This window comes from Oscillatoria sp. HE19RPO (genome assembly GCF_024220515.1).
GTDB lineage: Bacteria > Cyanobacteriota > Cyanobacteriia > Cyanobacteriales > Laspinemataceae > Laspinema.
In genome coordinates this window covers 1-52,373 of the sequence record NZ_JAMXOT010000012.1, presented here as the reverse complement: position 1 = coordinate 52,373, position 52,373 = coordinate 1, and the positions used below count along the sequence as shown (strand labels likewise).

The window sequence follows — 52,373 nt, the reverse complement described above, 5'->3', positions numbered from 1 at the left end:
TCCAAAAAATAAAACCTTCAAAAAACCCGCACCCTGAAGGGTGGGGCTACACGGACAAAGCCCGCCTGCGCGGGCTAAAAGAGCCTTGTTAGGTGCGATCGCATCAAAGCAAGGATGATTTATTTGTTGGAATACCCTAACCCGAACCCCGATCGCCTAGCCAGGACTTACGCAATCTATAATATCGACCCATATATGTAGAGGCGATTCGCGAATCGCCTCTACATATATGGTGGGGTCTTCAAAATGATTAAGTTTTGTTCTAAACGAGGTGGAACCGATCGCCTAGTGCCGGATTGTAACGTTATCCCACCAAGGCAATTCTGAACCTTACTTGCTCTAGCTGTCTGAGTTTGTCACTAACAATGGAGAATAGCGGATTCGAACCGCTGACCTCTGCGGTGCGATCGCAGCGCTCTACCAACTGAGCTAATTCCCCGGTCATTCGTAGAACCATCATAACATGAACCCAGGCAGAAAGGGAAGAGGCAATCCCAGATAAATTTTTGCGGGGTTCAAAATGGCGCAAACTCCCCTGGCAGTAGAGTATCCTTAACCCGGTACAGGTTGAGACCAACAGCGCTGAAAGAACTCTTTGAGGCGATCGAGTTCCACATCGCGCAGATCATCAACCGTCCAGTCTGCCTGCCGTTGGAGCATATGAAACGGGTAAGTATTGGCGATGCCAACCACCTGAATCCCCGCCCGTTGAGCCGCCTGAATTCCTGCCGGAGTATCTTCGATCGCCAAACAATCTCTCGGCGTCAGGTTGAGCTCCGGATATTGCTGATTCAACCGTTCCACCGCCAACAAATAGCCATCGGGTTCCGGTTTACTCGCAGTGATGTCATCTCCCGCCACGATCGCCGAGAAATATTGGGCCATATTGGCCCGATTTAACACCAGTTCCACCTCCGAGCGCAAAGCACCGGAGACCACCGCTAATTTTAACTGAGCGCCGCGCAGTTTATAAATCAAATCTTCCACCCCGATAAAAATCGGCAGTTTCTTTAGGGTAGCGAGTCGTTCCTGATAGGCGATCGCCTTGCGAGCAATCAGGGAATTCAGGGCCTCCTCCGTCAGGAACCGACCCCGACTGGCAAATAATTCTGCAATACAGGCGCGATCGCTGCGTCCTAAACAGATTTGCCAGAACTCTCCCTTTTTCGGACGCAAGTTCTCCGCCAGCAGCAACTCATTGATTAACGCCTCGTGAATCGACTCATCATTAATGATGACCCCATTGAAATCAAATAAAATCGCTTTTAAACTCATGGTGTCTTTCCTTAGTAGCTAGGAGCCACAACCCAGGACTCCTCTTGTTCCGTCGATTTCGGTGACGCCACCGGGGATTGAGGCAAAGGTTTGATCCCGCTGGTTACCTGATTGAGTAACCAAACTTCGGTTGTCTGGACCGCACCAAATCCTGCTGCACCCATCCAGGCATCCACACTGCCACCGGCATACTCCTGAATATAAGGTTCTTCAAAAATTTGGGTAAGCCACGGGGTCTGGCGTAGGGTTTTTTGATTGCCATCGAGAATCAAAAACTGTCCCCCAGGTTGCAGGAGTCGGAAACTTTCTTGGGCGATCGCCGAGGCGATTTCTGTGGGCGTCTCGTGGAAGAGTAACGAAGCGGTTACCAGATCGAAAGAATTGGGGGCAAATCCAGTCTGTTCTGCAGGGCCATGCACCCACTGAATCTCTAAACCCGCTTGTTTAGCCTTGTATTCCGCCATCACCAACATATAGGGGGATAAATCCAAACCGATCGTTTCCGCGTCGGGAAAGGCTTGTTTGAGCAGAAGCGTCGTCGAACCCGTGCCACAACCCAGGTCCAGGATGCGGCGTGGATGGGTGCGAATGGCATCGATCAGCCCTTGACGGACCCAACCTTCATGGGGAGGAAGCGCATACTGGGTAATCGGGTCGTAACTGACTGCTGCACCCCGATTCAGGTAACCGCCTTCAATGCCGTGAAAATTTTGAGTGATGTAATAGTTGGGGTACTGCAAATCTGGCCGACTGAGGCGATCGCTTTCGGTTTCCCAGTCGATGCTACGACTGACCTGCTGCATCGCCTTTTCATCGACGAATAGCCAGACGACAGGTGCTAAAAACTGCTCAAAAATTGTGTCTTTACGAACGGTCATAGTTTGGCCTCAAGAGGGTGATGGAGTGGGGGGTTCAGGAGCGATCGCCGACTCCCAAATGAGTTAATAATCGTTAAAAAAGTTATCAAAATTTTACACAGTATTTTAAACAGTATAGAGATAAGGGATGGCAAAGGCAAAGGGCCAGGGCAATCCTGGGGTCAGGGGCGATCGCCTAGTCCCAGATAAAATCATTACCCGGGCATCAGTGGGATGGGATATGATGCGATGGCAAACGCAAACAGCCCAACACCAGCCGAATACAAAAGCTCATGGCTCACAACTTTGGTTTATCTATAAAAATTTTTTATGGCGTGGTTGGTATTTTAACCACTATGGCGATCGATGCCAGTCTGTCCCAACCCCTCCAAGCGCAAGATACCGATTTAGAAACCCTGTGTCGGTTATTTCCTCTGAATTCTCGCTGTCAACAAGTCCCAGGACCGACGCCGGTCCCACCGGCCCCCGCGCCCCTTCCCCCCACTCAACCCCTTCCCCCCACTCAACCCGTTCCCCCTGTACCTCGTCCCGTTCCCCCGTCTGAACCCGCCCCCCTGCCACCGCGTACCCTACGATTGCTGGAAGAACGCAGTGGGATTGCCGTTTCCGGTCATGTGGGAACCCCGGGAATTGGGGTTCAGGTTACGGGTCGGATTTTCCCTAATTTAAACGCGAGAATTGGATTTAGTGGGTTATCCTTCAACAGCAACTTTACAGAAAGCGACATTGAGTATGATACCGATGTAGATTTGCGGACCATTCCAGCTTTTGTCGATTATTTTCCCAACGAAGACTCGGGATTTCGGATCACCGGGGGTTTGGTTTATAACGGGAATCAGGCATCAGGAGTCGGTCAGACTTCCACAACTAATGGCATCCCTTCCTATCAAATTGGGAACACGACCTTTGCCGCAGCAGAAGTGGGGACGTTACAAGCTGAAGTTGATTTTCCAGATTTTGCACCTTATATTGGGGTCGGTTGGGGTAATCCGGTGGCCTTTGGAAAGCGATGGGGATTTTTTATGGACCTGGGGGTGATGTTTCAGCGATCGCCCGATGTGACGTTAACAGCCCCCGGTGCCGCATCTAATCCGGCACTAGCCAGTGAACTTGAGCGAGAGCGCGAAGACCTAGAGGATTCGTTGAACCGTTTCCGCTTTTACCCTGTTTTGCAAGTGGGCGTGACTTATCAGTTTTAACTCAGAAAGACCCCTAAAGAATCGCCTCTCCTGGCTTTGGCTCACATTAAACCCCCCAAGGCGATCGCCTTGACAACCCAAAAGTGAGTTAATGCATATCTGGGATGATTTTGTCAAGTCAAAGACTCAAAAAATAGAAGTTTTGGGCTACAATCGTCAAGCCAATCTTTCACGGGAAATACCCCGGTTGCTTCTCTTGAGGATGACTTAGGACAATCGGGGAAAATCGGGGAAAATGGCAGAAAATCGGGGAAAATCTTAGGGAACCGAGTTGGGCGAACACCGCAGGCGGCAGAAGGGTGGAATTTAGTGTTTGGGCAATCGCCCATTGAATCACCCAAGCCCGTCTGATTCTGCCGCTTTCTCACAGTAAACTAACTTAAAAGAGGGCGACTATCAGCCCCGGTCCTTTAGACCTCAACTGCAATGGGATCAGGGGTAAAAAATTGTTCGTTAAACAACAATCCATCCCCAAATTAAAGGACAACTTTAAAAAAGCTCACCGGGAGTAGCGGTTTAAGCAGAACGCTGTTAACACTCAAACCCATTCGGGAGATGTAGAGGCAATCCTTGAACAGGATTAATTCCCCCAAATCAACCCTAAACCTCAATCATCCAGGGATATCCCTGATTGAAAATTTAAACTTGCCAGCAATAAATTAGGAGTGAACAGGATGACCAGTTTCAGCACCTTTGCCGAACCCTCCATGCTCGACTTAGCACGAGGGGGAAATTTTCGGGCGATCGCCTACCTGATTAACTCATACCTGGCCCCCCAAGGCATTTATGCCCGGGTCGAACCCGTCCAAAAAGGATGCCTGCCGATTCGGCTAGAAATCAATGGGTTAAACCATCAACCGGATTTCTACCAGCAACTGCGTTCGGGCTTAAACAAATTTATCTGTCAGCAAATCTGGCGGCTCAACTCCGAAGTGATTGATGGCGTTCGCATCATCGCCACAGGTGCTAACCCCCTCGGAAATTCTGACTTATTGTGGCGTGAGTCCATCCGCATTGTCACCCCAGCCAACCAGCAACGCAGAAATCAGTATTTACAGAAGCTGCTCGATGGGGTCTCCCGCGCCGCAGCTTGGATTAACTATAAAGTTTTTAGATTATTTTTAGTCGCAGGCGTCTCCGTCAGTGCCTTTATCATGGGCAGTGCGATCGGATACTTGCAACTGCGCGAGCAATCCCAAACTAACCCGATTGTTTCCCCCCAAACTGCCTCCAATCCAGTCAATGGAGCGCCGGAACGGCCCAAAGTGGTCCAAGCGGCCTTGGAACCCGTTCCAGTCATTGAACATACCGATGTCATCAACCCCAATGACCCGACGGTTACTCTGATGATGAGCGGGGATGTCACCCTCGGTCATGGGTTTGAAGACCTGATCGGGAGTGATTATACCTGGGCTTTTGACCAAATGCCCGAATACCGCGAGGCAGATATGGCAATGGTCAACCTCGAAGGCACTTTGACCACCGCCGATACCAAACTAGAAAAAACCTTTAATTTTAAAGCCGACCCCTCCTCGGTGGAGGTGCTCACCTCTGGAGGCGTTGATATTGTCAACCTGGGCAATAATCACGCGATGGACTACCAGGGTCCCGGACTCCAGGAAACCCTGAAAACTTTAGAAAAAGCCGGGATTCATGCGATCGGAGCGGGGATGGATATCACGGAAGCCCGACGTCCTCAAATTATTGATGTTAAAGGGCAGCGAATTGCTTACTTTGGTTACTATGCAGCGGATTATCATGCCGCAGCCGCAGCCTTACCCGGGACCAATCACGGCATGGAACAGCGGATTGCCGAGGATATCCAGGCCGTTCGGGATGAAGTAGACTGGATTGTGGTGAATTTTCACTGGGGCGTAGAACTGGCCAATTATCCGGAAATTTGGCAGAGCGAATTGGCCTATTTTACGATTGACCAAGGAGCCGATGTGATCGTGGGTCATCATCCTCATGTGTTGCAGGGGGCAGAAATTTATAAGGGACGGCCTATTGCTTACTCTCTGGGGAATTTTATTTTTGGAGGGAATGCTCGCAGCGATTATGATACCGCTGTCCTGAAAGTGTCCTTGCGAGAGGAACAAATGAAGGTGGAATTTTTACCCGTTGAGGTCCGCAAGTATCAGCCTAAAGTGGTCAGAGGGGAAAGGGGCGATCGCATCCTCGAACATATCGATATGATCTCTGGGGTTTTTGAGGAACCGATGACTTCTCCGATGATTCTGGATGCTCGTCAATCTAAAGTGGTCACTTCGGGAGATACGTTCTTTGACTCCCAAAAAGCGGCTGAGATTCAGTCTGATCCAGCAGGGGAAGCAGAGTTACCCAGGGATCAAGATGAGGCGTTTAATGCTTCCCCCTTTACGAATGACTTGGGTGAGCCTCTTACTTTTGGAGAAGCTGATAAATTGGGCGAGGCTAAACCTGCATCTCCACCTCAATCAAATGGGACCTCTCAGGCTGTGGGGATAGCCCTGGCTGCTGCAGCGGCAGGGGGGGCGATCGGCGTAGCCGGTCGGAACAAGAAAATCAAACTGCCTCAGTTCCCCAAGAGCCTGGTTTCCAGCTAGGACAACGGCGCTCAATCTTCCCCAGGGGGAGCAGGGTCTGAGGGTAGGGTTCTGAATCAACCCCGTGGCAAGTTCCCCTTGACTATCCGATCGCCGTAAAGTTACAACCGTAAAGACTAGGATAATTGCCGACCCCGATTAATTCGACTCAAGGACAAAGGATAAACCGTGTTTGCGATCGCCGTGAAAGAAGAACAATATAAGACCTACATCCTCTCCGACCAACTCGCGCAATCCCGGGTCGAAGTCGTTCCCGAACGGGGTGGCATCATCACCCGTTGGCAAGTTCAAGGTCATGACCTCCTCTATCTGGATGCCGAACGCTTTGCCAACCCGGATTTAAGTGTCCGTGGCGGCATCCCCATCTTGTTTCCGATATGTGGGAATTTGCCGAATAACACCTATAGCTATCAAGGCAAAGAGTACACTCTCAAACAACATGGGTTTGCCCGGGATTTACCTTGGGAAGTCACCGAGGGGGTGACCAAGGACCTAGCCAGCCTTACCCTGATTCTCAACAGTAGCGATCGCACCCGTGCCGTTTATCCCTTTGATTTTGAACTGGCCTTTACCTACAAGCTCAAAGGCAATAGCCTGGAAATCGACCAACGCTACACCAACACCGGCGATCGGCCTATGCCCTTTTCTACGGGACTCCATCCTTACTTTTTGGCCCCGGATAAGTCCAAACTCCAATTTAAAATTCCCGCAGTCCAATACCGCGACCAAATCACCCAGACTAAACATCCCTTCACCGGCAGCTTTGACCTCAACGTAGACGAAATCGACGCCGCCTTTACCAAAATTACCGGACTCGCTGCCACGGCGATCGACCACAGTCGCCGCTTGCAAGTCCGGTTACTGTTTAAGGCCAGTTATTCCAACGTCGTCTTTTGGACCCTCAAAGACAAAGACTTCTACTGTCTCGAACCTTGGACCGCCCCCCGAAACGCCCTCAACACCGGGCTACACCTGCTGAATCTGCAACCCGGAGACAAGTGGGAAACCCAAGTTCGCCTCACTGTCGATTTTTTTTAAAAAACCCCTTGCTTTTTTTTAACAGCCTGTGCTAATGTAGCTAAGGTGCTGAAAAAGAAAGCACGCGGGTCGCTAACTCAACGGTAGAGTATTCGGCTTTTAACCGACTAGTTCCGGGTTCGAATCCCGGGCGACCCATAAATTTGTCATTTGTTGTTTGTCATTTGTCATTTGTCATTTGTCATTTGTCATTTGTCATTGAGGACCAAGGACCAAGGACCAAGGACCAAGGACCAAGGACCAGTGACCAAGGACCAAGGACCAAGGACCAGTGACCAGTGACCAAGGACCAAGGACCAAGGACCAGTGACCAAGCCATAAGGACCAAGCCCCAAGGCCCAATGACCAAGGACAAATGACAAACGACAAACGACAAATGACAAACGACAAATTCTGAGATAAAAACTTTATAAAGTTCTCATTTTTAGATATAATTCGTAAAAATCTGAAATTTGTCTTAAACTTGTTGTAACAATTTCAGCTTGTCCATACCCCATCGCTGAAAAAAAAAAGTAATTAGGAGGACCATCTATGGCGCTTGTACCTATGCGGTTAATGCTGGATCATGCAGCAGAGAACGAGTACGGCATTCCGGCCTACAACGTCAACAACATGGAGCAGATCCAAGCGATCATGCAGGCTGCTAACGAAACCAACAGCCCCGTGATTCTGCAAGCATCTCGTGGTGCACGCAAATATGCAGGGGAAAACTTCCTCCGCCACCTGATCTTAGCCGCAGTGGAAACCTACCCCCACATCCCCATTGCCATGCACCAAGATCATGGCAACGCACCTTCCACCTGCTACTCGGCCATGCGACAAGGCTTCACCAGCGTCATGATGGATGGCTCCTTGGAAGCAGATGCCAAAACCCCCGCCAGCTATGAGTACAACGTGGAAGTCACCCGCGAAGTCGTGAAAGTGGCTCACTCCATCGGCGTCAGCGTCGAAGGCGAACTCGGTTGCTTGGGTTCTTTGGAAACCGGCATGGGTGAAGCAGAAGATGGACATGGGTTTGAAGGAAAACTCTCCCACGATCAACTGCTAACTGACCCGGATCAAGCCGTTGACTTCGTTGAGCAAACCCAAGTGGATGCTCTAGCAGTGGCGATCGGAACCAGCCACGGTGCGTACAAATTCACCCGTAAACCCACTGGGGAAATCTTAGCAATCAGCCGGATCGAAGAAATTCACCGCCGCTTGCCGAACACCCACTTGGTCATGCACGGTTCTTCCTCCGTACCCCAAGACTTGATCGAACTGATCAACAAATACGGCGGAACCATCCCCGAAACCTACGGCGTGCCCGTCGAAGAAATCCAAAAAGGAATCAAATGCGGTGTCCGTAAAGTGAACATCGACACCGATAACCGTTTGGCAATCACTGCGGCAGTCCGTGAGGCCCTGGCCCAAAATACCAAGGAATTTGACCCCCGTCACTTTCTGAAACCCTCTATCAAATATATGCAAAAAGTCTGTTCCGATCGCTACCAAGCCTTTGGTACAGCCGGTAACGCCTCCAAGATCAAGCAAGTCAATCTCGATGACTTCGCCGCCAAGTACGCCAAAGGCGAACTTGACGCCACCATCAAAAAGGCCGTAACCGCCTAAATTGTAAAAATTGGCCTAGGTAAGAGCAAATAATTTTAACTCTTATCTGCCATTTTTATCAATAAAAAAAAGGGTAGTGCATTGCACCACCCTTTTTTTTGCATTCCAAGTTCGTAGTAACGACTTCAGTCGTTCTCTTGTCTTTGTTCGTAGTAACGACTTCAGTCGTTCCCGAATCGTTTATAAAATTACCCTCTAAAAAAGGTGGTTTCTTCCATCAACTGTCCCACAAAGGTTTCTAACTCTTCTATAGAGTAGTGATAAAGCCGGTTCTCATAGAGGTAATTATTGAATTGTCCAGAAACCTGAAAAAAAGATAAAACGGGCTTTAATCGTTTTAACTCTTTTTTTTGTTTTTTATATTCTGACTTCGACAAATTTTCTTGACGCCAGCGAAGATTTAATTTTAAAAATTGATACTCATAGTTTGCCTCTGCTTGTACCAAAAAATTTGAATCATCATACAGAGATTTACAAAACTTGTATTTCATTAAAAATATTTCATCTGTTTCATCGGGAGAGTTATAAATAAATTCATCCAAGATTCTCAAAACCGCCCATCGGGTGAGGTACTGCGGACTGGTTATCATACTCTGAATGACATCCCCAGGATGATCTACCCCTAGCCAAAATAACTCTCCCACCAGTCTCGGTAACAGAATCGGGTCTTGATCCCGGAATTGATGGAAGGCCTGGAGTAAAATAGGGACGCTATCGTAACTGCATATCTTTCCGAGGGTATAAATGACTTGTTTGCGGATGAAATGATTATCTGATAGGACAAGACGTTCTAACTCGGGAACGATCGCCAACTTAGACTCACTTTCCCAAGCCTCTTGGCAAATCTGATTTTGAGAACCCAATAGGACAGCATCTGTAATAAACAGGCAAGTTGCAGCAATGGTTTCTAACTCTTCACTGTGAAGAAGCTGAATTAAAGTCTCGTCTGCCCCCGGTGAGCTTACAATTTCAGCGATATAATCTGAGTCGTTTAAATAGTTCAGATACTTAATAATTTTAGTTTTTAGCATTTTTCAAACGAGTGAATTCGTTACTACGAAGATAAGAGAAGATAACGACTGAAGTCTTTACTACAAACTTGGCTATTCATCGTTTACCACGCCTTCAAAATAGTGCTGGACCAATGGCACGGTGACCTGATATTTTCCCTTTTCTACCTCGGTCTTCTCGCGACGTACAACAAAATACCGAGGGTCGGTAATCATGGATCCAGCAACAAAGGGGCAGGGGGTGGATCGGGTGTTCATCAATCAGCAGAAGGTTGGAGAATAGGGGATGGAAGGATTGTAGCGTTCTTTTCCATCCTAATCCTGCACTCTCTACCGGGGTTAATCGCGAGGCAGACTTTTCCTGACGGTTGAGCGGAGTGGGGGTCGAGAAAGGTTTGAGGCGGGGAGCGATCGCAGGCTAAACTAATCTAAAATCATCCCCTCTCTCGATATCATCATCATGTCCCGTCGCCATTTTTTCCGACTCTTTCTCGCTGCTACTCTCGCCTTCCTCGCCTGGTTCAACTGGGTCCCTGCCGCTTATGCTATGGGGGGTAAACTGCCTGCGATCGGCGAACCGGCACCGGAATTTACCCTCCCCACGAATACCGGCAATGGCAATATTTCCCTGTCTGACTATCGGGGACAGTGGGTGGTGTTGTATTTCTATCCAAAAGACTTTACCTCCGGTTGCACCTTAGAAGCGCGGCGCTTTCAACAGGATTTACCTAAATATATGGACAGAAATGCTCAAATCCTCGGGGTGAGTGCCGATTCGGTGGACTCTCATGCGGAATTCTGCGATTCGGAAGGGTTGCGATTTCCCCTGTTAGCCGATACTGATGGTGCCGTGAGCAAAGCTTATGGGTCCTGGATGCCGCCCATGTCCATGCGTCATAGTTTTATGATTGATCCCGAGGGCATTTTGCGCGAAACCTTTCTCGGGGTGCGTCCCGCAACTCACAGCGTCGAGGTGTTAGCGCGGTTAGATGAGTTGCAGAAGCGGGCTTGATGAGGTTTTCTTTTACCAACACAGGACTTACCCATGAGCCCAATTTCTGTAGAGGCGATTCGCGAATCGCCCCTACATTTAGGGTCCCAATTTCTGTAGAGGCGATTCGCGAATCGCCTCTACATTTAGGGTCTATTCGGAAAATATGCGTAAGTCCTGCAAAAATTAGAGAATTTGTCAAGACTCAGACTAAGTGTTAGCCGAGTTTTCTGGCGGTGCGTTAGTCTAGGGAGAGGTTTATCGATAAAGACGATATGGATTGGCAACCCGAACGGATTTCTCAAACACCCCCTGAAACGCTGGAATTTGAAGAACCTGAAACTTTACTACCGTTAGAATTAATGCCGGTGAGGGAGGGTTATCTAGATTTAGAACTCCCCGAAGATGCTAATTTGCCGATCGCCCTTGCGGATCTCTCTGTATCCAGTTCCCAGGCGGATGCTGCCGAAGCACAAATCCCGCTAATCGAGCAAATTAAGCGGGAACTGGAGGATGTGGGGGATGAGGACCTGAAACCGGCGCGAATTCAAATCGGGTTACTGTTTGTGGGAGTTTCAGCGTTGCTGCTGATGTCCCTGTTGCTTTATATCACAGCGATGCATCCGGGACTGACGGTGAAGCAGCAGATGCTCAGATATTGGTCTGAATATGTGGGGTTTGTGGGGTTGGGGGTGGCAGGATTGATGATGTTGGGACGCGAAGCAATGCGATCGCCGCAGATATCAGAAGAGGGCGATCGCTAACTTTACCCTTACTCAAACCCCAATTCCCGTTTGAGCATATTCAGGGAGTCCACCCCAATATAATTCTCCGTCTTAAACACCCGAGGGGCGCGAATCATTTCCTCTCGCGCCGCATGGATGGCCCCTCGGACTTTATTGTAACTGGGTTGATCGCAGATAATCGTATGGGCCGTCCGGACCACCGCATTCACCTTATAGGCATCATCCGGTTGACTGGTCATTACCAGGACATCTTCCCCGCGTAAACTGTGGATAATCACTTCCGCAACCCGCATAATTCCTAAACTCAAACAAACAATCCCAAAATAACTATTTTTGGGTAAAGTTTTGACTAATTCCATCTCTTCCATATAGTCATAAGTATCGATGGGAATCACCCGCACCGCTTTCGGACCCGCGACTTCTTCTGCTTTATTGAAAAAATAGCGACTCGTGACTACAGTTCCAGTAGGAGTCTGTTCCAGTGCCTTGGAGAGGTCTTCCAGGGGAACCAACTGCACCGGAATTTTGAGTTCTTGTTCGATTTCAAAGGCCATTAATTGCCCTGCACCGATATCATGAGTCGGTGCCGTGACTAATACCCGGGCACTGCATCGTAATCGCCAGTCAATTTCTGTTAAAAATAGCTCTCGCGCCTGATTAAGAGAACATCCCTGTTGCAGCAATTCATCTAAACTCCGTTTCACCGTTTTATAGGCATCGGGATATTTTTGAAACAGGGGAGAGGTCATGCGGACGACTCGTTCTTGGTTTTCATCGCGAACGTAAATGCCCGAACCCGCTTGAGAGTCTACCAGTCCGAGTTCTTCGAGTTGACGGTAAACTTTGGAGATGGTATTGCGATGCAGACCCGTTTGAATCGCTAAAGCGCGGGTGCTCGGCAGTTTTTCCCCGGGGGGAATTTGTCGAGAGGCGATCGCGAAGCGGATTTGATTAAACAACTGAGTCGATGCAGGGATTTCGCTTTCGGTCTTGATATGAAACTGAAGCATTCTAGGGACTCCAAGGCACTCGGATTAAACGGTTAGAGATATTCTGCTGCTGACGGGGGTTTGGGAGACGTCGTACCGTTTCAACGACGGCTGTGCGTTCTCTCTCTTCTTTTGTAGCTAGGAAGAAGCCTGTTTGTCGAGTGGGGGATCGCCAAGCATACCAGTCACCCCTTAAGGGGATACTTGTTATGACGGGGCCGATCAAATCCCGCTTGTGAAAGAGGATTCGACTTAAGCATCGGGTCGTTTGTTCCATGCTTAAGTTGCCTCGGGTTTGAGTAGATTAACGGGACAGCACGCTGAAATTTTAGGGTTCAAATTCGGGATATAAATCGTTGTTCTAAGCCACTGAGTTCTATTTAAGTCTAGCATTTTAAGCGGTAAATCTCATTGAGGGTTTTTTAAAGGGAAGTAACTGTTATGCTTGACCCATCGGGGAGAAAAGAGCGATAGAATCATGAGTTGTGACAACGGGTCACCGAATGCGGTCCAAAGAGTTCCCTTGCGCCCAGGAGCAAAGGAGGCACCCTAGCTACTCGATAAAGTAGGACGAGTAAAAGGGGGACTCAGACATGGAAATCAACTCATTTAAGGGCAAGAGAGGAGTTAATGGAAAAACCAGGTTGTCAGGCAAACCAGTCAGAAAGAATATGGCAGATTTAGAGATAAAAAGCGCTCATGTCAAAGTGCCGAATGCAGATTTACTGATTTCTGCGTATCTGGCGCAACCCATTGGAGTCGGTCCATTTCCCGGAATAATCGTGTTTCAGGAAATCTTTGGGGTCAACGAACATATCCGATCGGTGACGGAGAAAATCGCCAAAATGGGATATGTGGCGATCGCCCCGGCATTATACCAACGCACGGCACCCGAGTTTGAAGTGGGCTACTCAGAAGAAGAATTGACCCTCGGACGGCACTATAAAGAGCAAACCCAGGTTTCAGAACTCCTCAGCGATACCCAAGCGACTCTGGATTACCTGAAAACCCTCCCTTCAGTTAAAACAACGGCAATGGGCTGTATTGGGTTTTGCTTTGGGGGCCATGTGGCCTATCTTGCTGCTACCCTTCCAGAAATTAAGGCGACTGCCTCCTGTTATGGGGCGGGGATTGTCAACTGGGCCCCCGGAGGTGGAGAACCCACCTTGAGTGTTACCCCAGAAATTACCGGGACGATCGCCCTGTTGTTTGGAACAGAGGACCCGTTAATCCCCAACGAGCAAGTCAACCAAATCGAAGCGGAACTCCAAAAACAGGGCGTTCGTCACCGGGTGATTCGATACCCAGGGGCAACCCACGGGTTTTTATGCGATCGGCGATCGAGCTACAATCCCGAAGCAGCCGTTGATGCTTGGACTCAGATCCAGCAACTGTTCGACGAAACCCTCCAATCCCTGTGAAGGGTTGGGAAGCTATCCGTGGGTATCATAAGCTGGCCTATGAAACCAGGGAAGTGGCGACTGGGCGATCGGTTCGGAGCACCGGGGGCGATCGCAAAACTTGAAATTTTTGGCACGATTGGCATGATCAGTATCCAATGGGGCAGGTCGTACATCCGCCAACTTTAATGAAACTGTAATCAAGAGGAAAAAATCATGGTTCAAGGTGTTTTACCGGGTCTGGCGCTTGCACCCCCTGAAACCGAGTATTTTGATGCGGAACTCTATCTCCTTGCCAATCCCGACTTGATCGGACTCACTCCCGAGCAATTGCGGACTCACTTTACCGAACGAGGGGTGGCAGAGGGACGTCGCGTTCTCATCCCCTTCGATCCAAACTTTTATCGAATCGCAAACCCGGATCTGGCGGGGTTAAATAATCGCGAACTGTTCGATCACTTTATCAATGTAGGTCTTGATCAGGGACGGCGATTTTCTCCGATTTTCGACCTGGATTTTTATCGCAGAAATCTCGAACAGCTCGATCCAGAGATTATTACCCAGCTTACTCCCGTCGCTGAACAACCCGTTTCTCCGTTCATTCTTCTGGACCCGAATCGTCCTCAACCCCCTTCCCTGAATGAAAACCTGTTCAATCTATTTCTGGAGACTCAGCTAGAAGTCGAGACGGATTTAGATGTGGAGGGTCTTGGGGTTCCCGTCGAACAGCTTCGGAATGTCAGTTTTTCCCCATTTTTCGACCCAATTTTATATCTGAATCAAAATCCAGCCTTAGCCGAAGCCTTTGGTCCCAATAATCGCCAAAAGGCGATCGCTCATTTTGCCCTCTACGGGATTAGGGAAAATCGCCGGTCTTCTTTGATTTTTGACCCCGATTTTTACCGGGAAAATAATCCAGGTCTCGTAGCGGCAGGATTAACCACTAGCGAACAATTACTCATTCACTATCAACTCAATGGTATTCAAGAAGGACGACGGCCTTCTTTAAACTTCAATCCTGCATTCTATTTAGCTAATAACCTGGATTTACAGGCTAGAGGGTTAAGCCTCCCTCAACTGGTAGAGCAATATCTCCTAGAGGGACTTGAAGAGGGCCGGCGATCGTCTGAGTATTTTGACCCGATCGCAATTAATTCCTTACTAATTCCGGAAGCCCCTCCGCCCGCAACACCTCCGGCCACCGATGCACCCCCTCCAGCTTCCTCAGTGACCTTACTGGAGGAGAATTTTGTCAAGTGGAACGTTCCTGTGGGTGGGGTCCTCAGTTACAGTTTCGTAGACACCGCAAGTTCCCTGAGTTATCCGGGTCCTGAAAGCGGCGTGGGGGAAGTCAACGAAGCGATTAAAAATAATGTTCGCCAAATTATGCAGGAGTATGATCAAGTCCTGCCGTTTAGCTTAGTAGAGGTTCCAGACCGCCCCTCGGATAACGGTCAGATCCGGATCTTATTTGCGAACGATCCGGTTTACGCCTATAGCTATGCACCGGGACTGGAAACTGGGGGAGATATTGTACTCAGTCGAAATTATGAACAGGATCCGCAGTTATCGTTTTCTCAAAGTCCGGGTAATTTTGGCTATCAAAGATTAGTTCAGGCAATTGGTCATGCCCTAGGGTTAAGGCAGCCTAATAACTATGCCGGGTTTGGCTTCGCAGAACGGCCCACCTTCCCGCCCCAGGGTCCCTCTTTATCCTTTGTCCAGGATAATAATAGCAACACGGCGATGAGCTTCAATATTGCTGGGGTCGGAGCCAGTACGCCCATGCCTTATGATGTTCGGGCGCTCCAGTTCCTGTATGGATTTAGTGAGGAGAATAGCGGGAATAATTTGTATCAGTTTGATGGCAATAATTTTATTGGCGTCAAGCAAACGATTTGGGATGCCGGGGGAATCGATACGTTGGATTTTTCGGCGTTACCGGCGATCGGGAGCTACTTTTTTGATATGAATGAAGGGGGGGTCAGTACCAACCAGAGTGCACTGAATGCCTCCACTTACCTGGCGATTAATGATCCGACCCAGTTCCCTTACAGTGCCAGCAGCTATGGAACCTATATTGCATACGGGACAACTATTGAAAACCTCCAGGGAAGTCCTGTTAACGATGTGATTTTGGGAAACACTGCCGCCAATGGGATCAATGGCGGGGGTGGGGATGACCTGCTGATTGGGGGTTTGGGTCCTGATACTTTGGCAGGGGGTCCCGGTCGAGATAGGTTTGTTTACGCACCGGGAGATGGCACCGATCTGATTACGGATTTTAATCCAGGGGAGGATTTGATTGCGTTAGCGGCTCCCTTATCATTTGAGGGAGTTTCCGTTGAAGCTTCTGGTGCCGATTCATTGCTCCGAGTGATAGGAACTGGCGAAGTATTAGCTGTGTTGATTGGGGTTAGCCCCAATACCCTGAGTCCCGTTAATTTTGTCCCCTATGGTTAATGTGGTTTTCCATTGCATTAGGCCCTGGGATCTGTCCGGCAGTCCCGGACTCAAAGGGTCCGCTTGGGGAAGACGGGCGAGATCCCTGAAGGGTTCTGCCGGAGTTTTGTTAGAAAGGAGCAATTGCTAGAACTTCGGTACAGTTTTAGAGATCCATAGGACAAGAAACCGGGTTTCGGGAGCTTTATTGCTTGGTGATTGCTACGGATTTTGTCAAAAAGCCCGGTTTGTCTTCCCCAGACTGTAGCGGGGTCCTAGGTGGGTTTAGGAATTTTTGGCTGCGGCAGCTAGAGTTGCTAAACTGCAAGATTGTTCGTCAGAATTGAGTCAAGGGAGGACAATGAGGGTGTGCCCTGGGGGATCAGGAGTTAAAGCGAGCGGACAATCCGTTGGGAGGCGATCGCTTTAATACCAATTTTGAGGGGTGCAACCCAAGGCCCAGTTTTTCTACGAATACGCCGATTCAATCAATCGAGTTGGCACGGCGATCGGCGACGCGGTGCCAGCGATTTCAACTTCATCTTAATTTTGTTTTTTGTTTTAATCACGATGAATTCTAACTCATCCCGTTCTCAAAAGGCCCAACCGTCTTTTTCTGCTGAGGATTTTGCGAAAGCCCTCGAACAACAAGATTATGACTTTCGTAAAGGTCAGAAGGTCCGAGGTCAAGCGTTTGAATATGTTTCGGAAGGGGCTTATATTGATATTGGGGGTAAAGCGGCGGCTTTTCTCCCTTTAGCCGAAGCGTCTGTAAAGCCGGTCAGCAATCTGGCGGAAGTGGTACCCCTCAACGAGGAACGGGACTTTTTGATCGTCAGCGAACCGAATGACGAAGGTCAAGTCAAGGTGTCGATTCGCCAGATGGAATTGCGAAAAGTCTGGGAGCATTTAGCTCAGGTGCAAGAGAATAATGAATCGGTGCCAGTCCGGGTGATTGGTGTGAATAAGGGTGGGGTCACGGTTAATGTGGAAGGGTTGCGCGGTTTTATTCCGCGATCGCACCTCAGCGAACGGGGGAATTTGGAGCAGCTAGTGGGGCAGAATTTGAGTGCTACGATTTTGGAGGCCGATCGCGATCGCAATAAGTTGGTGCTATCTCAGCGCCTCCAAGCTCGCGCCAAGCGGATGAGTCAACTGGTAGTGGGTCAACTGGTTGAAGGTGAAGTGGTGGGACTCAAGCCCTTTGGGGTCTTTGTAGACCTGAATGGGGTGACTGGGTTGCTCCATATTAATCAGATCAGTCAAAAGTATGTGGCGTCTCTCCATACGGTGTTTCAAGTTGGACAACCGATTAAAGTGGTGATTGCGGAGTTGGATGAGTGGAAAGGACGGATTTCTCTGACGACGAAGGTGTTGGAGAATTATCCAGGGGAGATTCTGGAGAAAATGGATGAGGTGATGGCAACGGCTCAGGAACGGCGATCGGCAAAGAGTGAGACGGTCACTGAGTAGCTGTCAAAACAGATAAAAGTAAAAGAGGTCGCGGAGTATGCGGGGTCTGTCGTGATCTCTCATTACTAGAGGCGATCGTTAAGCACACCTCGCGACCTCTTTGAGGCTATTCCTCGGTTGCACCTCCTGCCCCTTAAGAAGACAATTGCCAGAACTTCTCCACTTATCTGTCAATCCGTCAATCATCCCTTCTGGCGTACTATAGAGCAAGATCTATTAACTTTCTACTCAGGCAAAGCAATCCTGCCACTATCCCTAAGAACAACGCTATACAGTATTTCTGTCTGAGCGGGAGCTTCACCTCCACCACCTAATCAAAAGTCTAATCTCCAAAGAATCCCCCTATAGCCAGCCTCATACGGAATCTGGTTGTGATAAGTCTATAAAAAGAAGCGCGACTCAAGGGTCTGGCTTCACAGACCAAGCCGGCTTAAGCCCTGTCACGCAGGCGCAGACAAACGCAGCGTCATAGAGAAAACCGACTTGAGACAACCGGATGGGGTATCAGACGAACTGATAAATTCTCTTGTCATCATGATTTAGAGGGGCTTATATATCGATTCCCTGCTGAGTGAAATCAACTTAAGAGAAATTTATCCAACATAAACATTTTTCTTTTTCTAAAGAAAAAAATCTCAGGAATTTTACTGATTAACCGTAATTTCACGGATAACATAATTTCACAGAATTCCAATAACAGAGAACTTCCCAACCCCTAAAATCTTTGCATCACCGGGAGCATCTCAATTTGGCCTCAAAGGGGAATTTATACGTCTTGCTCCCCCTTCGGTGCTAAAGACATTTATTCGTTATACCTCCCTCTCCTAGACAGGGGAGGGTCGGGGTGGGAAGGGGGCACCCACCGGCGGTTAGGTCTATGAGCCTTCTTGAGATGCTCCCGCATCACCCGCCTTGAGGCAGTCAATAGCCTTCGACAGTATGATGTTGGCGCTGAATACAATTAGTAAACTCAAAACACACCTTCAGTCCTTTTAGAATTCAATAGTCCTGGGAGTACAAATTTAAAGATTGGTTAAAGGTGTGATCTCGATCGTGGAAATCTTATGACTTTAGTGCATTAATAAAAGAGTAGACAAAGGAATCGGCTTGGTCCTCATGGTAAGAAATGTGGCCCCAGTCTAGTTTTATCTACCTACTGAAGAAGACAACAGGGCTTTAAAAGCAGTTGAGTTTCTGAACTTGTAACGATAGGCAACCGAGGCTAACAATGAACGTACAACAACAAATTTTATCTGTAGCAGCAACCGCAACCCTAGTCGGTATTGGCATGGCCTCTGCAGCACCTGCCAGTGCCATTACCTTAACCACAACCAACTATATTCAAGGCAACGGCAGTACGGTCGAATTTGGGTGGTTAGGCAGTTACGGTGGGTTCCAGTCAAAAGTCGGGATCTTTGATGTTACCAGGGGCGAATATTTTGACCTATTTACAGAAACAAGAGGTTCTAGCGTAGGCGGCAATGCAACCCACGCCAATAAAGGGGACCTGGATAATGCCACCTTCAGCCAAGATATCCAGTCGATTAAGACCCAGTTTACCTTTTTACAGGGCCACGAATACTCCTTTTTCTTGGGTTCAGCCAACCAGGTTAACAGCCCCACTGTCTTCTCGACCACTTCCTTGAATCAAAATAAACCGTCGGTAGAGTTTGGACAGCAAGCCAAGTTTTTCAGCGACCTCTCAGTCCTGAATGATGAGTCTTACAAATATATCAGACCCGTTGGAAATAGCACCCTGACCGATTCTACTCAAAGTCTTTTGGCCCAAGCATCCGGAACTAACGCAAGCTTATCCCTGGGCATGACGGGTCTAATCGCATTCGAGGATAATGGAATTCGGAACCCCTCGACGGGTAGTACCCAAGGTTTCCATAGAGACTTTAATGACTTTTTATTCACCGCGACCGTTATTGACGAAGTGGCTGTCCCTGAACCTGCTACCCTAATAGGCTTAGGAATGTTTGCTGGATGCATGGCCTTATCCTCACGTCGTCGTAAAACCGAAGACAAAGCTTCTTAGGGTGTTCCAACAAATAAATCATCCAAATCCCGATGGTTAAGCACCTAACTATATTAGCCCGCGCAGGCGGGCTATAGCCCTTCGGGCATGGCTCCGCTAATGTCCGTGTAGCCCCACCCTTAAGGGTGCGGGTTTTTTGGGTATTTTATTTTTTGGAGTTCCCTTAATCGGTTTACTCAAATTTTCCAAGCAGCTTGACTCTTCAATCCATTCTGTAGGTCCTAACACTCTACTTACCACTATCTAGGTTAATGTACCATCCTGAAAATTGAACATCGATTCATGCCACCTCATTCGGAGGTGGCATCATTTTTTCTGGCATGGACGCATTACCTCACCTCTATATCTATAGATAAAGGAGATTTGCTTAGAGGACCCTAAATTTAGTGTTAGATGTCCAAATATGGGGTATAGCGTTTCGGTGGACTGATGAGGTCCTTTTCAAAGCATAAGGCGGCCCGTTCACCGGCAGGCGACGGTTTGGGGCCGCCATCGCTGTACCTTATGGAGATGAGAACTGCTATATTCTTCTTTTCTTAAGTTGTGCATGGACATCAGAAGAAGAAGCAACCGCTTTTCTTCGGAGTCATGGCAGGGCCGCTGTGATGAGCTGCCTTTGACCCTTTAGGGAAAAAATGAGTGAGACCAAATCCGCTTCTCAAAGACCTATTTACTCTTTAGCCCCCGTAAGAGAAGCTTCCATCCTGTGAGCCTCCTCCCTTGATGGGTGTGGGTTTTAACAGAGCGACGAATACCGGATTTGGTATGAAAAGGCTTACTTTTTATTACAGTTGGCAACGACCCCCAAGACAGAAGACCCTGAAATTTTCAGCCCATCTAATGCTTTCAGGACCATTGTTCGGTCTGTCTTGTCAACTTTAACCACCATCACTAACCCATCTGTTTGTGCAGCTAAAAGACAGCTATCAGCTACACCGACCAGAGGAGGGGTATCATAGATCACTAAATCGAAAAAGTCTTGAAATTGCTCCATTAAAGAGTACATTTTTTTAGAAGAGAGGAGCTTGATGGGATCTGAGGTGAGTGGTCCAGAGGTTAACACAAACAGGTTGTCATCTATGGGTGAGCGTTGAATGGCATCATTCAAACTCATGTCTGTAGAAATGGTATCGCTCAATCCCCGAAGATTCGGTAAATTCAGTTTGAGATGAATCTTCGGAGAACGCATATCCGCATCCACTAACAAGACTCGCTGACCGATCGCTGCAGCAGTCTGCGCTAAATGGACAGCAACCGTGGATTTTCCTTCTCCGGGAGTCGCTGCACTAATAACCATAGAATGCAGGGGAGTATCGGCATTGAGTAAGCGGATATTAGTATACAGAGAGCGGAAAGCTTCCACTAGAGGAGAAGTTTCAGATGGCTGAATATGACTACTATTAGCCAATCTTAAATTATCTAGGCTGGTTTGACTACCCAGACTTCCAGATGCCACAGGTAAGAGTTTCTTCGGTTTGCCAGCAGTTGAATCTTTCAGTTTCTTGAGTTTATTAGAGAAAGGAATCACTCCTAGCAGGGGTAATCTTGTATCTTCTTCAATATCATCAGGATTATGGAAGACATTGTTGAGTATTTCTAAAACAAAAGCGACTCCCATTCCTAAAATCAAGCCTAGCACGGCTGTTAAAATTATGGCTTTTCGATTGGTTGTTGGGACCCTCAGACTGGTGGGTGGAGCAATCAGATCCCACGGAACTTTTTGTTGAGCGGCATCTAATCGTAATCCATCGAGTTTTATTAAATTTTTGTTGAGGGTCTCATTAGCAATTTGCAATTCTCTCTGTAAGCGATCATAATTGCTTGCAACTGCTGGTAACAAATCGAGTTGTTGTTTCAATCGACGCTCATTTTGTAACAAAATTTCTTCATTTTCTTGTAGACCTTGAAGTCTACCCTCAAGCTTGCTCAAGATGCTTTGAGCTTCTTGACGCACAGGAGCCTCTAAATTTTGTTTTTGTTCACGAAGAGACCTCAGAGTGGGGTGTTCTTCTTGCATTCGGGAAGCGGCTGCGGTAACATCACTATCTAATTTATGAATTTGGGAAATTAATGGGCCATAGGTTCCACCACTTTCTCCTAAAACCGCCGCATAATCTCCTGCCTCAAAGAGTGTCCTGATGGTTTGATATAGAGAACGGGTATCAGATAGGTTGAGTTGAATCTCTATTCTTCTCATCTCAACTGCGCGTAACTGGTCCACTAGCTTGTTGCTGTGAAACTCGGGAATCATCAGGTCATACTGCTCACGCAAGTTTTTAATTTCTTCCTGAATTATATCCACTCTTTCCCGCATCTGAGGAACTTGATTTTCAATAAACATAATTCCTTGGCTCAGATTAGTCTGTCTATCTTCCAGGCTATATTTGAGATATGCCTCAGCAACAACATTTAAGACAAACTCTACTTCTTCGGCGGTACTTCCCGCGTAACTGATGTCTAGGATACGAGTTCCTTCTGATTCATCAAAAGGTCTATCTATTTTAATTTTGTCTGGGGTGAATTTAGGATACCGTTCTTGAATTTTTTGGGTGATTGGGAACATGACTTTAGGGCTTTTTAATACCCGAATTTGAGTTCCATAGTCTAAACTAAAATCTCTCGTGTTAATCGTTTCTCTCTGGCTTCCTTCTGTTTGACTCAAGATGGATTGAAGCCTGTTTTCAGCGCTAGAAACCGGCTCTACCAAAAGCTGAAATCCTCCTTTGTAGCTGGCAGGCTTTTGGTCTTTTTGATAATACATGGCAGTGGTCACTAAAATAGCAACCCCAATAATAACCAACGCTCTTCGTTTAGCTGCTGCCAAAATCTTACTGATTTCTCGTAAGACTTTTTCTTCATCGCTTCGCTCCCCTAATGGCTGCATTCCATAAGGGGAAGGAAACGATCTAGGTATTTTTTCATTTGGATTACTAGAGCGCACTGACGAATAATTTTCTCGATTCATTTTGATTCCTCCAGGCTAGTTACGGCTACTCTCTACTCGCCCTCAATTTTTATTCAGAAGGCCCATCAAAAGACCGATTCTCAATGAATCCCAAAAAGCTCAAGATTCTTAACAAAGTCTCTATCCGAGGGATTAGTAATGCTGATTCTCCGATGCTTTGCAGGGTATCCGTTACCCGGCTTCCCCCAGTTTGTCTGACTACAATAATGTCTTTGTCGCGGAGTAAAGGATTGGTCTGTTCGTTGATTCCAGCAGTAAAATCCACTTCTAGGGTCTGTTGGCTCACGGTGCCATTAGAGTTGAGGCGAATCAGTTGGACAGAATTACTGGCTCGACCTTTGTCAAATGCCCCCGATGCTAAAATAGCTTGGCTGATTGGGGTATTGGGTGGCAGTTGTAACTCTGGCCTAGGGGGTAAATTACGGCTACCGACCCCTTCACCCACGACATAAACGGTCATTGTGCCAGGAGAGAAACTAGCGTTGGCGACTTCTCTTGCTTCGGCTGGGTTGACATCTGTCATGGTAGGAATCACCAACGTATCTCCCTGAGCCAGAATCGGATCATGAGTTAGGTCCCCGCTCTGCAAAAGTTGCCACAGGTCTACATTAATAATTTGTTCGGCTCCGGCTCTTGTCAGTCTGCGAATTTGTACAAGGCGAAGGTTTGCTGTCGGCTTAATTCCACCCGCTAGCTGAATAGCTCGGGTTACGGTCGGAAGTCCATCAACAGTTTGCAATAAGGGGTCTCTGGTTTTAAGGACGTAGGGGCCAGGACGCATAACATCTCCCACCACATTCACGGTACGCGGCTGACTTAAGTCTGTGGCTATGCTGGTCTGACTTAATTGACGCATTTGTTCTAGATTTGCGGTGGTTGCAGTCGGAATCGAAATGATATCTCCTTCTTGAACAATGGTGTCTTGGGTAAGGTCTCCATCTTGAAAGAATTCCCACAAGTTTACTTCAAAGGTGATTTCACTTCCAGTTTTGGAGATTCGCTGGATTTGCACCTGCTGAATATCTGCGGATAAGGTGATGCCACCGGCGAGTTGAATCGCTTTAATTACTGTGGGTAAACCATCGGATCTTCTGTCTAACTGGGTGTCTCCTCCCTGAATTACATAGGAGCCAGGACGGGAGACCTCCCCGACGATCGCGATTGTTCGAGGGGTGTTGATATCCGTTGCGAAGGTGGCAATTGCTAATTCTCTTTTTTCGGCCAAATTGACATCAGTTTCTGTAGGAACAAATATCGTATCTCCATCCTGCAACGTGACGTTTTCACTGCGATCGCCAGTCCGCAAAAAGTTCCACAGATCGACCGTGATAACTTGTTGATCTCCTGTCGGTTGCCTACGCCGGACTTGAATTTGTCTCGGGTTGCCTGTGAGGGTAATTCCTCCACTCTGGATGATCGCATCCAATAGGGTGGGGATTTGAATTCCTCGATGTCGCGTTTGGTCCTCACGGGAGAGTACATAGCGGCCTGGAAACCTAAGTTCCCCAGCGGTGACAATTTCTAAAGGCCCAATCGCTTGGATGTAGATGCTAACTTGAGGATATTTGTAGAAGCGAGTGTACCTAGCGATAATCAGATCTGTAGCTTGTTGTAGGGTCAGGCCCTGGATATTCACAGCACCAATGAGAGGGAGAGATATTGTGCCATCGGGGGCTATCTGATGATCCCCACTGAATTCAGGTCCTTCAAGATTATTCACTCGGATGCGATCGCCAGGCCCTAATCTATAGTCATCTCCTACTGTGGGAGTGAAATTGAGTGGTACAGATGGCGGAACAGACTCTACAGGCCCCTGGACCTGAGCCGATGCAGAACCCCCAACAGCTATTACACTCAACAAGGTTAAACTCGTAAAGCTGTTGGCGAGTTTTTTTTGGGCCTCACCTGCTTTGAACATAGATACCCCGCGCGCGTGCGAAACTTTATCTCTATTTAAAGTTAACGCAGGAAGAGGGATCATGACCAGCTTTTTTAAACCTAATTCATTGAAGGTCCCCTCCCTCCCGATTAAACCCTCTTTGATAGATATTCTTCCCTGCCTACCGCTTTTCCTCTACTGCTCACTTGCCCATAACCTGGGAGTCGATCTATATTTAAGCTTAGGGGGTTCACCCATTCCTATCGTCAACGGACCCAGGAAATAGGAAGCTTAGTTCACGCGGTATCATTTCCATTCCTAGGGGAGTTTAGACTAAGCCAATTTTGACCCCCTACGAGATTAGCCATTTTAAAAGATTGCAACACAAAGATTAAAAGCTTAAGCGGTCTTTTTGTCCGATAGTTTTGGGTTTTTATACCCCTATTAATAACCGATAAGTTGGCTTCTCCCAACTTATCGGCTCGTTCAGCTTAAATTTATCATCGTGTTTCGGCGATCGCCTCGACCAGAAAAGGTGGTGGAGAACCCCTCTAAACTAGATTGAAACGCAACCCGACCAACTTATAGGCTTTGATCTGACGCTTAGTCTACACTTCAATATGGTAGGGCTGGTCCTGCAACTGTTTGACATGGTGATGAACGCTCAACCCGTGATACCCTCTGAGTTCTCATGTTTTGGTACTCCAAAAGTTGGAGTACCAAAACATGAGCAGGGTCGCAGTAATATTGATTTAATCAAGAGGCATTCAGATAACTGGTGATGATAGGGGCCCGGTTGCATAACAGGATGCCCCAGACGATGAACAGTGACCATTCAAACGCCGCCTCACGGACGAATGCGAGCCTTCGACTTTGGAGAGTCTGTTCAACTCGCTCTTTTGAGTGCATAATAGTAACATGGGTTAAGTTTAGAATCTTGACCCGTATGACTTCTGGACTGGTTTTATGCCGGTCCATTTTTTTGAGGCTCATAGAGCGACCGACGAGGGTTTATACAGAACTTTTCACTGTCCAGATAGCTAAACATAAATTAATAATTCATTAAGGGTGGGAAGCCGATGAAATCTAGTAAAATTGCTGTATTGACTACTTGTCATAACCGACGCCAAACAACTCTGGCTTGTTTGGCCGGACTCTTCAAGCAGGAACTGCCCGATGGCGTATCCCTGGGTACCTATCTCGTGGATGATGGCAGCACTGACGGCACATATGAGGGAGTGAGTCAAACTTATCCAGAGGTAAAAATTATTTCTGGGGATGGTTCGCTATATTGGAACGGAGGAATGCGTGTCGCCTTTGAGGAAGCCGTTAAGTATGATTATGACTACTACCTCTGGCTCAATGATGACACGACCCTGCACCCAGAGGCGATCGGTCAATTGCTGAACACATACACTGGGTTAACGGAGGCAGAGAAGGAACTGGCGATCGCGCTCGGTGCCACTTGTGACCCGGAAACAGGTGCAGCTACCTACGGAGGGCTGGTACGAAATAGCTGGTGGCATCCGTTAAAATTCAGAGTGGTGCCACCCGATGGAGAGGTGAAGCGTTGTGACACTATGAGTGGCAACTGCGTTTTGATTCCACGAGGGGTGACCCAAACTCTGGGAAACTTAGATTCGGCCTTTATTCATAGTAAAGGAGACTGGAACTATGGTTTGCGACTGAGGAAAAAAGGGGGAGCGGTTTGGTTAGCTCCTCAATATATCGGAACTTGCCAGGAACATTCGGGGCATGACAAATGTTGGTCAGATCCGAATATGACCCTAAGTGAACGAATAAAAATGATATTAAGTCCAAAATGGTTGCCGATAGGAGAATGGCGGGTCTTTTGTCAACGCCACCCTGGGGTTTTATGGCCTTTTTATTGGTTGAGTCCCTATCTCAAATTATTGTGGAAGTCTCTTGACTTTAAGCTGGTGGGCATCACAGGTTTTGCATCAAAATGATTTTGATTACCTGAAGTTTATCCAAGCGCTAAAATTTGTTATGGCTAAATCAGGGAGAAATAATATAATGAAAGAATTCATGCTCAGATATATCCCCTTTCCAGTTCTGCATTGGATTAGAACTTATTTATACCATCCAATGCAGAAAAATACTCAAACAAAAATTAGTTTTATAGAGCATTTTATCAAAACGACTAAAAATAATTTAAACAGAAATAGAAAACAAGTTTTATTTTATCCGGAACCTCCAAGTGGTAGCTTTGCTATATACAAAATACTACTCCTTTTAGGCTATCGAATTACGAACAATCCCAAGCAACAATTCGATCTAGGAATTAAATGGAAAAATACCACTCAATCCCCGGTTGATGAAGTGTTATATGAATTGTCAGCCAACCATTATATCCTCAATATAAACTGCAACGATATTAGCAAGTCAAATGTTGACCAAATATTTCAAAGCGTTTTTGGATACGGTGTTGCCATCGATCCTTTGAGCTACATTGGAGAATGCGTAGTAAAGTCCGAATTAAACGCCCAGCATGATGGCAAGGTTGTGTCTTGTCCAATTACTGCAGTTGAACCGGGAGTTGTTTACAATAAAATTGTAGACAATCAAGTGGAAAATGATATGGTGCTGGATTTACGATTTCCTATTTTCAAAAACGTAATTCCTCATGTTTATCTGAAATATCGTCCACTTGGAAGACGTTTTGCCAATATCAATATGAAAGTAGACTTAGTGCAATGCGTTGATGATGTGTTTTCAGCAAATGAGGTATCACTACTGATGAAATTTTGTGAAAAGATAGGATTAGATTACGGGGAACTAGATGTACTTAGAGACAAAAAGGATGGACGCATATATGTTGTTGATGTCAATAACACTCCTTATGGCCCTCCCAAAAAGCTCGCTCCAAACGAAGGATTGATTGCTCTTCAAAAAATAGCGCAAACTTTTGAAGAGGTATTTTTTGAAAACTAGGAGTCACACGAGTGAAAAATTCATTTTTGAAATTAAACAGAAGTTCCTTGTATCAGATGTAGAGACGCGATATATCGCGTCTCTAGGTTGTGGTAGCTTAATTATTTTGCTGACCGACTCAATTCCATCGAATTTACTAAGTAGCTAGGCGAAAATATTCCTCTATAGGTTTTAGCTAAAACCTTTTTACGGCAAGGGTTATGTCGGTTACTCAAATTCCGCTTAATTATGCCCACCTCCTTAATAATTTCAGATAATACAATGTTGATCTACATCAATACATACATACAAAATAAATACAAGTTAAGCAGAGCAGTCTAACTAATAGATTGCTCTGCTTAACTTGTTAAAGTCTTCTAGATTTTGAATTTTTTATTGAATTTAACAAAGAGGTCCAGAATAATATTCCCTCCCTGAATTTTTAAGTATCGATTTAATCGGTGTAAAAATTTTCCTAGTCGGGTGTTGAATCCATGATTGAGTAGCGCCTCAAGACCTACTTTTAAATCATAATTTAAAATAAATAATTCTTGGCGTTTATTGAAAGTCAGCTTGAGAGATTTTTCTACCCACATTCGGAACAGGGGAGGTTGCCATCCGCAGACCAGTATCGATCCATCTGAATCTTCATAAAAATATTTTCCATAAATGCCAGGATAAATCCAACTATGGCGATATTTTATTATGGGGTTTTCGGTGAATAGTTCAAATGGTCCCTCTGGATGATTAGATCGGAACACATAAGTATTGTAGTTGCTGATCGGAAGTTTTTTACTTTTTAAAAAACTCTTAAATTCAGGAGTTATTCCTTGATGCCATGCAGACCCGAAGAGGTAGTATGTGCCATTCAAGTATTTAATATCTATTTTTTCTAATTCCCCACAAAAAGAAGAACTCAATCCTTTAAAATTGGCTACTTTTAGGGCCGGTGCTAGTAAGGTATAGGGGCCTTCTAGGTTTTCAGAGCGAGCCACTGCAATTGTGGGAGAATTTTTCCATAATCCCCCCCCTGTCACGATATAAATATAATATTTTTGGGTGGAGTCGCAATAAAGAACATAGGGATCTCTCCAAGCATAGAGGCTTCTTTTTTCGACTGGGTGTTGTCTACCAGATGGGTAAAGGAGTGGATCCGGAGGAAGGTAAAAATCATCACAATTTTCAAAATGAATCCCATCTGTGGAACGTGCTAGTCTTAATTCCTGATCGGCTAAACATTTTTCTCGGGGAGTATTTTTATCGAGCTTAATTAAAGTAGCCACCGAGTAAAAATAAAATAAATAGGGTCCTTTCAGTATTATACTACCGGCACACAAAATTTCTTGATCGTCTTTGGGAAAAAGTACAGGTCCACAATCAATCCAGGATTTTAAATTAGGGGATTTATAAAGATGGATATGATTCTTTTTTAACCAAAATGGCGGCCCTTCTTGGGAGGTTTCTAAACAATATAGAAAATAGACACCGTTCCAATAGGTGACAATTGGATCCCAACTTCTTTTAGGCTGGTAAATCTGCATTTGTAGTTATCCTGGTATTAGAATATGATTCAGCGGCAAAGTCCCTACTTAGGTCAATTAAAGAAGGGGGTGGCTTCTTCCCAGGGCGGAGGGCTTACCCGAGAATTTTTTTAACCTATCTTAACCCAGCCTCAGAAAGGTGTAAATTCCAAAAGCCCAATTGAAGGGCAAACTTTAACAAAAGTTAACATTTTAACTCCGGAACGATGAAGACTCCCTAAAGTTACGGGCAAACATTTGATTTTTGTTTTGGGTTCACCTACAATTAGCTATAAAAATTGGCCAACTCGCGTTCGACAAAGTGGAGCCTTATCAGTGCCAGTGCTAGACAAAAAACCTATAAGGGAGGCTGGCACGGGGGGGGAAAGAACCAAAGTTTTGTGATAAGGATCGCAAATATACAATACGGGATATCCTAAAATCTCAGATTTGTAACTTTACCCCAGATTCTAGCCTGGGTTCGTTTTAGGGAAATCAACAAGCGAGATGGAAACTGCGGCGGTAAGGCCAAGGAAGGAGTAACGAGATGACGATGCCCAACTTTCTGATTATTGGTGCGCCCAAAGCGGGAACCACTTCTGTTTATCAATACCTCAAGGAGCATCCGCAAATCTATTTGAGTTCGATGAAAGAACCTGCTTTTTTTGCCTTTGAGGGGATGAAGCTGAACTACGAAAATGGACCATTGGCGGGAGGTTTGGGAGATCGCCCGCCGGAGTCCCGGGATTGGTATCAAGAACGAGTTCGAGTGGCAATCACGACTCTTGAGGAGTATGAAGCTCTTTTTGAGGGGGTTATGGACGAAATCGCGATCGGGGAGGCATCTCCTGGGTATATGTACTTCTCGCGATCGCCAGAACGCATCCATCACTATATCCCTCAAGTTAAGCTGATTGCCATTTTACGCCAGCCTGCGGATCGGGCGTACTCTTCGATGGTACATCGCGCCCAATTTGGGCTTGATCCCGAAGCGGATTTTTCTAAAATCCTCGAAAAAGAGGATTATAATATTGATGATGAATGGTGGGGGTTTAATCACGAGATCAGAACCGGCTTTTACTACAAGCAACTCAAACGATACTACGATCGATTTGATCGCAGCCAAATTAAGATATACCTTTATGAAGACCTACAAAATCATCCCCTAGATTTAGTTAAAGATGCGTTCCAGTTTTTGGGAGTGGATGAAACCTTTGTTCCAGATGTTTCCCGAAAATATTTAGTGTCTGCTGTTCCCCAAAACAAGTTATGGCATAAACTGCTAACTCAGCCCAATCCGCTCAAAGAACTCCTCAAAATCGCATTGCCGGAGAACATTCGCAAACCTCTGGGTCAAAAACTGATTAAAAAGAACATGGGGAAACCCCCCAAACCGCCAGAAGTTCGGCAAAAATTGACCGAGATCTACCAAGAAGATATCATCCAACTCCAGGAGATGATTGGGCGAGACCTCTCTCATTGGTTGAAGTAAATCAATTCCCATTCCCAATGCTGAATTATCACTGTCCACTTGTCTACCCTATCCCAGTGCAGGTGTCTTTTGTCTAAGAGCAAACATAACGACCCCGATCGCCACTTCCGCACCGATGACATGAAAGCGGACCTCAAAGGAAAATCCATTCGCGGTGGCGCGATGACCATGCTTGGGCAAGGCGGTAAGTTTGTCTTGAGAATGGGTTTGACCATTATTCTGGCCCGGTTGCTGACCCCGGAAGACTATGGTCTGTTTGGTATGGTCACGGTTGTGGTGGGCTTTGTGGCCCTTTTCAAAGACTTAGGGTTGTCATTGGCAACGGTCCAAAAAGCCCACATTGACCATCGGCAAGTCAGTACCCTTCTATGGATCAACGTCGCTATCAGTGGCATTTTGATGGTGATGACAATGGCCTTGGCTCCTGCGATCGCCTGGTTTTATAAGGAGCCACGGCTAGTTGAATTAACCATTGTTCTCTCCATTGGATTTATCTTCGGGGGATTAAGCGCCCAGCACCAAGCCTTACTGAAGAGGCAAATGCGCTTTAAAGCTTTAGCTGCGATCGAGATTGGGTCGATGTTTCTAGGGACTGCTGCTGGGATCATCTCCGCCTGGTATGGTGCAGGCTATTGGTCTCTAGCTGTTCTCCAGCTTACAGGACAAGTCGCTACTGCCGCCGGAAGTTGGTTGCTATCGGGATGGATTCCCGGGCCCCCCGTCCGAGGCGCTGGGGTACGCCCCATGTTAGCGGTGGGCAGTAACTATACTGGATTTGTCGTTTTGAATTACTTATCCACTAACCTGGATAATTTATTGATTGGCTCTTACTTAGGTGCTGCACCCCTAGGTCTTTACAATCGAGCTTATCAAATTCTCTTGCTACCTCTGACCCAAATCAGTATGCCGATCAAGCAGGTAGCCATTCCCACCCTGAGCCATTTACAAAATGATCTGCCGCGATACCGCGCTTATTATCACAAAGCCTTACTGTTAATGACCAGTTTTGGGATGCCCTTGGTCGCCTTTACCTTTGTCACTGCCTACCCACTCATTTTAGTGTTGTTAGGTGAAAATTGGGTGGAGGTTGTTCCGATCTTTCGGGTGTTATCAGTAGCTGGGTTTTTAAATACCTTTAGCATGGCCTCGGGTTGGGTCTTTATTTCCTTTGGTCGAACTGACCGTCAGTTTCGTTGGAGCATCCTCTCCTCGGCAGTTACGACAATGAGTTTTATGATTGGAGTTCGATGGGGGGTACTCGGTGTAGCCCTAGGCTTAAGTCTGTCTCGCCTGATTATTCAACCCATGGAAATTGCTTACTGCTATCAAAACCTACCCCTAACCGTAAAAGAGTTGATGTCTTACTTATATCGACCCTTCGTGGCTTCAACTGGAGGCGCTGCCGCCTTATATGCGATCGAACAGTTGCTCAGATTTCCGATGGATAGAGGCGCACTTTTATGGGTAGACTTGGTATTGTATTGTCTGTTGTACTTGGGAATTTGGGTACTCTTACCCAATGGCAGACCGATCCTTTTAGAAATGATAGGGCTGATGAAAGAATTACGGAGTAAGCGTAAAGGACCGGGATCGGCTGCATCTTCTTGACCGGGAAGAAGTCATAATGACAAGTCCTCTTGGAATGCAGATCAAGCTTTGTTAAGGATATTAAACCTCAAGGGAGAATAAATAACTTCTCGTGAAGCGAATTTAAAGACATCTTGAGCAAGGCCACCTTCAAGCTGTTCATCCCTGGAGACACTCCGTTGAGCGCCGGGTAATTTGATGAATTCATACTCTCAACTAATCTTGTTATGCGGATCGCATTTCTCGTTAATCAGTTTCCCGCTTTGTCTGAGACATTTATTTTAGATCAAATCGTTGGTCTTATTGATCGAGGACACGAAGTCGATATCTACTCTAACCTGATTGGAAATACGGATAAAGTACATCCTGAAGTCGAAAGCTATCAGCTTTTAAATCGGACCTTCTATGCCCAAATGCCTACGCCTCGGACCCAGAAAGTTCTCAAAGCTTTGGGTTTAATCATTGGCAAAGGCTGGCAAGATCCAGGGGTGATAGTGAATTCTCTGAATTTTAGGAAGTATAAGAAGAAAGCTACTTCCCTAAGATTGATTTATTCCGCTAGCCGATTTATTGGAAAAGAGCCTTATGATATCATCCACTGCCAACTAGGTTTTCTCGGGTATGATGGAGTCTTGTTTCGTGAAGTGGCTAACCTCCAAGGTAAGCTAATGACCACTTTTCGAGGATCCGACTTCATGATTTACATGAAGATGTTTGGCAAAAACTATTTTGATCGCTTATTTGAAGAATGCGACATGATTTTGACCGTCTGTGAAAAAATGAGAGAGCAGAAAATCGCCCTCGGTTGCGATCCTAACAAGATTATTGTCCACCGAGATGGAATTGATTTGAGTCGCTTTGAGGTGGCCCCTCGCCACATTGGAAGCGATGGACAGGTGCGAGTCCTCTCTATTGCTCGGTTAGAAGAAAATAAAGGCATTCAATATGGAATTCAGGCCGTAGCTAAATTACTACCAGAATTTCCTAACCTCCAGTATCATATTATTGGGGATGGCTCAATCAAACAAGAACTGCAAGACTTGATTAATGAACTTCAGGTTAATGATAACATTAAGCTACTAGGCTGGAAACAGCGCCCGGAAGTGATCGAAGAAATTAACGCGGCTCATATTTTGATTGCCCCTAGCGTTTTAGGAAAAAATGGCACTCAAGAGGGGATTCCTAGCGTTTTAAAAGAAGCGATGGCAATGGGTTTACCTGTAATCAGCACTTATCATAGTGGGATTCCTGAGCTGATAGAAGATGGGGTATCGGGTTTCTTGGTTCCCGAATGGGATGTGGAAGCATTAGTTGAAAAATTAGGTTATCTGGTCAAGCATCCGGAATTGTGGCCTGATATGGGATACGCAGGTCGGAGTTTTCTGGAAAAACATTATGATGTTAAGAAACTCAACGATCGCCTTGTAGAAATCTATGAACAAGTTTTGCACAGTTAATCGACAAAGTAAGACATTGGAATCATGAAAAAGGAGAAGAGTTGGCGTCGGACTCTTAGGAGGAAGTGAAGCCTGCTTAATTTTACAAAAAGTCATCTATAAAAAGGAACAAATGGAGAAAATTAAACAAAATCCTCTGGTGAGTGTCATCATCCCAACTTACAATCGCGCTCATTTGATTGCAGCTACAATAGAAAGTGTAAGGCAACAAACCTATTCCCACTTAGAAATACTGATTGTTGATGATGCGTCTAAGGATAATACCAAAGAAGTAGTGAAGGCGATCGCTGATCCGCGCATTCGCTACATTTGTAATGAAACCAATCAAAAAGCATCCATCACTCGGAATAATGGGGTTCAGTCAGCCACTGGAGATTATATCGCTTTTTTAGATTCTGATGATGTCTGGTTTCCCACTAAAATAGAGCTACAACTGGAGGCTATTCAAAATCATCCAGAGCCAGAGCGCGTAGTTTGCTACACTCAAGTTAAAAATAACAATGGTGAAACTATTGTCATTATGCCAAAACGAGGGATTCACCAAACCGAGTCCGTGGCAGATTACTTGTTCGTTTATCGAGGATTAATGCAGACGGGAACCCTGATGATGCCGAGAGCATTGGCATTAGAAACCCCTTTTAAACCGGGTATTGTCCCTTATGAAGATATGGATTTATGTATGAAGTTAGGGGCCAAAGGGTCTGCCTTTATTTTTGTTGAAAAACCCTTGATTGTGTGGAACAATGAAAAGAGAAGCGATCGGGTTACCAATAGCGAGGATTATTTACTTCCTTTACGCTGGATTCAAGAGGATTGGCAAGAGGTGATTTCCTCAAAAGCGATGAAAGGGTTTTTGGTCCACTGGATTGTTCCTTTGTTAATCGAAGCACAAGCAAATAAAATTTATGCACAGCAGATCATCATAGAGGCAGCGTTAAATCATCTCATTTCGGTTAAAAACTTTTTCAAGTTAACTGCTAGAGTAGCCATCCCGAAACTACTCCGACAACGGGCGATGAATTTAACCCGTCAAATTTTCACCGGAAAAAGTAACAAAACTCCAAAAGTTTCTACTGAGTTGTAACCCTCTTTGGTAATAACCATCCTACTTATCATAGTTTATCAGGGAGTAAATCCGTATGAAATGCTTAAATATAGGCTGCGGTTCCAACTTTCATGCATCTTGGACGAATCTCGATATTTCATCGGTTTACCCCGGGGTGCAAACTTATGATATTCGCAAGGGATTACCCTTTGCTGATTTATCCTTTGATGTTTGTTATAGCTCTCACCTAATAGAGCATCTAACCCAAGACGATGCCAAGAAACTGCTGGCTGAATGTCAGCGAGTTCTTAAACCGAAAGGAATTATCCGGATCGTGGTGCCGGATCTCCAGGAAATTGCCAAAAATTACCTCGAAGCACTAGAACAAGTCCAGTCAGGGGTGGTGGAGGCAGAACCCAATTATGACTGGATGATGTTAGAACTTCTGGACCAAAGCGTTCGGAGTTATAGCGGCGGTAAAATGGGGGAATATTTGGTCAATCCTGGAATTAAAAACAAAGAATTTGTGAGGTCTAGAATTGGACTGGAATTTGAACATTACTGGCAGACCAACAAGACGGTAGAGCCGCGAAAATCGATTTTGGAAAAAATTCAATCTAAATCTTTCAATTGGTATGCAGACAAAACTAGAATTACTTTGGCAAAACTTTTGGTAACCCTTGTGGCAGGACAAGAAATAAGCCATGCCTTTACTGAAGGAATATTTCGTCAGAAATCCGGGCAAATTCATCAGTGGATGTATGACCATTTTTCTTTACGTCGAATTTTGGAAGAAGCGGGATTTATAGAGGTCAAGGCTTGTCAGGCTGATCAAAGCCGGATTGAAGATTTTAATCGCTATAATTTGGATATGCTGGACGGAAAAGTCCGCAAACCTGATTCATTATTTATGGAAGGAATCAAGCCATGAGAGCCATGCTTCTTTGTCGGGCTGATTTAGAGTTTGGGGCCGATCGCGCTGCCTATCGATTGCATCAAGGGTTAAACAGTATTGGTGTGGCTTCTGAAATGTTAGTGCAGAATAAGTTAAGCGGGGATCCCTCGGTCATAACACTACAAGGAAATTTAGGCAGGAAGTTTGCCAATTTTAGAGAAAGTCTGGATGCCTTACCGCTTAAATTATATCGTCAGCGACCCAGTACGATGTTTTGGCCAGGTTGGTTGCCGGATAATGTTGCCCCTAAAGTTGCCAAATATGACCCGGATGTGATTAATTTGCACTGGATCTGTCGCGGATATCTCCAAATTGAAACCCTGGCTAAATTTAACAAGCCCTTAGTCTGGACATTCCATGATATGTGGGGTTTCACGGGAGGATGTAATTACAGTGAAGGATGCGATCGCTATGAGCAATCCTGTGGCAATTGTCCTCAACTGAGTAGCGATCGCACCCAGGATTTATCCCGGTGGACCTGGGAACGTAAAGCACAGGCTTGGAAAAACCTAAATCTCGCTGTTGCTACACCGAGTCAATGGCTGGCTAAAATAACCCAATCGAGCGCTCTTTTTAAAAATGTTCTCCCGGAAGTTCGAGTAGAAGTCATCCCAAATGGGATTAATACCCAAATTTATAGACCCCTCGATAAAAAAATGGCCCGAGAAATCTTGAGGTTACCTCAAGATAAGCAACTGGTGCTGTTTGGGGCCATTAGTGCCACGAGCGATCGCCGCAAAGGATTTCATCTTTTGCAATCCGCCTTACAAAACTTAAGCCAATCCAAATGGCAAGATACAATAGAGTTAGTCGTGTTTGGGTCAACTCAACCTAAAGATGCGACCGACTTAGGCTTTCCATCTCATTACTTGGGAAAATTCAGCGATGATATCTCCCTAGCACTGATTTATTCAGCAGCGGATGTCTTTGTGGCTCCCTCCGTAGAGGATAATTTGCCGAATACAGTCGTCGAGGCGATCGCCTGTGGGACCCCCTGTGTTGCTTTCAGTATCGGAGGAATGCCAGATCTGATAGAGCATCAGCAGAATGGCTATCTAGCCTCCGCTTTTGCAATTGAAGATTTATCTAAGGGAATTGCTTGGGTACTGGAAAATCCAGAACGGTATCAAAAATTATCAAATTACGCTCGGGATAAAGCAATAAGAGAATTTACCCAGGAACTGCAAGCTCGTCGATACTCCTCTCTCTTTGAAGAACTGCTATCTGAATCGGGTAAACCTTAGCCTCACCAGAAGTTATCTAAAAGAAAAAGGATCTTGACTGATGTTCGTTGAACTTGTTAGACAGAGTAAGACTCTCAACCATTAGCCTGAAATCACCCTAAATCAAAGGTGTAGTTCAAAGTGCGAATTTAATCAACCAAATTTTGGCAATGATTTGAAGATTTTAATTGATTAAATTTTCGAGAGTTTCTTTTAAGATGAGCCAGGAAACCCTCGGACCGAATTTTAGGAATATTATCAATAATTAGCCTTTATTGTAATTATTTAATAAAATTAAATTTTGTTAAATGAATATAAAAATAACTAACTTGGAAATAGATGATTATGAGTCAAAATTGGAGGAGAGCTAATTATGGCCAAGGCTGAAAATCACCTCAATAAATTTTTCAGCAGTCTCGTTCGTCTTTCTCTGGGCTTGGAGAGTTTGTTTGTTATCTTTTTATTTTTATTGTTGACCGATGCATTTTTAGGTCTTTATGCTCAACAAGGATATGGAATCGTCATCCGTCTGAGATTTTACATTTGGAAATTAAATTTATTGGCTGTAATCATTCTAATGTTGTTGCGTTGGCCTCAAGTATTCGCAATAGTGAAAAGCGCCAAATTTTTGCTTGCTTTTGTGGGATATGTATGGCTCTCTCATTTATGGTCCCCTGTACCCGATGAGACAAAGTTTCAAGCGCAAAGAGTCATTGAAACTACCTTATTTGGGATTTATATCGCTGCACGTTATCCATTAAAGCAGCAAACTCGTCTATTAGGTATTGCCTTCGCGCTCGGGGCGGTATTTAGCCTAATCTACGTTTTTATTTTTCCAGGAATGGCGATTATGAATGACGCGGTCGCAGGTCTTGTTAATGCTTGGCGCGGGGTTTACATTCACAAGAATACCTTAGGACGGATGATGGTGATTGGAATGATGTTATTTTTGACCAACGCCTTCACCGCTCCACGGAGCCAACGTCGCATTTGGTGGATATGTTCTGGAATCGCCTTAATACTGATTTGGGGATGCGTTTCAAAAGCCGCCCTAGTCAGCGCCATATTTTTGCTCGGCATATCTCCCTTGCATCGAATTTTTCGATGGAACCTGGCGATCGCCATCCCCCTGTACTCAATCGTCTTATTAGGAGGTTCATTGATCGCAGTCTTCCTCGGGGATAACTGGGCTGAAGCAATGGGAATCATTGACAAAGATCCCGGTCTAAACGGGCGGGTTGATATCTGGGTCCATACCCTCCACTATATTCAACATCATCCCTGGCTAGGGTGGGGATATCAAGGGTTCTGGCGAATGTGGGAGGGACCAGAACACGCTAAAATCTTAAGAACCATCGCTACATGGGAACCCCCTGACGGTCATCAAGGGTTTTTGGATCTCGTCCTTGAACTGGGTGTGATTGGAGCTTTTTTATTTTCCTTGGGATTTTTCACCGCATTTATCAAAGCCATGAAATGGATCCGAGCATTCCCCTCCGTAGAAGGGGTCTGGCCCCTGGGATTTATGACCTATTATGTGATTATGAACCTCACCCAGACTCAACTTCTCCCCTCATACACCATATACTGGGTGGTTTATACCACAATCATTTGCACCCCTATAATCAACCGAAATGAATCACTCCAACCCCAAGGGGATCAGCCGGAACAGCTAAATTATGACCCCTTAACAGAACCCTTAGAGGGGAGGAGGACAGCCCTGGATCGATGGTACTCTTGAAGAATCTTGGTCAAAATCATATTTGCGGGCCTATTGACGTGACATCTTTCAAGGTCCTAGCAAGACCGAGAGAGTTTTAGAAAACGCAAAAGTTTTGGAATAAGTCCCTACTCATTTCCCATGAGGATAAAAAACCCCAGGTCTAGCCTATTTGCCCGCAACTCCCCCCCAAATAACCATTGACACCCTGTCATCTTTCTCTTTATAATTAGGAGCAAATTTCAATCTTCCCAAATTCTAAAGTACCCTTGGAGACTAGACCTGGAAAAACTGCCAACAACGGGCTTGATAAAACCCAACACTTAGAAAAGATTGACCCATGCTCAATCCAGGAAAAATTTCCTCATTCTGCTCAACCTAATTCTGAAGACTTCCTGATAACTCGTACAGATCAGCAAGCCATTGCTATCTTTGACTGAGGTTTGACTGTATAGTTTCATGGGCAATAGCACTCTTCAAGCTGATGTTAGAACCCTAGGGAACCTCGACGGCAGTAGCTCCCGCACTTGCATGATGCTAATGCACAAATGAGACTTTACCCCTAAATTCTATCCGCGTCACCGATTGTAAACTGCTGAATTCCCTCGAAAGTTCAGGTTTGTGGTATTAAAATCGGTTCCATTATTTTAGTTCAATGAGCTCAATTAATTAAGGAAAACAATCACCGTGAACACTGAGAACACTGCATTGACAAAAGAAAATACCGTGATTTTCATCCATATTCCCCGGACTGCCGGTGTTTCTTTAGATGCCATACTAGAACGTCAATATAATCTGGCTAAAATTTATTCACTTTATAGTCAAGAAAAACTCGATGAATTTAATAAATTGAGTGAAAATAAAAAAGCTAATATTCACCTACTGAATGGTCATTTCATGAGTTATGGTATTCATGAACGACTACCCAATCCCTCGACCTACATTACCATGATGCGGGAGCCCGTTGATCGCGTCATCTCCCATTACTACTTTGTCCGTCGTTCCCCCAATCACTACCTACATGAAACCGTCATGGGTAAAAATATGAGCCTTCAAGATTATGTGGGAAGTGAACTTTCAATTGAAATTAATAATGGCCAAACTAGACTGCTCGCAGGCTTAAAAGAAAATCCAGGCATTGGCATTGGAAAAGGATTTCCTGAAATGCTTAATCGGGCCAAAACGAACATAGAGGAAAATTTTGCCGTCGTGGGATTAACGGAAGAATTTGATAAAAGTTTGATTTTATTTAAAAAAGCATTAGGATGGAGTGAAACCTTTTATCTGAAACGAAATGAAACTAAAAATCGGAAAGCAGTCAAAGAAGTTCCTGACAATATTATCCAGACCATTCGTGAGTATAATGAAATGGATATAGAACTCTATAACTATGCCAAGAATCGACTTCACGAAAGTATTGAGACTTGGCAAACTGAGTTTGAAAAGGAACTGGAAATTTTCCAAAAAAACAATGAAAAATATGGAAAACTTTACACAAATTTTTGGTTGGGGGTTAGTAAAATCCGTAAGCTGTTTTTAACGCCCCAATATTAATTAAACCCTCTCAAAATTAAAATATAAAGAAGATGGAAAAAGCCAGTAGTATCGCGGTCCTCATAACCTGCCACAACCGACGGCAAAAAACCTTAGAGTGTCTAGAGTCCCTCTCCAAGCAGGAGCTGCCAGAAGAGATTTCATTAACAATCTATCTGGTTGATGATGGTAGCACCGATGGCACCGGACAAGCCGTGAGCCAAAATTACCCTAAGGTTAAGATATTAGTGGGCGATGGAAGTCTCTACTGGAATGGTGGAATGCGGGTCGCCTTTGGTGAAGCTCTCAGTTTTAAGCATGACTACTACCTGTGGCTTAATGATGACACCATCCTATATCCATACACCATCGATAAATTGCTGAGTACATCTCGTCATCTAAGCGAGCAAGGAGAATCTTTGTTTATTGTAGTGGGTGCAACCTGTGATCCTCACCGATCGGAACCAACCTACGGAGGATTGGTACGAATGAGCAAATGGCATCCCCTCAAATTTAAAGTGATCCAACCCAGGGAACAAGTGCAACGTTGCGATACCATGAGCGGCAACTGCGTTCTGATCAGTCAAACTGTAGCTCAAGAACTGGGTAATTTAGATCCGAATTTCACTCACAGTAAAGGAGATTGGGACTATGGATTGCGACTCAAAAAAAAGGGGGGTTCAGTTTGGTTAGCTCCAGGCTATCTGGCCACCTGTGCAGAACACCCACCCCATACTAACTGCTGGGACAATCCGGATTTGACCCTACGTCAACGAGTGAAAATGGTATTAGACCCAAAATGTTTGCCGATGGGAGAGTGGCGGGTACTTCTCCAAAGACATACGGGTCTACTTTGGCCTTTTTATTGGGTCACTCCTTATGTCAAATTACTCTGGCGATCTGGGTACTTTAAGATTCAAAGCATTAAAAAGCAAATGGTTCCAGAGAAAAATAACTGATTGGGTTGAAACATAGGGAGTCCTGTCTGAATAACGACTTTAATACCTTCCTCACAGAGCAGGCTAAATTAACGACTCGGTCTCATGATTCTCGATGCTAACCCCCACTCCCTAGACTCACTGATGCTGTAGATTCAGTCTAAATTTATAAGTTGCGTTTTCAGAAACTCAGCATAGGCTTGAGCATCGGACGGAACTAGGTGGATACCATCAGAAGTCCTCCACTCCCTTGATGGCGGTTCAGGCAACCATTCAAACTGTTCTGGAGGGAAAAATGTTCGCATCAACCCTTGGATTTGCTGTCGTCTAGGGGTATTCTCCAGACGAGACTCCGTTGGAAGATTGAATAAAATAACCCGTACCCCATTTTTCTGAAGTGTAGCAATCTGCTGTTGCACCAATTTAGATTCTTTTTGAAGGTCTTGTATGGCTTGTTCAGATAATTTTTCCTGTTGGGTCTCGGCCATTGTTGCTATAAATCTTTCTCTAAACTCTGGGTTAGCGATAGGCGTAACTGGTTCGGACACTTCAGCTATTGGCCCCTGAGATTGAGCAGTTTGTTTTAAGGAGTCAACCAGGACGCTAATTGGTTTATATTCTTCCCGGAACATCGGTAAATAAAATCGGATGGAGTCCAAAATCGGATGATGTACACTCTCAATTAATTGACGGTCTATTTCTTTCGAGATAGTTTCATTGATTTCGATGAGGAGAAGGGAGGGAAGCGTGCTGTTTAGTTTAATTAATTCTAAGCCAGTTTTACTGTTACTCCCAGCCATTGCAATGTTCGTGACTTGATACCCAATATTTTGGGCTTTGATTCCCCCGGTGATAGAACTTCCAATGATAACGATAGAATTGGGTCTATTTTTTTGATACAGATATCTTTGGCCTTTAATGATATTTTCTTGTCTTTGACTGATGCCACTGCTGGGAGGAATGAGATTCACCCAAATCAACAGTTGATAGGCCATCAAAAACAACAAACAAATAATTAAGGGGGATAAAAGAGGATGGGCAAAGACTCGCTTAATCAATACAGTAGGTTTAGAATTGGAAGTAGATAAATTCATTGGCATTACCACTGTTGAGAATTATCAAAACTAGCATGATACCTAGGGTTAATTTTTGCAACCAACTGGATTCAGGAACATCCGGGGTGAAGTTCTGTTTAGGGGTTTTGATTTTTGGAAAATGAGGAAGATGATACAAGACAACAGGTAGGGAAAAAATGAATACGGGAACGACATAAGTCCAACGAGGCCCTATACCTATATTTACAAGCGATCGCAAAAAATCCAGGGCTTCCTTAAAATTAGGGAGTTTAAAGAACAACCAGCCGAGAGAAACAAATGAAAAAACGGCAAAAACTTGAAGGCAATTGAGTAAAAACCCGATCGGGTGGGTTTTTTCTGGTTCATTTTGAGTTTTTGAAGCGATTCCCATGAACCGTTCTAAGGCTAAACCCACGCCGTGAAAAATTCCCCAGACGGCATAACTCCAAGCGGCACCATGCCAAAGCCCTCCCAGGGTCATCACTATCATCAAATTCAGATAAGTTCTGAACTCTCCCTTCCGATTTCCCCCCAGAGGAATGTACAAATAGTTTCTCAGCCAACTGGATAATGAAATATGCCAACGTCTCCAAAACTCGGCTATAGAACGGGAAATATAAGGAAAATTAAAATTTTCAGGAAGGGTGTAGCCAAATGCCGCACCCAGACCGATCGCAATCAAAGAGTAACCGGCAAAGTCTGCAAATATCTGCATCGAATATCCAAACAATAGAACCAGGTTAGTTAAGGTTCCGAGATTTTGGTAATAGGGAAAGCTGATCCAAAATGTAAAATCTTTTAAGTTATCAGCCACAACCATCTTAAGAAAATATCCTCCCACTAAATAGTTAAAAACTATTCTCCAGTTGATGGCTTGAAAATACTTAACTTTGATCTGAGGATAAAAATCTTTAGCTTGAACAATAGGCCCTGCGACTAGCTGAGGAAAAAAGGAAATGAAAAATAAAGTGTTCAAAAAATAATCTTTGGGGGACATTTTTCCCAAAAACACCTTTTGTTGTCCTTCCTGCTGATGCAACACATCAAGGACTAGGCTAATCCCTTGAAAGGTATAAAAAGATATGCCAATAGGCAGAGGCAGGGTCAACAAAAAAGCCATAGGCTCGCCGGGGAGAGGAGCGGAGAGATTCAAAAAGGAAAGTCCTAATCTAGCCAGTAATCCTGCATATTTGAATAATCCTAAAATTCCTACATTGATCGCCACCCCTAATCCAGCCCAAAACAATTGCTTGGAGTGATTGGATGTATTAATCACTTGAAAGCTGGCTATTGTGTTGACCAAAACTGAAAAAATTAATAGAAGCAGAAGGCTTAGTGAACTCCAAGCATAAAAAATAAAACTAGCGCCAATTAAAATGGGTACTTGCCATCGGCGATATTGGGGAAGATAATAAATGAAAAATGTAATTAAAACAAAAACTCCGAAAATCAGGCTATTGAATAACATACATTTAGAAACAAGCCTAGATAGGGTACAGTCGAGTGCTGAAGGGGACTCAGGTCAATCAGACCGAGTGCTATGGATCCTTTCCCTTGGGGAAAATGAGGATCGAGTCGAGGGAGCAAATCGGTTAAGGTTTGAATTGGGGCAGAGGAGGCCGCCCGATGCTTGCACTCAAAAATCCGATCGCGAGTAAAGTTAAGATGCGCGCCCTCCTAGGGTGAGGTTTTTTAAGAATTTAGATGCCAAACCGCTTATAGAGCGCCCACTAAGTTGGGTACAATACAATTGGCTCAGTAATTCCTAGAAAATATTTTAAAGCCAGAATGGTTCAGCGTGTTGCGCTTTTAACAAACTTTATTCCTCCCTATCGGTTGCCGCTCTACAAAGCGATCGCCGATCGCGTGGAGAACTTCCAAGTGTTCATCTCCACCGAGATGGAACCTAATCGGCAATGGCAGCCGAACTGGGAAGACTTGAACGTTACAGTCCAAAACAATATAACCCTCAAACGGACTTGGCAGCACCCTCATGGGTTTGCCGAAGATTTATATGTTCATATCCCCTATGATACGATTTGGACTCTGGGGCAGTACCAGCCCGATGTGGTCATTTCAGGAGAGCTAGGTTTACGCAGTGTGCAAGCGGCGGTTTACCGCAAGTTAACGCCCCAGAGCAAACTGATTCTCTGGGCGACCATTTCTGAGTATAGCGAACAGGGGAGAGGAAAGTTCCGAGAAAAATTGCGACAAATGCTCGTCCCACAAGCCGAGGCTATCCTGGTGAACGGCAAAAGTGGAGGCCGCTATATTCATCAGTTTGGCATAAGTCCGCAACAAATTTTTGCGGCCCCTTATACCACGGACATTTCTCCGTTTTTGGCAGTGCCACTATCTAGAACCGAACCGAATGCGTATCGACTTCTATATGTAGGACAACTGGTAGAGCGTAAAGGAATTGCACCGTTTTTGTCCGCACTTGCTCGATGGGGAGGGGCCAACCCCGAACGCCGGGTCGAGTTTTGGATTGTGGGTGAAGGGCCACTACGGGACACTTTAGAGAAAATGCTCATGCCGTCCAATGTTGCCGTAAAATTCTTGGGAAGTGTAGCCTACGCTGATTTACCAGAGATCTATCGCCAGGGAGGCGTTTTTGTGTTTCCGACCCTCGCTGATGAATGGGGTGTGGTCGTTAATGAGGCAATGGCCGCAGGGTTACCCGTGCTAGGGAGCCTTTATAGCCAAGCCGTAGAAGAGTTAGTGGTGGATGGGGTAACGGGTTGGACTTTTCGTCCCGATCGCCAGGATGAACTGTTGGCGGCCCTTGATCGGGTTTTTTCAACCCCACCGGACAGCTTAGAACGAATTCGGGTTAAGGATCGAGAACAGATCCAATACTTAACCCCTGAGTTTGTTGCCGATCGCGTCTTGGAGGCTATTAATTATGTCAGCCAAAAGCACCGTCCCTAATTCCCCCTCTACCCTCAATTTATCGGGAGTTTTCAATGCCAGAAAAAACCATCGTTGTATTTGACCTTTGCGTAACCAATAACAGTCCCAGTGGTCAAGATATCCTCGGGATGCTGGGGGGTCTTTATCGAGAGTATCAGTTCACCGTATTATCCGATGAGTTCGACGATCCGGCCCCGGGTCAAATTGATTGGATCCGTGTTCCGCTTCCCGCCAAACCTATCTTCCTCCGGTTTATGGCATTCCAATGGCTGGCTCCTCGATATTATCAACGTTATCTTCAACAAAACGAGCGACCTTGGTTGATTTTAGGGACTGAAGGAGAATATGTAGATTGCGATATTTGTTGGGCGCATTTTTGTCATGCGGCTTACTTAAATAATCACTGGTCCTTGAATAAGAGTAAGGGACTCCGGCGGGTAGCCAGATCGATCAACCATCGATTTAATGCCAATCGAGAAGCCAAGGCATTTAAAGAAGCTAAAATAATTGTGGTCCCCTCTAAAGGACTGGGAAATGAGGTAGCAGAAACTTACCCGGCTTTTCGAGATAAAATTGTGGAAATCCCCAACCCCATTGAAATTGAACGATTTCGTCGTCCCACAGAGTTTGATTCTCGACCGATTCGCGAGAGTTTTGGGTTTCGGGATGAAGATATCGTGATGGTTTTTATTGCTTTAGGAGATTTTTCACGCAAGGGACTGGATTTGCTGCTTGAAGCAATTTCTAGGCTATCAACACCTCAAGCCAAATTGTTAGTTGTGGGGGGGTCTTCCAGTGAAGTGAAAGAATATGAGCAAATCCGCGATCGACTTGGGTTATCTGAGCGGGTTGCTTTTGCTGGGTTTCAAAAAGATGTACGTCCTTATTTGTGGTCGGCTGACTTATTTGTGTTCCCCTCGGCCTATGAAACCTTTTCTCGGATTGTTTTTGAAGCGTCCGCAGCCGGATTACCTTTCATTGCAACTAAAGTTCATGGGGTCGTGGATGTGTTGGAGGATGGGGTCAATGGATGGTTGGTGGAACGGGAAGTCAGGTCTATTACTTCGGTGCTAGAAGAGGCGCTCAAAGATAAAACACGACTGAGGGAAATGGGAGAGATGGCTAAGAATAGGGTGCAGAACTACGATGTAACTTCCTGCGTTAAACGATGGCGATCGCTTTTGCAAACCCTAGACAACTAACTCCCTCATCCTAATAGTCAAAACGGGTACATTGAATGGCGCATTTGAGGTTTATTTTAAGGGTTAGATTGAATGTTCCTCGGTTCTTTTCGTTCGGAGAATTCTAGGGCTAAGTTACCATAATTTTTTATACCATTCAATCAAACCATTTGAGCAGTAGCCAGATTAGAGTGGGTAAATTTGAATATAAAATCACCCTCTTTTATCTGTATTTGTTTCTCCATAACTTTCCAATTTAGAGAGAGATTGATTATGAATATCCAGGAAATATATCGTCCTATCCTAACCCACTTTCGTCGTCAGCGATTAAAGTTGTTTTATAGCTACTTCAATCAACTGAGCGAATCTACGCGCTTGCTGGATATTGGCGGTGGCTTGTTTTTTTGGAATCTCGCCAAAACTCAGGGGTTTAAGCTGCCTCAAGTTACAATTGTCAATATTTATCCCAATAGGGACGAACTCCCGGAAAATTTTACTTGGGTGGTAGCCGATGGGAAAAAACTTCCTTTCGATGACGAATCGTTTGATATTGCCTTTTGCAATTCAGTGATTGAACACGTGGGAGACTGGGAAGCTCAAAACATATTTGCCCAAGAAATTAAAAGAATAGCCCCAAATTATTTTGTTCAAACTCCTAGTCAAAGTTTTCCCATTGAACCTCATTTGCTAGCTCCCTTTATCCATTGGCTGCCGAAGGATACCCAAAGACCGTTACTTCGCAATTTTACGGGATGGGGGATTATAACCCGACCCACTCGTGAAGAATGTGAACAGATGTTACAGGAATTGAAGCTGTTAACGCGCTCTGAAATGTCTGAATTGTTTCCTGATTCTAAAATAGAAGTGGAAAAGTCATGGGGATTAGAAAAATCTTTAATTGCAATTAAAAAAAGCCAGTAATGGTAATAGAAAGAAGCTGACTTATGGGACCAAATTTCAAAAAAATAGAAGCGATATTTACCTACACCCTTGCTTCTATTCAAATGTTGTAGAAATCTATGGAGAGATTAAATTGATTCGATCCAACAAGTCTGTGTTGAAGTTTTTGATGGCCCTCCTTTTAGCCCTGGTAACCGTGGTCGGGTGCAGTAACATTAATTGGGGCAGAGCCAATGGTGAACAAGCAAGCATCACCCCGATTCCAGAGACCCTATTTGGAATGCATCTGCACCGGGTCGCTACTACAGGTACTTTTGAAAGCGATCGCAAAATTAAAAATCTTTCTCCTTGGCCGGCAGTCCCGTTCGCAACATGGCGGTTGATGGCTGCCTATGTAGAATGGTTTGAGTTGGAGCCAGCTCAAGGCCAATGGAACTTTGAAATTTTGGACAAATCCGTAGCCTTAGCTGAAGAAAATAACGTAGAAATTCTACTCCCGTTAGGTCTGAGCCCTCGGTGGGCCTCGGCGCGGCCTGACGAGCGATCGGTATATGGTCCCGGAAAAGCTGCCGAACCCGAAAATATCGAGGACTGGCGCAACTACGTTCGCACGGTCGCGAATCGCTATAAAGGTCGGATTCGGTACTATGAACTCTGGAATGAAGCCAATTGGAACGACTTTTTTACCGGCACCATTGAGAAGATGTTGGAGCTATCTCGGGAAGCCTATCAAGTGCTTAAAGAAGTCGATCCAGAAATTGTGGTGGTTTCTCCCTCTGCGGCTAACTTAGCTTTTAAGGGAAACCAAGGTCTGATCTGGTTAGATGAATACTTGGCAAAGGGGGGTGGGGACTACGCCGATGTCATCGGCTATCACTTTTACATCAACGTCCATCCTCCGGAACGATTCGTGCCTGTAATTCGCCAAGCCCGAGAGATTATGGCGAAGTATGGACAGGGTGACAAACCGCTTTGGAATACCGAAGCAGGCTGGCTGGGAGATCAACCCGTGCGTTCAGACGAACAAGCCTCTGCATTCGTAGCCCGTGGTTATATTCTGAACTGGGATGCCGGAGTTAGTCGTTTTTACTGGTACTCCTGGGATAATCGCCGGACGACAGTGCCAATGGTAGAAGCCGATCGCGCTACCCTGAGACCGGCTGCGATCGCCTATGGAGAAACTTACAAATGGCTGGTGGGGGCCAGAATGAGTCCCTGTACCACCAATGCAGAAAAGACTTGGACTTGCAAACTCAATCGCGATCGCGGATATACGGGTTGGATTGTCTGGAATCCAGAACGTCAAGTCACGTTTGAATTACCCGAAGACTGGCAAGTCAGACAGATCAGGGACTTGAATGGTGGCAATCGCAACTGGCGCGAACCTAAAATTGAGATTGGTCCATCCCCCTTATTATTGGAGAACACTGCATCATGAGGATCCTGCAAATACATAACCTCTACAGAATTCCGGGGGGTGAAGATGTGGTGGTCGCGGCAGAAAAAGCTTTGCTAGAAGACAATGGTCATGATGTCGTTCTCTTACAAGCGGATAACGATGAGATCTCCGGAAGCTTTAACCAAGTCATGACTGCAGCCAACGCCATTTACTCCCAGTCGGGGAAAAGGCGGGTCTCTTCAGAGATTACCAGTTTTCGGCCCGATATCGTCCATGTCCATAATTTCTTCCCCTTGTGGTCTCCTGCGGTTTATGATGCTTGTCGAGATGCTGGAGTACCCGTAGTGCAGACCCTGCATAACTACCGCCTGTTTTGTTCTGATGCATTTTTTTTCCGCGATGGCAAAGTCTGCGAAGACTGTCTGGGTAAGTTCTTTCCCTGGCCGGGAATCGTCCACAGTTGCTACCGGGAAAGCGCCGTGGGAACTGCTGCTGTAGCCACAATGCTGACGGTTCACCGGGCTAGGAGGACCTGGCACACCCGAGTGGATAAGTACATTGCTTTAACCGAGTTTGCCCGACAAAAATATATTGAGGGGGGCTTGCCTGGGGAAAAAATCCTGGTCAAGCCGAATTTTGTCTACCCCGACCCTGGTGCGGGTTCTGGAGGGGGAGGATATGCGTTATTTGTTGGGAGACTTTCCCCAGAAAAAGGAATTGATACCCTCTTGGCAGCTTGGAAGCATTTAGACCAGGACATCCCCCTAAAAATTGTCGGTCAGGGGCCTTTAGCTGAGATGGTTAAGGAGGCAGTCTCCAGACTTTCCAATGTGGAATGGCTGGGAACTCTACCCTTGGAGAAACTTTATGAAATCATGGGAAAGGCTGAGTTTTTGATTTTTCCCTCCGCCTGGTATGAAACGTTTGGCCGGGTGGCAGTGGAGGCATTTGCAACGGGAACCCCGGCGATCGCCGCTCAGATTGGCGCAGTCGCCGAGATTGTCGAGGATCAGCGCACGGGACTTCATTTCCGTCCGGGGGACCCCAATGACCTCGTTGCCAAGGTGCAGTGGGCCTTATCTCATCCCCACCAGCTCCAAAAAATGCGCCAAGAAGCGCGAGTGGAATTTGAGTCCAAGTACACCGCCCAACAAAATTATCAGCAACTCATGCAGATTTATAAATCTGCTTGTAATTCTTAAATTCTAACGATTTCACCGTATTGGATGTAGCAACAAATCAACCACTGAAGCCGGGGACTTCCCCACGGGTCACTTCTTAGGGGTTGGACGAAAAACAGAAAGAGTGAAAATATAGAGTGATACACCAACCATGTTTTAAGCTATTAAACTAGAGTGACCAACTCTTCGTTAAAAATCCTGTCCACTATCACTGCCTATCCACCGGCGATCGGGGGTGCTCAGTTACATACTCATCAAATGCTTTCGATCTTAGCTCAGACCCATCGGGTAAGGGTGATCACACAATGGACTGAAAATCGGACCGACTGGCTATTAGGAACTACGTTAAAAGCGCCGTACCATCTGAGTAATTATGAACTGGATGGAGTCGAGGTTAACCCCATCACCCTCGGATTAAAAGAGCGATTATTTTTGATTCCGTTGGTGATGGGGTTTTATCTAACCAAGTCTATTTCTATCGATAAAATATCGGAGGCTTTTGTACCCAAAATTCATGAATTATCTCAAGGATTTGACCTAATTCAAAATGTTAGAATGGGCCGGGAAAATTTGAGCTATGCTTCGTTAAAAGTCGCCCAAAATTTAGATATTCCTTTCATCTTCGTCCCCTTGCATCATCCCCGGTGGGTAGGATGGCTATACCGCGAATATATTCAACTTTACCGTCAAGCAGATGCGCTCATTGCTTTAACCCATGTAGAAAAGAATATACTAATCAAACTCGGGGTTAAGGAAGAGAAAATATTTGTAACAGGAATTGGCCCATTATTATCTGAAAAACAAGAAGCCAGTCGCTTCAGAAATCAATATTCCCTAGGTTCGGATCCCATCGTTTTATTTCTAGGACAAAAATATCCCTATAAAGGGATTGAAGCCTTTATCAAAACGGCTGAAAGAGTTTGGAAAAAATGTCCAGAAACTCGGTTTGTCGCCATTGGTCCTCGGACTCCATTTTCGGAAACGCTGTTTGCAGAAGTTAAGGACTGCCGAATTCTGGAACTCGGTAGCGTCAGCTTACAAGAAAAAACTGACGCCCTGGCTGCCTGCAATATTTTATGCGTTCCCTCTATGCAAGAAAGCTTTGGGGGGGTTTATACGGAAGCCTGGATGATGAAAAAACCAGTAATTGGGGGAAATATTCCAGCCATTCGGGATGTCATTGATGAGGGGGAAAATGGTTTTTTAGTAGAACAAAATTCCAGCCAAATTGCTGATAAAATCATAGAACTCCTAAACAATCCATCCCTGTGCATTCAACTGGGGGAAGCGGGATATCAGAAAGTTTTGGAACATTACACTTGGGAAAAATTAGCCGAAAAAATGCAGTCTGTCTATACTCAAGTTTTGCACCGTTCGAGTGGCAACTAAGCATAAACTCTGACAATTACCCATTGCCACTGGAATAAATTGGTCAGAGCAATCCCTGGGTAACCGGGTGACGAGTATCCCGCACCTGCCTATAATCTAGGGGGGGAATAAACGCCAGCAATACCACTGGCCGATCGCCCAACAACCCAAGACAGCAGGAGAACAGAATGTCTGTAGTTATCGTAACAGGATCCGGCGGATTGATTGGTTCCGAGGCCGCCCTGTTTTATGGAAAAGCGGGTTACAAAGTCGTCGGGATTGACAATGATATGCGTCAATACTTCTTTGGACAGGAAGCCTCCACCAGTTGGAACCGCGAACGAATCAGCAAGGAACTCGGGGATCTGTACGAACATAACGAAGTTGATATCCGCAATCCCGAAGCGATTAATGCGATTTTTTCTAAGTACAAATCCGATATCGCCCTGATTGTCCATACCGCAGCGCAACCCTCCCATGATTGGGCGGCAAAGGAACCCTTTACGGATTTCTCGATTAATGCCAATGGGACCCTGGTTTTGCTAGAGGCAACCCGGCAGTTTTGTCCCGAGGCGGTGTTTGCCCATTGTTCCACCAATAAGGTGTATGGCGATCGCCCCAATACTTTACCCCTGGTTGAACAAGAAACTCGCTGGGAACTGGACCCCTCTCATCCCTACCAAAACGGGATCCCGGAAGAGATGAGCATTGACCAAAGTATGCATTCTCTGTTTGGGGCCTCGAAAGCTGCTGGGGATCTGTTGGTCCAAGAGTATGGGCGCTACTTTAACATTAAAAGTGCAGTGTTTCGCGGTGGGGTCCTCAGTGGGCCGCAACATTCTGGTGCTCAATTGCATGGATTCCCCTCTTATTTGATGAGATGCGCCATGACGGGAACCCATTACACGGTGATCGGTTACAAAGGCAAACAAGTCCGGGACGTCATCCACTGCACTGATGTCATCCTGGCGATGGACACCTTTTTCAAAACCCCTCGGATTGCTGAAGTGTACAACCTGGGTGGGGGTCGCGAGAGTAATACCTCGGTTCTGGAAGGGATCCAAATGTGTGAGGAGATTACCGGCAAGAAGATGGAAACCAGCTACACTGAGACCAACCGCATGGGGGATCATATCTGGTATATCAGCGATTTAAGTAAGTTTAAATCCCACTATCCGGAGTGGAAATTAAGCTATCCTAGTGTCAGAGATATTTTTCAGGAAATCTATGACTTTAACAAGTCTCGTTGGGGGAGTTGAGTTCCCAGAATTATCGGGGCTGCCTAGGGTAACTCCAAAAAATAAAACCTTCAAAAAACCCGCAGGCTCAAGCCTGGAGGCTCACAGGACAAAGCGGTGCCTGCGCGGGCTAAAAGAGCCTTGTTAGGTGCGATCGCATCAAAGCAAGGATGATTTATTTGTTGGAATCC

Annotated in this window: 37 protein-coding genes and 2 tRNA genes; 29 read left to right on the top strand and 10 right to left on the bottom strand. The window is 45.6% G+C overall.

Annotated elements, in window-relative coordinates; translation table 11 throughout:
- Nucleotides 1–366: 366 nt before the first annotated feature.
- From NG833_RS01630 to NG833_RS01620, 3 genes are all read right to left on the bottom strand, one after another.
- A tRNA-Ala gene (locus NG833_RS01630) sits at nt 367–439 on the bottom strand.
- A gap of 113 nt (nt 440–552) precedes the next feature.
- Nucleotides 553–1,275, bottom strand: coding sequence for an HAD family phosphatase (locus NG833_RS01625; protein WP_254563589.1), 723 nt, complete (start codon nt 1,273–1,275; stop codon nt 553–555).
- A gap of 11 nt (nt 1,276–1,286) precedes the next feature.
- Nucleotides 1,287–2,153, bottom strand: coding sequence for a class I SAM-dependent methyltransferase (locus tag NG833_RS01620; RefSeq protein WP_254563588.1), 867 nt, complete (start codon nt 2,151–2,153; stop codon nt 1,287–1,289).
- Between the two features lie 272 nt (nt 2,154–2,425).
- Between NG833_RS01620 and NG833_RS01615 the strand changes: the two genes are divergently transcribed.
- The 5 genes from NG833_RS01615 to fba all read left to right on the top strand — a co-directional run bounded on the left by NG833_RS01615 (nt 2,426) and on the right by fba (nt 8,586).
- A complete protein-coding gene (locus tag NG833_RS01615) occupies nt 2,426–3,352 on the top strand; it encodes a hypothetical protein (RefSeq protein ID WP_254563587.1) in 927 nt (308 codons plus the stop codon).
- A gap of 674 nt (nt 3,353–4,026) precedes the next feature.
- On the top strand, nt 4,027–5,937 hold the full coding sequence (locus tag NG833_RS01610) for a CapA family protein (protein WP_254563586.1): 1,911 nt from the start codon (nt 4,027–4,029) through the stop codon (nt 5,935–5,937).
- Nucleotides 5,938–6,105: 168 nt separating this feature from the next.
- Entirely contained in the window at nt 6,106–6,975 is an 870-nt protein-coding gene (locus NG833_RS01605; protein WP_254563585.1) for an aldose epimerase, read from the top strand.
- Nucleotides 6,976–7,041: 66 nt separating this feature from the next.
- Nucleotides 7,042–7,113: transfer RNA gene (locus NG833_RS01600), tRNA-Lys, on the top strand.
- A gap of 393 nt (nt 7,114–7,506) precedes the next feature.
- The gene (gene fba / locus NG833_RS01595) at nt 7,507–8,586 is read left to right on the top strand and encodes a class II fructose-bisphosphate aldolase (RefSeq protein WP_254563584.1); all 1,080 of its coding nucleotides are present in this window, start codon (nt 7,507–7,509) and stop codon (nt 8,584–8,586) included.
- Between the two features lie 188 nt (nt 8,587–8,774).
- On the opposite strand, the gene NG833_RS01590 is transcribed toward fba, so the two are convergent.
- Nucleotides 8,775–9,617 carry a HEAT repeat domain-containing protein gene (locus tag NG833_RS01590; protein WP_254563583.1) on the bottom strand — a complete coding sequence of 281 codons (843 nt, stop codon included), beginning with the start codon at nt 9,615–9,617 and terminating at the stop codon, nt 8,775–8,777.
- A 436-nt stretch (nt 9,618–10,053) separates the two neighbouring features.
- On the opposite strand from NG833_RS01590, the gene NG833_RS01585 reads away from it, so the two are divergent.
- Together NG833_RS01585 and NG833_RS01580 are read left to right on the top strand one after the other, a co-directional pair.
- Nucleotides 10,054–10,608, top strand: coding sequence for a peroxiredoxin (locus NG833_RS01585; protein WP_254563590.1), 555 nt, complete (start codon nt 10,054–10,056; stop codon nt 10,606–10,608).
- Between the two features lie 254 nt (nt 10,609–10,862).
- Entirely contained in the window at nt 10,863–11,351 is a 489-nt protein-coding gene (locus NG833_RS01580; RefSeq protein ID WP_254563582.1) for a hypothetical protein, read from the top strand.
- A gap of 8 nt (nt 11,352–11,359) precedes the next feature.
- Here the strand turns inward: NG833_RS01580 and NG833_RS01575 are convergent, their stop codons facing one another.
- Nucleotides 11,360–12,343, bottom strand: coding sequence for a GntR family transcriptional regulator (locus NG833_RS01575; RefSeq protein ID WP_254563581.1), 984 nt, complete (start codon nt 12,341–12,343; stop codon nt 11,360–11,362).
- A 650-nt stretch (nt 12,344–12,993) separates the two neighbouring features.
- On the opposite strand from NG833_RS01575, the gene NG833_RS01570 reads away from it, so the two are divergent.
- The 4 genes from NG833_RS01570 to NG833_RS01555 all read left to right on the top strand — a co-directional run bounded on the left by NG833_RS01570 (nt 12,994) and on the right by NG833_RS01555 (nt 19,678).
- Nucleotides 12,994–13,743: a dienelactone hydrolase family protein gene (locus NG833_RS01570; RefSeq protein ID WP_254563580.1), complete on the top strand. Its 750-nt coding sequence runs from the start codon at nt 12,994–12,996 to the stop codon at nt 13,741–13,743.
- Nucleotides 13,744–13,938: 195 nt separating this feature from the next.
- Nucleotides 13,939–16,185, top strand: coding sequence for a hypothetical protein (locus NG833_RS01565; RefSeq protein WP_254563579.1), 2,247 nt, complete (start codon nt 13,939–13,941; stop codon nt 16,183–16,185).
- 549 nt (nt 16,186–16,734) lie between these two features.
- On the top strand, nt 16,735–17,637 hold the full coding sequence (locus tag NG833_RS01560) for a S1 RNA-binding domain-containing protein (protein WP_254563578.1): 903 nt from the start codon (nt 16,735–16,737) through the stop codon (nt 17,635–17,637).
- 1,228 nt (nt 17,638–18,865) lie between these two features.
- A complete protein-coding gene (locus NG833_RS01555; RefSeq protein WP_254563577.1) occupies nt 18,866–19,678 on the top strand; it encodes a PEP-CTERM sorting domain-containing protein in 813 nt (270 codons plus the stop codon).
- A 775-nt stretch (nt 19,679–20,453) separates the two neighbouring features.
- Here the strand turns inward: NG833_RS01555 and NG833_RS01550 are convergent.
- On the bottom strand, nt 20,454–22,643 hold the full coding sequence (locus NG833_RS01550) for a polysaccharide biosynthesis tyrosine autokinase (protein WP_254563576.1): 2,190 nt from the start codon (nt 22,641–22,643) through the stop codon (nt 20,454–20,456).
- A 49-nt stretch (nt 22,644–22,692) separates the two neighbouring features.
- Nucleotides 22,693–24,561, bottom strand: coding sequence for a polysaccharide biosynthesis/export family protein (locus NG833_RS01545; protein WP_254563575.1), 1,869 nt, complete (start codon nt 24,559–24,561; stop codon nt 22,693–22,695).
- A 1,040-nt stretch (nt 24,562–25,601) separates the two neighbouring features.
- Between NG833_RS01545 and NG833_RS01540 the strand changes: the two genes are divergently transcribed.
- Both NG833_RS01540 and NG833_RS01535 read left to right on the top strand, forming a co-directional pair.
- On the top strand, nt 25,602–26,492 hold the full coding sequence (locus tag NG833_RS01540) for a glycosyltransferase family 2 protein (protein WP_254563574.1): 891 nt from the start codon (nt 25,602–25,604) through the stop codon (nt 26,490–26,492).
- Nucleotides 26,449–27,477 carry a hypothetical protein gene (locus NG833_RS01535; RefSeq protein WP_254563573.1) on the top strand — a complete coding sequence of 343 codons (1,029 nt, stop codon included), beginning with the start codon at nt 26,449–26,451 and terminating at the stop codon, nt 27,475–27,477. The genes NG833_RS01540 and NG833_RS01535 overlap by 44 nt, the downstream gene beginning before the upstream one ends.
- A 356-nt stretch (nt 27,478–27,833) precedes the next feature.
- Here the strand turns inward: NG833_RS01535 and NG833_RS01530 are convergent, their stop codons facing one another.
- Entirely contained in the window at nt 27,834–28,997 is a 1,164-nt protein-coding gene (locus NG833_RS01530; protein WP_254563572.1) for a hypothetical protein, read from the bottom strand.
- A gap of 526 nt (nt 28,998–29,523) precedes the next feature.
- On the opposite strand from NG833_RS01530, the gene NG833_RS01525 reads away from it, so the two are divergent.
- The 9 genes from NG833_RS01525 to NG833_RS01485 all read left to right on the top strand — a co-directional run bounded on the left by NG833_RS01525 (nt 29,524) and on the right by NG833_RS01485 (nt 40,947).
- On the top strand, nt 29,524–30,468 hold the full coding sequence (locus tag NG833_RS01525) for a sulfotransferase domain-containing protein (protein WP_254563571.1): 945 nt from the start codon (nt 29,524–29,526) through the stop codon (nt 30,466–30,468).
- A gap of 69 nt (nt 30,469–30,537) precedes the next feature.
- Nucleotides 30,538–32,076, top strand: a complete 1,539-nt coding sequence (locus NG833_RS01520) for a lipopolysaccharide biosynthesis protein (protein WP_254563570.1) — start codon at nt 30,538–30,540, stop codon at nt 32,074–32,076.
- Nucleotides 32,077–32,282: 206 nt separating this feature from the next.
- Nucleotides 32,283–33,512, top strand: coding sequence for a glycosyltransferase (locus NG833_RS01515; protein WP_254563569.1), 1,230 nt, complete (start codon nt 32,283–32,285; stop codon nt 33,510–33,512).
- 112 nt (nt 33,513–33,624) lie between these two features.
- Nucleotides 33,625–34,596 carry a glycosyltransferase family 2 protein gene (locus tag NG833_RS01510; protein ID WP_254563568.1) on the top strand — a complete coding sequence of 324 codons (972 nt, stop codon included), beginning with the start codon at nt 33,625–33,627 and terminating at the stop codon, nt 34,594–34,596.
- Nucleotides 34,597–34,651: 55 nt separating this feature from the next.
- The gene (locus NG833_RS01505) at nt 34,652–35,488 is read left to right on the top strand and encodes a methyltransferase domain-containing protein (protein WP_254563567.1); all 837 of its coding nucleotides are present in this window, start codon (nt 34,652–34,654) and stop codon (nt 35,486–35,488) included.
- Nucleotides 35,485–36,756: a glycosyltransferase family 4 protein gene (locus NG833_RS01500; RefSeq protein WP_254563566.1), complete on the top strand. Its 1,272-nt coding sequence runs from the start codon at nt 35,485–35,487 to the stop codon at nt 36,754–36,756. Before NG833_RS01505 ends, NG833_RS01500 begins: the two co-directional genes overlap by 4 nt.
- 352 nt (nt 36,757–37,108) lie before the next feature.
- Nucleotides 37,109–38,476, top strand: a complete 1,368-nt coding sequence (locus NG833_RS01495) for an O-antigen ligase (RefSeq protein WP_254563565.1) — start codon at nt 37,109–37,111, stop codon at nt 38,474–38,476.
- A gap of 666 nt (nt 38,477–39,142) precedes the next feature.
- Complete coding sequence (locus NG833_RS01490) at nt 39,143–40,009, top strand: sulfotransferase family 2 domain-containing protein (protein ID WP_254563564.1); 867 nt, start codon at nt 39,143–39,145, stop codon at nt 40,007–40,009.
- A 32-nt stretch (nt 40,010–40,041) separates the two neighbouring features.
- Complete coding sequence (locus NG833_RS01485; RefSeq protein WP_254563563.1) at nt 40,042–40,947, top strand: glycosyltransferase family 2 protein; 906 nt, start codon at nt 40,042–40,044, stop codon at nt 40,945–40,947.
- A gap of 134 nt (nt 40,948–41,081) precedes the next feature.
- On the opposite strand, the gene NG833_RS01480 is transcribed toward NG833_RS01485, so the two are convergent.
- Entirely contained in the window at nt 41,082–42,020 is a 939-nt protein-coding gene (locus NG833_RS01480; protein ID WP_254563562.1) for a hypothetical protein, read from the bottom strand.
- A complete protein-coding gene (locus NG833_RS01475) occupies nt 41,995–43,305 on the bottom strand; it encodes an MBOAT family protein (RefSeq protein ID WP_254563561.1) in 1,311 nt (436 codons plus the stop codon). The genes NG833_RS01480 and NG833_RS01475 overlap by 26 nt, the downstream gene beginning before the upstream one ends.
- 485 nt (nt 43,306–43,790) lie before the next feature.
- On the opposite strand from NG833_RS01475, the gene NG833_RS01470 reads away from it, so the two are divergent.
- The 7 genes from NG833_RS01470 to NG833_RS01440 all read left to right on the top strand — a co-directional run bounded on the left by NG833_RS01470 (nt 43,791) and on the right by NG833_RS01440 (nt 52,203).
- Nucleotides 43,791–44,933 carry a glycosyltransferase family 4 protein gene (locus NG833_RS01470; RefSeq protein ID WP_254563560.1) on the top strand — a complete coding sequence of 381 codons (1,143 nt, stop codon included), beginning with the start codon at nt 43,791–43,793 and terminating at the stop codon, nt 44,931–44,933.
- Nucleotides 44,934–44,968: 35 nt separating this feature from the next.
- The gene (locus NG833_RS01465) at nt 44,969–46,117 is read left to right on the top strand and encodes a glycosyltransferase family 4 protein (RefSeq protein WP_254563559.1); all 1,149 of its coding nucleotides are present in this window, start codon (nt 44,969–44,971) and stop codon (nt 46,115–46,117) included.
- Between the two features lie 252 nt (nt 46,118–46,369).
- Nucleotides 46,370–47,017, top strand: a complete 648-nt coding sequence (locus NG833_RS01460; RefSeq protein ID WP_254563558.1) for a class I SAM-dependent methyltransferase — start codon at nt 46,370–46,372, stop codon at nt 47,015–47,017.
- Nucleotides 47,018–47,129: 112 nt separating this feature from the next.
- Nucleotides 47,130–48,434: a glycosyl hydrolase gene (locus NG833_RS01455; RefSeq protein ID WP_254563557.1), complete on the top strand. Its 1,305-nt coding sequence runs from the start codon at nt 47,130–47,132 to the stop codon at nt 48,432–48,434.
- Nucleotides 48,431–49,597 carry a glycosyltransferase gene (locus NG833_RS01450; protein ID WP_254563556.1) on the top strand — a complete coding sequence of 389 codons (1,167 nt, stop codon included), beginning with the start codon at nt 48,431–48,433 and terminating at the stop codon, nt 49,595–49,597. The genes NG833_RS01455 and NG833_RS01450 overlap by 4 nt, the downstream gene beginning before the upstream one ends.
- Nucleotides 49,598–49,750: 153 nt before the next feature.
- On the top strand, nt 49,751–50,965 hold the full coding sequence (locus tag NG833_RS01445) for a glycosyltransferase family 4 protein (RefSeq protein WP_254563555.1): 1,215 nt from the start codon (nt 49,751–49,753) through the stop codon (nt 50,963–50,965).
- Nucleotides 50,966–51,132: 167 nt separating this feature from the next.
- Nucleotides 51,133–52,203 (top strand): NAD-dependent epimerase/dehydratase family protein, encoded by a 1,071-nt coding sequence (locus NG833_RS01440; RefSeq protein ID WP_254563554.1) that lies wholly within the window; start codon nt 51,133–51,135, stop codon nt 52,201–52,203.
- Nucleotides 52,204–52,373: the final 170 nt, after the last annotated feature.

Bases quoted from the DNA above. Each gene is read 5' to 3' on its own strand.
- NG833_RS01625 (WP_254563589.1), bottom strand. From the start codon at position 1,275: ATGAGTTTAAAAGCGATTTTATTTGATTTCAATGGGGTCATCATTAAT.
- NG833_RS01620 (WP_254563588.1), bottom strand. From the start codon at position 2,153: ATGACCGTTCGTAAAGACACAATTTTTGAGCAGTTTTTAGCACCTGTC.
- NG833_RS01615 (WP_254563587.1), top strand. From the start codon at position 2,426: ATGGCTCACAACTTTGGTTTATCTATAAAAATTTTTTATGGCGTGGTT.
- NG833_RS01610 (WP_254563586.1), top strand. From the start codon at position 4,027: ATGACCAGTTTCAGCACCTTTGCCGAACCCTCCATGCTCGACTTAGCA.
- fba (WP_254563584.1), top strand. From the start codon at position 7,507: ATGGCGCTTGTACCTATGCGGTTAATGCTGGATCATGCAGCAGAGAAC.
- NG833_RS01590 (WP_254563583.1), bottom strand. From the start codon at position 9,617: ATGCTAAAAACTAAAATTATTAAGTATCTGAACTATTTAAACGACTCA.
- NG833_RS01580 (WP_254563582.1), top strand. From the start codon at position 10,863: ATGGATTGGCAACCCGAACGGATTTCTCAAACACCCCCTGAAACGCTG.
- NG833_RS01575 (WP_254563581.1), bottom strand. From the start codon at position 12,343: ATGCTTCAGTTTCATATCAAGACCGAAAGCGAAATCCCTGCATCGACT.
- NG833_RS01570 (WP_254563580.1), top strand. From the start codon at position 12,994: ATGGCAGATTTAGAGATAAAAAGCGCTCATGTCAAAGTGCCGAATGCA.
- NG833_RS01565 (WP_254563579.1), top strand. From the start codon at position 13,939: ATGGTTCAAGGTGTTTTACCGGGTCTGGCGCTTGCACCCCCTGAAACC.
- NG833_RS01560 (WP_254563578.1), top strand. From the start codon at position 16,735: ATGAATTCTAACTCATCCCGTTCTCAAAAGGCCCAACCGTCTTTTTCT.
- NG833_RS01555 (WP_254563577.1), top strand. From the start codon at position 18,866: ATGAACGTACAACAACAAATTTTATCTGTAGCAGCAACCGCAACCCTA.
- NG833_RS01550 (WP_254563576.1), bottom strand. From the start codon at position 22,643: ATGAATCGAGAAAATTATTCGTCAGTGCGCTCTAGTAATCCAAATGAA.
- NG833_RS01545 (WP_254563575.1), bottom strand. From the start codon at position 24,561: ATGTTCAAAGCAGGTGAGGCCCAAAAAAAACTCGCCAACAGCTTTACG.
- NG833_RS01540 (WP_254563574.1), top strand. From the start codon at position 25,602: ATGAAATCTAGTAAAATTGCTGTATTGACTACTTGTCATAACCGACGC.
- NG833_RS01530 (WP_254563572.1), bottom strand. From the start codon at position 28,997: ATGCAGATTTACCAGCCTAAAAGAAGTTGGGATCCAATTGTCACCTAT.
- NG833_RS01525 (WP_254563571.1), top strand. From the start codon at position 29,524: ATGACGATGCCCAACTTTCTGATTATTGGTGCGCCCAAAGCGGGAACC.
- NG833_RS01515 (WP_254563569.1), top strand. From the start codon at position 32,283: ATGCGGATCGCATTTCTCGTTAATCAGTTTCCCGCTTTGTCTGAGACA.
- NG833_RS01510 (WP_254563568.1), top strand. From the start codon at position 33,625: ATGGAGAAAATTAAACAAAATCCTCTGGTGAGTGTCATCATCCCAACT.
- NG833_RS01505 (WP_254563567.1), top strand. From the start codon at position 34,652: ATGAAATGCTTAAATATAGGCTGCGGTTCCAACTTTCATGCATCTTGG.
- NG833_RS01500 (WP_254563566.1), top strand. From the start codon at position 35,485: ATGAGAGCCATGCTTCTTTGTCGGGCTGATTTAGAGTTTGGGGCCGAT.
- NG833_RS01495 (WP_254563565.1), top strand. From the start codon at position 37,109: ATGGCCAAGGCTGAAAATCACCTCAATAAATTTTTCAGCAGTCTCGTT.
- NG833_RS01485 (WP_254563563.1), top strand. From the start codon at position 40,042: ATGGAAAAAGCCAGTAGTATCGCGGTCCTCATAACCTGCCACAACCGA.
- NG833_RS01480 (WP_254563562.1), bottom strand. From the start codon at position 42,020: ATGAATTTATCTACTTCCAATTCTAAACCTACTGTATTGATTAAGCGA.
- NG833_RS01470 (WP_254563560.1), top strand. From the start codon at position 43,791: ATGGTTCAGCGTGTTGCGCTTTTAACAAACTTTATTCCTCCCTATCGG.
- NG833_RS01465 (WP_254563559.1), top strand. From the start codon at position 44,969: ATGCCAGAAAAAACCATCGTTGTATTTGACCTTTGCGTAACCAATAAC.
- NG833_RS01460 (WP_254563558.1), top strand. From the start codon at position 46,370: ATGAATATCCAGGAAATATATCGTCCTATCCTAACCCACTTTCGTCGT.
- NG833_RS01450 (WP_254563556.1), top strand. From the start codon at position 48,431: ATGAGGATCCTGCAAATACATAACCTCTACAGAATTCCGGGGGGTGAA.
- NG833_RS01440 (WP_254563554.1), top strand. From the start codon at position 51,133: ATGTCTGTAGTTATCGTAACAGGATCCGGCGGATTGATTGGTTCCGAG.